The sequence below is a fragment of the Nonomuraea candida genome, assembly GCF_000725485.1.
Taxonomy (GTDB): Bacteria; Actinomycetota; Actinomycetes; order Streptosporangiales; family Streptosporangiaceae; genus Nonomuraea; species Nonomuraea candida.
The window spans coordinates 56,620-113,136 of the sequence record NZ_JOAG01000017.1 but is presented as its reverse complement, the minus strand read 5'-3'; the positions used below and the strand labels follow the sequence as shown (position 1 = coordinate 113,136).

The window sequence follows — 56,517 nt, the reverse complement described above, 5'->3', positions numbered from 1 at the left end:
GTGAAGCGGCCGGGGTCGAAGGTGCGCGGGTCCGGCCAGTACGCCGGGTTCAGGTGGACGGCCCAGAACGGGTAGAAGATGGTGGTGCCCGCAGGGATGTGGTGATCGCCCAGGGTGAGGGCTTCGGTGGTCTCTCTGGCGCCGTACGGGCCCGGCGGGTAGAGGCGCATCGACTCCTTGAGCGCCATCTCCAGTTGTGGCAGGCGTCTGAGGTCGGCGTACTCCGGAGCCGGACGGCCGTCCAGGACGGCGTCCAGTTCCTCGGTCACGCGGGCGGCGTGGGCCGGGTGGCGGGACAGGAGGTGAAGGGTCCAGGAGACGGCCACGCCGGTGGTGTGGTGGGCGGCGAGCATGATCATCAGAACGGAGTCCCGGATCCGGGCCGGACTCATCCCCGCCTTCACCAGCGCGGCCACGAGCTCACTCCCCCTGCCCTCCGGCCCGCCGTCCCCACCACGCTCCAGGACGCCATCCCCGTGCCCGTCCCCGCCACGCTCCGGCACGCCATCCTCGCGCCCGCCCCCGCCACGCTCCGGCGCACCGGCCCCGTGCCCGTCCCCGCTACGCTCCAGGACGCCGTTCACGACCTCGCGCAGGTATGCCAGGGCCTCTTCCGCCCGGGTCAGCTCGTCGTCGCGCTCGTAGAGGCGGCCGAGATAGACGGTCAGCACGGTCTCGAACGCGCTCACCACGCGGGCCGGGTCGTCGATGCCGCCGCCGAGGGCGTACTGGCAGATCATCCGCAGTGACAGCTCGCTCAGGTCCTGCTGCAACGCCACCGGCCCCTCGGCGGCGCGCCGCGCCCAGCGGTCGGCCAGGTCCGTGGCCAGGGCGGTGAAGCCGGCGAAGTGGGCCTCGTGCGAGGGTCGGCCGGCCAGCACCGAGAGCAGCGCGCGGCGGAACGGGCCGTGCTCGTCGGCCGGGAGGGTCTGCAGGTTGCCCGCCTCGCACAGCGGGGCCAGGAACTCGAACAGCTTGTCCGGGCGCTTGTCGATCCCGGCCGTGGCCTCCAGGAGCACGGGGTCTGCCACCGAGATCGCCGTCTCGGCGCCGGGGAGCTGGAAGCGGACCAGGGGGCCGTACCGTTCGTGCAGGTCGAGCTGGTAGGTGTGCAGGCCGCCCGCCGCCGCGATGGCGCTCAGGCCGCCGTCCGGCTGGGCGGGAGGTCCGGGGATGTCGCGCACGTCGTCACGGTCTCCCGATCACGCCCCTTTGGCAAGCCCGGCCTCTTCGACCAGCCCGGCTCTTCGGCCCGGGCGGGGCGGGCGTAGACGTATGCGTATGGCATTGAGCGGGACGGCCATGGCCCGTCTCATCCGGAAGGCGTCACCATGGAGTCATGTTCGCACTCGCCCTCATCACTCTCGTGCTGCACGGCGCCCTCACGGGCCTCTTCTACACCTTCTCCATGTCCGTCATGCCGGGGCTGAACGCCATCGAGCCCGACCGTGCGGAGGCCGCGATGCGCAGCGTCAACCGGAAGATCCTCAACCCGTGGCTGTACCTCGTGTTCCTGGGCTCCCCGATCGCGGCCCTGGTGACCGGCTTCCTCGCGGACGCCCCCGCCGCGCCGTGGTTCTTCGCCGCCGCCGGTGTGAGCTTCGTCGGATCGTTCCTGGTCACGGCGGCGATCAACGTACCGATGAACAACGCGCTGGACGCCGGCACCATGGCGTGGAAGGACTACTCGCGGCGCTGGACCGCCTTCAACACGCTGCGCGCCGTGGCCTCGGCGGCCGGGCTGGTGCTGGTCGGGATCGGGCTGACCGGGCTGTGACCACGGGCGGCTCACGCCGTGCGCGGCGGCGATGGTGAAAGGATCGGAGGGCACAGTCCGGCCTTGGAAGGCATAGCGAAAGGCACACAGAGTTGGCTCCGAACATCGCGACCGCGCGCCGCGTCGACCTGCCCGAACTGCTCGACTTCCTGCGTCCCCGGCACCACGGCCTGCTGTCCACCACCCGCGCGGACGGCCGTCCCCAGCTCTCCCCCGTCTCGTGCGGCGTCGACGAGGGCGGCCGGATCGTGGTGTCCACCTATCCCGACCGCGCCAAGGCGGTCAACGCCCGCCGCGACGACCGCGTGTCGATCTGCGTGCTGTCCGACGACTGGAACGGCCCGTACGTGCAGGTGGACGGGCACGCCGAGGTGCTGGACATGCCGGAGGCCCTGGAGGCGCTGGTCGAGTACTACCGGTGCATCGCCGGCGAGCACCCGGACTGGGACGAATACCGCGAGGCCATGCGCCGCCAGGACAAGTCGCTGATCCGCCTCCACATCGACCGCTGGGGCCCCATCGCGACCGGCGGCTTCCCGGCCCGCCTGGCCCAGAACGACTGACCCCACGACCACCCCGCCTCGGGCGGCGCTCCCTTCCCGCGCGCGCGTGACCTGGTTTCCGCCGCGCCGCCAGCACCAGGAGCACATCCCCTGTGCGCACTTCTGCGCGGTCCCGGCGCCCGCGCGGCCTCACCGTACTGCTGGGGCCACGGACGTCGTACGCAACCGATCAGAAGGGGGATGGACAGTTGTCCACCATCACCATCAAGCGCCGGATCGCCGCCGCTCTGCTCGCGATCGCCGGCCTGGGCGCGCTGACCGGCGTGTCGTCGGGCCCGGCGGCCGCGAGCGCGGCTCCCGTTCCGGAGGTCTTCAGCACCTACCTGAACGACTACACGATGACCGGGCTCGGGTCGCGCAGGTTCGACCTGCACGTGCCCGCGGGCAGCTACCTGTTCATGGCCAAGGTGTCGCCGTACAACAACACCACCGAGACCCACTGGGTGGACTGCCGGCTCCAGGCCGGCACGGGCTTCGACGTCAGCCACGCCACGCTCGACGGCGTGGGCGGCCAGGCGATCACGCTGAACCTGGTCAACTCCTTCAGCGCACCCTCCATGGTGAGCCTGACCTGCTTCAACAGCAGCCAGTTCCACACCACCCAGCTGAAGATGATCAAGATCTCGGCCATCCGGGTCAACCCGCCGCTGGTGAACACGAAGATCGAGCTCTGACGAGCTCCACCTCCACCGGCCGGAACCGCCACCCGACGGCGGTTCCGGCCACACCGGCCTCGCACCCACCCGGGCCCGCACGACCCATGGAACACCCGGCGACACACCCGGCGGCTCCGTCCCGCCCCCGGGAGCCCGCCCGGAGGTCTACCCTTGAGCCTGGCGACCGGCCGACCGCCGGAACCAGGTGGAGACAGCCGGGAAAGCCGCCCCGGCGCGCGGGGAGGAGAGCCGGCCCCGCAGCCCCCCTCCAGTGTCCGCAGGGGCGGCTCCCCTCTCCTCAACCCTTGAGGATGACGCGCCCGGCAGGAAGGCCCTGGTCTTCCCGGGAAGCCCATTCCCCGGAAGTATGGCCTGATCAGTGCCATGATTGGCCGACATGGACAGCCCGCTCGCCTCGTCACGCGGACCACTGGCCGACTTCCTGGCCGCCCGGCGCGCCGCGGTCACCGCGGCCGAGCACGGCCTGCCCGAGCCCGCCTACCCCCGCCGGGTGACCGGCCTGCGCCGGGAGGAGGTGGCCCAGCTCGCCGGAATCAGCACCGACTACTACACGCGCCTGGAGCAGGGCCGCGTCCGCACCGCCTCCCGCGCCGTGCTGAACGCCATCGGCCGCGCCCTCCTGCTCACCCCCGAACAGCAGCAACATCTGTTCCGGCTCGCCTACCCCGAGACGAGCGAGGTGCCCGGCGAGACCGAGCAGCAGGTCAGCCCGCAGACGGTGCGGCTGCTGGCCAACGTCGCCGACACGCCCGCCCTGGTGCTCGGCCGCTACCTCGACATCCTGGCCTGGAACCGGCTCGGCGCCGCACTGCTCGGCGACCTGGCCGCCGTGCCGCCCGCGCACCGCAACTACGTGCGCATGGTCTTCCTCGACGAGCACGTACGGGCCCTGCAGACGGACTGGCCGGCCCGCGCCCGCGAAGCCGTCTCCAGCCTGCGCATGGCCGCGGGCGCCTTCCCCGACCAGCCCCGGCTGCAGGAGCTCGTCAGCGAGCTGTGCGGGTGTGACGACGACTTCCGCACCTGGTGGAGCCAGCACCTGGTGACGCTGAACCCGTTCGGCCACAGCACCGTCCGGCATCCCGTCACCGGCCCTCTCAGCGTCGACTGGCAGGTGCTGACCAGCGTCGACGACCACGAGCAGGCCATCGTCCTCATCACGGCCCCGCCCGGCGGCTCCGACCACGCCGCCCTGCGCCGCCTGGACGCCTGGGCCGCGAAACGCTCACTGCGCCCCAGCCACCCCATCTCCCTCACCAGCGGCCGCCCCGGCGCCACACCCTGGCCAGGCAGGCCGCCGGTTCCTCCGGTGCGCAGGTGGCGATCGCGACGCGGCCGCCCGGCCGGATGAGAGTGTGACGCTCGCCGCCGCCGGGCAGGGCGGGACGCTCGAAAGACCTCAAGGGGAGGGGGTCAGGAAGGCGCTGACCTGGACGGCGAACTCCTCCGGATCGACGATCCGCACGCCCAGGCTCTCGGCCTTGGCCCGCTTGGACCCGGCCTTCTCCCCGGCCACCAGCAGCGACGTCCTGGCCGAGACGCTGGAGGACGCCTTGCCGCCCGCGCGCTCGATCAGCTCGTTCACCTCGTTGCGGGTCAGCGCCTCCAGCGGCCCGCTCATCGCGCCGGTCACCACGACGGACATCCCGGCCAGCGGCAGCGTGACCGCGCCGGCGGCCTCCTGGGCGCCGGGCTCGGCGACCTCGCCGGCCTCACCAGGCCCGCCGGGCTCGCCGGGCTCCGCGGGCGGGGTCCAGCCCGGCTCCGTCATGGTGACGCCGGCCTTGATGAGCTTGTCGATGAGAGGGGCGAGCTCGATCAGCTCCGCGACCACCACCGGGGCCTTCTCCGGGCCGATGCCCTCGACCGCCTGGATCGCCTCGGCGTCGGCCGCGAGGATGGCCTGCATGCTGCCGAAGTGCCGGGCGATGCGGCGGCTCATGGACCGCCCGGTGCCGCGCACGCCGAGTGCGCAGAACACCCGGCTGAGCGGCCGGCCCTTGGCCCGCTCCAGGGCGGCCAGCAGATTGTCGGTGCTGGTCTCACCCATGCGCTCCAGGCCGAGGAGCTGCTCGCGGGTGAGGAAGAACAGGTCGGCGAAGTCGGCGATGAGACCGAGGTCGAGCATTTGCTTGATGCGGTTCTCGGCCAGGCCCTCGACGTCGAGCTGGTCACGGCCCACGGCGTAGACGATGGAGGCGATCGCCCGGCACTGGCGCCCGCGCACGCACCGCCACCGCTCCTGCGAGGTGTCGATGGCGTCGCCGCAGGACGGGCAGACCTGCGGGATCTCGATGGGCCGCTCCTCGCCCGTGCGCAGGTGCACGACCGGCGCCTCGACCCGCGGGATGACGTCGCCCGCCTTGTAGACGGTCACGCTGTCGCCCAGCATCAGGCCGCGCCGGGCGATGTCGGCGGGGTTGTGCAGCGTGGCGTAGGTGACGACGCTGCCGTCCAGCTTGACCGGCTCCAGCACGGCGCGCGGCGCGATGATGCCGGTGCGGCCGGTGTTCCACTCCACGGCCAGCAGCTTGGTGATCTTCTCGGTGGCGGGCAGCTTGTAGGCCACCGCCCAGCGCGGCGCCCGCGAGCTGAACCCCGCCTCGGCCTGGTCGGCGGCCGAGTCACATCTGATCACGATGCCGTCGATGCCGAACGGCAGCCCCGCCCGCGCCGCGGCGATCTCGGCGACGCGCTCGCTCACCCGCTCCAGCGTCTCGGCGACGATGCCGGCGACCGCCGTCGAGGCGGTGGTCTGCACGCCCTGCCCGGCCACCCACTCCATGACGCGGCTGTGCGGCAGCTCCCGCAGGCGCACGGCCAGCTCGGAGTCGTCGCCGGGCGACGGCAACGCCCCGTAGGCGAAGAAGGTCAGCTCGCAGGTGTAGGGCCGGTCCTGGGCGCGCAGCGTGCCCGCCGCCGCGCTGCGCGGGTTGGCGAACGTGGTGCCGTCGTGGGCCTGCCGTTTGGCGCAGGCCTCCTCGAACTGGGTGGCGGTCATCATGACCTCGCCGCGCAGCTCCACCGTGACCGGCTCGGCCAGCCGGTCGGGCAGGCCGACGATGGTGCCGATGGCGTGCGAGACGTCCTCGCCCGCGGCCCCGTCGCCGCGCGTGACGAGCTGTGCGAGCCGCCCGTGCCGGTAGCGGGCCGAGATGGCCAGGCCGTCGAGCTTGGGCTCCACGCTCCACGCCGTCACGGGACGGCCCAGCCGGCGCTCCAGCCCGGTCACCCAGTCGGCGAGCTGGTCGGGGCCGAACACGTTGTCGAGGCTCAGCATGGGCACCGTGTGCGGCACGTCGCCCACCACGGCGCCGCCGGCCACCTTGCCCGTCGGCGAGGACGGCAGCACCGCTTCGGGATGGGCCCGCTCGTACGCCTCGATGCCCCGCACCAGCCGGTCGTAGGCGTCGTCATCAAGGGTGGAGGTGCCGTCGGCGTAGTAGGCGGCGGCCGAGTCGACGGCGAGCTGCACGGCCTCGGCGTAGGCCGCGTCGTCGGCGAGGACGGTGAACGGGGGCGTCTCGGTCATGGCACAACAATGCCGTCCGTCACCGACAGTTCCGAACCCCAGAACCGGCCCCGCACGCCCCACACTCCCACGCACACGGAATCCCCACCCGCACCCCACTGCCACCCGTACCGAACCTGCACCTGCACCGCACTCCCGTACGCCGCGCACCCGCACGCCTTCACACCGCCGCACCGGGCCTGCCGTGTGGGTCTGGCTCGGCGTTTCCCCGGGAATCCGCTCCCGCCGTGAGACTAGGCTTTCCCGGTCCGGTCCCCCCACCGATGGAGTGCGTCCGATGGCTCGTCGCTCCGCTGCCCCGCCGCAGGTGCACCAGTTGAAGGTCACCCTGCGGGACGTCCGCCCCACGGTGTGGCGGCGGCTGCTGGTGCCGTCCGAGATGACGTTCGGGGCGCTGCACTACGTCTTGCAGGACGCCTTCGGGTGGGAGGACGAGCACCTGCACAAGTTCCGCCTCGACTCCGTCGAGTACGTGCCCGAACCGCTCATGGACGGGCCGCTGCGCGGGTTCGGGCCGCCTCTCGTGCGCGAGGACGACGTACGGCTGCGCCAGGTCGTGCCCCGGCCCGGCGCCGTCTTCGACTACGTCTACGACCTGGGCGAGGAGTGGCGGCACCGCGTCGAGGTGGAGGACGTCCGCGAGGCGGAGGCCGAGGCGTACTATCCGGCCTGCGCCGCCGGTCGCGGGCGCGCGCCCGGGGAGGACCCCGGCGTCCATGTCCCGGGCCCCTTCGACGAGTGCGAGCGTCTCGCGCTCGACAAGCTGTTCCGTGAGAACGGCGCGCTGCCCGGGCGCGACCTGCCGGGCCCGGGCGGCGAGGTCGATCCGGTGTTCACGGCGCTGTTCCCGGCCTTCGCCGTGCGGGAGGACGACGCGGAGCCGGCCCCCGCGCCGGCCGAGCTCGCGCGCCTCGCCAGGCAGGCCGAGGCGTCGCTGCTGGTGCGGCGGGCGCGCGGGCTGGCCGGATGGGTGGGCTCCGGGCGGGCGCTGACGCCCGGCAAGGTGCTGCGCCCGGCCGACGCGGTACGCGCCGTGGCCGACCTCGGGCTGTACGACGTCCTGGCGCCGGAGCCGCGTTTCCCCTCGGGGGCGTCCGCGCCGCCCGAGTGGGTGCTGCGGCTGCGGGCGGAGGAGGCCGCGCGGCGGGAGAAGGGCAGGTCGGCGCGGCTGCGCAGCGCCAAGGACCTGCCCGCGCTGCACGGCCTGTGGAACGCGGCCGTCGAGGCCCGCCTGATCGCGACCCGCGGCGCCAAGGCCATCGCCACCTCTGCCGGTGAGGCGGACGGCCGTGAGGCGGCCTGCGGCGGGGAGATGGCCGGACGGGCGGGCGAGGTCGTCGAGACGTGGGCCCGCCTGCTGGCCGGGCTGCTGCGCTCCCGCGTCAGGATCGCCCGCGAGGAGCGCTCCTATTACGCCCCGCAGATCCCGTTGGAGGCGGTGTACCCGTTCACCGCGCAGATCCTGGAAGGGCTGGGCGAGCGCCCCTTCCCCGTGCTGCTCCCCGCGCCGGCCATCGCCATGGCCGGCGGCGACACCACGGGACTGTACGGGCTGGAGGGCGACCTGCTGCACAACGTCCGCCTGGTGATGGGCGACTGGGTCCTGAGCGGGGTGATCGAGCCGGCGAACGACACCGCCGGCCGGGCCGCGGACGCCGGCGAGCTGGACCGGCTGGTGGAGGAGCTGGCCACCTCTCTCGGGCAGGGCTCCTGTCCCGCGGGGTTCCTCGAGACGGCGCCGCGGTCGTCCATCGAGGCCGTGTACGCCGGCGACGCCTTCCGGGTGACCCCGCTGGGGGCGTACGGGCTGCGTCGGCTCCTCGCCGCTCACGGCTGGACGACGCGCGGCCCCAATGAAGAACGCTCCTCACGATATGTCGAGACAAAGGCCCGCGACTGCTTCGGATAAACCCCACGAAACCCATCACATCCGGAACGCCTCCCAAATCACCTCACTTCACCATCCTCTCCACATAACCCTGCGCCCCCTGTTTTTGTCGGTCCCGCCGTTCATACTGACCTCGACACCGGGCTTTCAGCGGGGAGGAACGATGGCGAGGCGATCCAGAGGCGGCGGCAACGGCAGGAGACGGCGACGGCGGAGGTCAGGCGGCAGCGGCAAGGAGGCGCTGTGGGCGCTCGGCCTCGGGCTCGCCATCATCGTGGTCGTTCTCGTGGCCGAATTCGTGGCGGAAAATCCCACATTGGCGATGGCCATCGCCCTGCTCGCGATCGCGGCGTTCCTCGGCGGGCTTTTCCTGAGATATCGGGCCATCCAGGCCCGGCGCATGCAGTTCCTCGCGGCCAATGCGGAATTGGCGAAAGTCGACCTCATGACCGGGCCGCAGTTCGAGCACCTGATCGCGGAGCGGATGATCGCCGAGGGGTTCCGCCGCGTCCGCGAACGGGGCCGCGCCGGCGACGGCGGCGTCGACATCACGGCCGTCGCCCCCGGCGGCACCCCCTACGCCATCCAGTGCAAGCGATACACCAACACGGTCGGCGCGCCCGAGGTCCGCAACTTCCTCGGCGCCCTGGCCAACGCCTTCGACGGGCACACCGGCGTGCTCGTCACCTCCGGCCGGCTCACCCGCCAGGCCCGCACCGAAGCGCTCAACGCCCGCCAGAACCTGGTGCTGGTCGAGCGCGACCGCCTGGCCGACTGGCTGCTCGGCCGCAACATCCTGCTTCCGAAGCAGGCCCCGTTAGTGGAGGGCGAGGAGCCGGCGAGCTGACCCGGTCGCGGCCACGCTGGGTGCCGGTCCCGTTAAGGTGGGGCGTTTTCGTGCTCCGCCCTCCGTTCCTTCACCCCCCGGGAACCACTCTTGCGCCCCTATCGCCTTGTCCGGATCGCCGTCGCCGCCTTCGTGGTGGCGGTCGTCGTGGCCGGTGTCGTCGCTGTCGTGAGCGGTGACGCCAGACTCTCCGTGATGCTCGTCTACGGCAGGTTCGTCGAGCAGCGGGGTGAGGCCGAGACGGACCTTCTCGCGATGCTGATCCTGGGGGGATTGCTGCACGGCTGGATGTTCTGGCACATCCTGCCCACGCGCCCCCACGCCGACAGCCCACACAACGCCAATGACCGCCCAGTAGGCAATGGCGACGACAACCGCGACGGCGACCGCGACCACGACGGCGACACCGGAAACTCCGGCCGGGAGGAGAGTTCAAGCCAGGAGAAGGGTTCGCGCCGGGAGGAGTCTCCCCACCGCACGGAGAATCCCCACCGCACGGAGAATCCCCACCGCGAGGAGGCTTCGCGCCAGGAGGAGGGTTCCCGGCGGAAACGGGCCGGGCTGCGAGGTGGAGGGCTGGGGCGGGATGAGCGGTGGTTGCGGGCGGCGCTCTACGTCTCGGCAGGGCTGGAGCTGACCGACCGCGCTTTCGACCTCCACCCGGTCCAGATCGTCCACCGCGCCCCTGACGACTCCTGACCCCTGACGACCCCCGCCTCCGCCCGCCTCCGCCCGCCTCCGCCCGCCGACGCCCATGAACGCCTGCGAATCGGCGGTGATCAGCCCTCTCTGGAGCGCAGGAACGCCTCCAGGGCCGCGCGGATGGCCTGGCGGGTCGGGTCGAGGACGATGCCGTGCTCGCGCAGCAGTTTGCCGACGGTGCCCGACTTGTCGTGCAGCAACCCGAGCAGCATGTGCTCGGTGCCGATGTAGTTGTGCCTGAGCTCGGCCGTCTCCAGCAGCGTGGCCGACAGGACGCGCCGGGTCTCCGGGCCCACCGGGACCGCGGTCAGGGCCCCGGGCCCCGTGGGCAGGCGCTGCTCCAGGTCGGAGCGGAGGGCGGCCGGGTCGGCTCCCTGGGCGGCGATCGCGCGGACGGCCAGCGTGTCGGGGTCGTCGAGGATGCCGAGCAGCACGTGACCGGCCTCGATGGCGGGGCGTTCCAGGCGGCGGGCGTGCGCCTCGGCCCGTTCGAGGGCCTCCTTGGCGCGGCCGGTGTAGCGCTCGAACGCGCCCGACTTGGCCAGGTCGGCGACGGTGAGGCTGGACCAGCGGCGGCCGTAGCGCTGCTGGGCGGCCTGGCGGCTGATGCCGAGGTGGTCGCCGATGTCGGACCAGGAGCAGCCCTCCGCCCTGGCCAGCTCGACGAGGTAGCCGAGCAGCCTGTCACCGACGCCCCGCAGGTCGGCCAGCACGCCTTCGGCGACGGTCAGGCGGGTCAGGGCGTCGGCGTCCGCGCTGCGTTCGTCGACGATCGACAGCAGCTCGGTGAGGTCGGGTAGCTCGGGCACCGTACCATTATGCCTGTCAACGCTTGCCTTGACATTTCTCTGATGTCAATGCCAGCCTTGACGCATGGAGATCGAAAGCTTGGCAGCGGCGCTCGACGCGTACGTGCCGGAGATCATGGAGCACTGCGGCACCCCGGGGTTGTCGATCGCGGTGGGGGTGGGCACGGAGGTGGCGCTGGCCCGGGCGTACGGGCTGGCCGACCTGGCCACCGGCCGCCCCATGACCGTCGAGACGGTCGGCCCCACGGGCTCCGACTGCAAGCCCTACACCGGGGTGGCCGCCATGCAGCTCGTGGAGCGCGGCCTGATCGGGCTGGACGACCCGGTCGAGCGGCATCTGCCCCTCGTCAACCCGCACGGGCGGCGCCCGATCACCCTGCGCGACCTGCTGACCCATCGCAGCGGGCTGGGCACCGGCATGGGCAACTGGGACCGGGTGCCGCCCCCGCCGCTGGGCGAGCATCTGCGGCGGGTGCTCGACGCGGGCCGCTCCGACGCGTACGGCGGCACGGTGATGCCGTTCTGGGCCGGGCCGGTGGGCGAGCGGTACCAGTACAGCAATGTCGGGATCGCCGTGGTCGGGCACCTGGTGGAGCTGCTCAACCCCGACGGCGTCACGTTCTCCGAATGGCTGGCCCGGCAGGTGTTCGCGCCGCTGGGGATGGGTTCGACCGTGTTCCCGCGGGCGCAGCATCCCGACTTCGTGCCGGTCGAGCTGCTGGCCCGCCGCTCGACGGGATACGCGACCCTGCCCGGCCTCTCCCTGCCGCTCCCCCCGCTGTATCCCGGCGACTATCCGGCGGGGTCCGCGCTGAGCACGCCCTCCGACCACGTACGGTTCGTGCTCGCGATGCTCAACGGCGGCCGGCTCGGCTCCGGCGCGATCCTCGAACCGGCCACCGCCGAGCAGATGATCACCGCGCAGGCGAGCGGCGGCACGCTCCTGGGCCCGAGCCAGGAGATGTCGATCGGCCTGGTGTTCAACGTGTTCGGCGGCGCGCACCCGTACATCGGCCACGGCGGCGAATACCCGTGGGGCTGGAGCCACTTCACCCGCGGCTGGACCGAGGACCGGGTGGCGCTGGTGATCTCCGCCAACCAGCTCGACCTCGGCGACCTCGGCCTGTCCGACCGTCCCAGCCACGCCGCGGCCCGCCTGGTGGCCGAGATCGTCACCGCCTGGGTGCACGGCGCGGCCCCCCGCCCCCTGCGCGCCCCGGCCTCCGCCCGGAGTCTCCTGGCCGGGCTGCTGGTCGGCGACCGGCTCACCACCCGGCTCGGCATCGCCTCGCAACCCGCCCCCGAGGACGTCGCGCGCATCGCCGAGGGCGCGGTCGTCACGGGGGCGTGGGACTGGGAGGCGTTCCGGCAGGCCGTGGGACAGGTCCGGCTGACCGCCCAGCCGCTGCTGGACAACGCCGAGACCCTGCGCCGCGAGCTGCCCGCCCACGAGCTGGCCCTGCTGAAGCGGCAACTCGGCGTCCCCGGCCTCGGCGAGCGCCTGGCGCCCGCCAAGTAGCCCCGCCCCTCAAGTCAACGACGCCCCGCCTCAGGCGGATCGGCGCCAGTACGCGGCGCACCCGCTGCCCTGCTTGACCAGCCGCGGCAGCGACTCCTCCGCCGGCCAGATCTGCAGCAGGTAGTGGTCGATCACCTCGCCGGACGACGCCGCCTCATCGGCCGCCTCGTCCATGCCCCGCGCGTGATACCGCAGCCGGTACCATCCCGGCCCGGCCGGCAGCGGGGGCAGCTCGTGGGCCTCCCCGCCCCACTCGTGCAGCACGTACTCCCCCGACTCGGACTCGACGGTGATCTCCACGACGTCTTCGTACTCGTCGAGCTCGGCCCCCGGGTCGTGGTCGGCCACCAGCACGGTGAAGTCGACCGTGCCGGTGTGCAGTCCGGTGATGAGGAAGGCGTCGCCGCCGTCGGCCCGGATGATGCCGACGCGGTGGGCCGGGTGGTCGTCGGGGATGTCCTCGAAGCCCTCGGCGTCGTCGGTGGCGTCGATGAGGTACGCCTGCGAGTAGGAGACGCGGAGGTCGATGTGCGTGACGTGCACGGTGTCAGGTAATGCGCTCATGCGCGGGAAGCCTAGGGGCGAGCGCCGACAATCAGGGACCCCAGGTGAAACTTTCACCTGGGGTCTCTCGCCTCAGGTGGTGGTGACCGGCACGAACCCGGTGCCCGCGCGGTAGTTGGGCGACTGGTGCCGGAAGTAGGTGTTGTAGACCTCGCAGTAGCGGCCGCCGGCGGCCAGCAGCGAGGCGTGGTCGCCCTCCTCCACGATGCGCCCGTGGTCGAGCACGATGATGCGGTCGACGTGTTCGATCGTGGACAGGCGGTGGGCGATGACGATCGAGGTGCGCCCGGCCAGCACCACGTCGAGGCCCTCCTGGATCTGCGCCTCGGTCAGCGGGTCGACGCTGGCCGTGGCCTCGTCGAGGACCACGATCGCCGGGTCCTGGATCAGCAGCCGGGCCAGCGCGACGAGCTGGCGCTGCCCCATGGACAGGGCCCGGCCGTGCTCGCCGACGTCGGTCTCCAGGCCGTTGGGCAGGGCATCGACCCAGTCGCCGCCGCCGACCGCGGCCGCCGCCGCGCGGACCTCCTCCTCGCCCGCCTCCGGCCGGGGATAGCGGATGTTGTCGGCCACCGTGCCGCTGAACAGGAACGGCGCCTGCGGCACCGCGCCGATCTGGCTGCGGTAGCCGCCCAGGTCGAGGGTGCGGATGTCGTGCCCGTCGATGAGCAGGCGGCCCTTCTGGAACTCGTAGAAGCGGGTGATGAGCTTGCTCAGCGTGGACTTGCCCGCGCCGGTGTGGCCGACCAGCGCCACGCTCTCGCCCGCCTCGATGACCAGGTCGAAGTCGCGCAGCACGGGCTGCGCCGCGTCGTAGCCGAACGTGACGCGCTGGAACTCGATGCGCCCCGCCAGCCGCCCGACCGGTCGCGTGTCCGTCTGCACCACCCTCGGCGGCGCGTCGATCAGCGCGAAGACCCGCTCGGACGCCGACAGCCCCTGCTGGAACTGCGACCAGAACGCGGCGATCGACGTCAGCGGGAACCAGAAGAGCGACACGCCTTGCAGGAACAGGTACCAGTCGCCGGCGGTGATCCGCTCGTTGACGACCGCGGAGCCGCCGAGCTGGACCAGCGCGACCGTCGCCAGCCCGGCCACGAGGAACAGCACGGGGAAGATGGTGGAGAAGACGAACCCCTGCCGCAGCGTCACCTGGTAGCTCTGCTGGTTGATCGGCCGGAACTCGTCGTAGACCTGCCGCTCCTGCCGGAAGTTCTTGGCCACGGCGATGCCGCCCATGGTCTCTTGCAGGTTGGCGTTGACCCGGCTCAGCGAGCGCTGCGCCCGCCGGGTGCTGATCCTGGCCAGGCGGCGGAACACCAGCGCCAGCCCCACCACGATCGGCACCACCAGCAGCGTCAGCAGGGCCAGCTCGACGCTGCGCACGAACAGCAGCACGGTCACGAAGCCCACCATCAGCACCTGGCTGATCAGGTCCATCGTGAGCGTGGAGACGGTGGCGAAGTCGTCGGTGTCGGAGGTGACCCGGCTGACGATCTTGCCGGAGGGCGTCTCGTCGTAGAAGGACAGGTCACGCTGGAGCACCGCGTCGAAGGCGTCTTCACGCAGGCGCAGCACGACGTCTCCGGTGACCCGCGCGCTGTTCTTCTGCCGGATGTAGTTGAACACCCACGACATCGCCCCGGTGGCCAGGATGCCCGCGGCCAGCAGCCAGCCGACCTCGCCGATCGTGCCGCCGTCGATGGCGTCGACGGCCTCGCTGACCAGCGCGGGGATGGCCGCCTGGCTCGCCGACAGCAACACGATCATGGCGGCCACCAGGAGCATCGCCCCCAGCTTGGGCCGGAAGTAGGACAGGATCCGGCGCAGCAGCTCGCGGTCGTCGTAGGTGCGGTCGTAGTCTTCGGCGTCGAGGCCGTCCATGACGAAGCCCATCAGCGCGCCCCTCCCTGCTCGCCCGCCAGGACGGGCCCCTCTTCCTGCACCTCGGCCGCGTCGTGGACGTCGGCCTCGTCGTAGTGGGCGAAGACCCGCCGGTAGAGGGCGCTGCGCCGGATCAGCTCGTCGTGCGTGCCGAAGTCGGCCACCTCGCCCCTGCGCAACAGCAGCACCTTGTCGGCCCAGCGGATCTGCGAGAGCCGGTGGGTGATCAGCAACGTGGTGCGCCCTTCGAGGATGCGCCCGATGGCCTGCTGGATCTTGTCTTCCGTCGCCGAGTCGATCGCGCTGGTGGAGTCGTCGAGCACGAGGATGGCCGGGTCGGTCAGCAGCGCCCGCGCGATGGCCAGCCGCTGCCGCTGCCCGCCCGAGAGGGTGACGCCGCGCTCGCCGATCACGGTGTCGTAGCCGTCTTCCAGCTCCTCGATGAACTCGGCGGCCTGCGCGTCGCGCGCCGCCCTGACCACGGCCTCGCGATCGGCCCGCTGCCCCTTGCTGAAGGCGATGTTCTCGGCCACCGAGCGCGAGAAGAGCACGATGTCCTGCTCGATGGTGGAGATCTGCGAGCGCAGCGAGTCGAGGTCCCAGTCGCGTACGTCGACGCCGTCGACCAGGATGCGTCCCGAGGTGACGTCGTAGATGCGCGGCACCAGCTTGGTCAGCGTGCTCTTGCCCGACCCGGTCTCCCCGACGATGGCCACGGTCTCCCCCGGCCGCACCGTGAACGTCACCCCGCGCAGCGCCGGCTCGGCGTCCTGCTCGTAGCCGAACGTGACGTCCTCGAAGACGATCTCGCCGCTGATCGGCGCGGCGTGCCCGTCGGGGCGCTGCTCGATCTCGCTGTCGGAGGTGATGATGTCGAGGATCCGGCGGGCGGACACGACGCCGATCTGCATCAGCGAGAACGTGAAGATCGACATCTGTGTGGGGAAGCCGAGCATCCCCATCAGGCCCATGAACGCGACCAGCTCGCCGATGGTGATCGCCCCGGCGGCCTGGAGGTGGAGCGCGTGCCAGAACGCGCCCGCCATGGCGACGGCGAACAGCAGGGTCGGCAGGTAACGCGCCTGCACGAGCCCGTTGCGTACGAACGAGTCGCGGTAGAGCCGCGCGTTGGCCCGGAAGCGCCGCCGCTCCTGGGCCTCCTGCGCGGTCACCTTGATCACCTCGATGCCCCGCACGGCCTGGTTGAGCCCCGCGTTGAGATCGCCGAACTCCTCGCGCATGCGGGTGGCGACCGGGTTGAGCCTGCGCATGTAGTGCCACAGCGCGATCACGAACACCACCGCGAAGACGCCGGGCACCAGCAGCAGCCGCGGGTCGATGGCGGCGATGAAGAACAGCGGCACCAGCCCCGTCAGCCCGGAGTCGACGATCAGGTCGGCGCCCGGCGTGATCATGATCGACAGTTGCCGGATGTCGTTGGCCGCCCTGGCCATCAGGTCGCCGACGCGCTGGCGGTTGTGGAAGGTCTGGCTCTTGCCGAGCAGGCTCACGTAGAGCTCGTCACGGGCGTCGCGCTCCAGCCGCTTGGCCAGCACCTCGCTCGACAGCCGGGCCCACAGGTCGAACAGCCCGCGCGCGGTCACGATCGCCAGCAACGCCAGCGCGATCAGGCCCAGCGCGTCGAGCGGCGCGCCCCGCTTGCCCAGCACGGCGTCGAACGCGTCGCCGGTGAGCTGCGGCACCATGGCGTTGAGGATCACCATCGCGAGCGAGCCGCCGAGGAAGCCGAACAGGTGCAGCGGATGGCGGCGCAGATGGGACCACAGCCAGCGCACGGGACCGCGGCGGTTGTGACGCGGGCCGGAGACCGAGAACTCCGAACTGGTGGTGCTCATGAGACACAGCCCCCCGGCCGCTGCTAGCCCGACTCCGAACCCGTTTTGTATCACTGGCCACCGACAGTTTTCGAACCCTTTTCCCGGGCCCCGCGCCGATCCCGGGGAACGCTCCGGATGGTGACGTAGCGTGTTGACATGGAACGAATGAGTGATTCCCAGTGGCGTAACTTCATCACCGCCGGCACGCGCACCGGGAAGCTGGCGGTGACCCTGCCCGACGGCAGGCCGCACGTGACGCCGGTCTGGTTCCTGCTCGACGAGGACGCGGTGGTGTTCAGCACCGCCGAGCACAGCCTCAAGGGCAAGGCCCTGGCCCGCGACCCCCGGGCCGCGATGTGCGTGGACGACCAGGAGCCGCCCTACTCGTACGTGCTCGTCAAGGGCACCGCCACCCTCTCGCTCGACCTGGAGGAGATGCTGGCCTGGGCCACGGAGATCGGCCGCCGCTACATGGGCGACGACCGCGCCCTGGAGTTCGGCACCCGCAACGCCGCCCCCGGCGAGTGCCTCGTCCGCCTCCACATCGACGAGGTGGTCGCCCACCACGCCGTCACCACCTGACCGTCACCCCACCACGGGGGTGCGGAGGGTGCCGAGGTGGTCGATCTCCACTTCCACCACGTCGCCCGGGGTCAGCAGCCAGGGCGGGGTGCGGACGTAGCCGACGCCGTCGGGGGTGCCGGTGGCGATCACGTCGCCGGGGTTGAGGGTGAGGGTGCGGCTGATCAGGGACAGCACCTCGCCGACGCTGAAGATCATGTCGCGGGTGTCGCCGTCCTGGACGACGGTTCCGTTGACGCGGGTGCGTACGCGCAGCCCGTCGCGCAGGTCGCCCACCTCGTCGGCCGTGACGATCGGCCCCATCGGCCCGCTCCGGTCGGCGTTCTTGCCCAGCGTCCACTGGCTGGTGAGCTTCTGGGCGCGGCGGGCGGTCAGGTCGTTGAAGGTGGAGTAACCCAGCACGGCCGCGAGCGCGGCGTCCGGATCGGCGTCGCGGAGGGGCTCGGCGACGTACGCGGCCACCTCGCCCTCCCAGTCCAGCCCCGGCTCGCCGGCCGGCACCGGCACCGGCACGCCGCCCACGCTGAGCGAGGCCGTCCACCGGCCGAACAGGGTGGGGTGCTCGGGCACCTCGAACGAGCCCTCGGCGGCGTGCGCCCGGTAGTTGAGCCCTATGCAGATCACCCGCGCGGACGGCGGCACCGGCGGCACCAGCTCCACCGCCCCGACCGGCACCACGTCCCCCGGCCCTGACCCGGCGAGCGCGGCCGTGCCGGCGCCTGGCGCCTTGGCGGTCCAGGCGCGGGCGTCGGCCCAGAAGGCGGTCACCTCGGCCAGCACCGTGACCTCGTCGCCGTCCAGCCTGGCCACGTGCACGGCGTCGACGCCCGGCAGGCGCACCCCGACGAGCTTCACGCCTCGTCCTTCCAGTCCAGCGGCACCAGCTTGAGGTCGAACTCGATCTCCTCGTACGGGCCGTCCATCCCCCACCCCTCGGTACGCGGCCGCGGCTCGCGGACGAGCTCCTCCTTGACCGCGTACGCGGCGTCGGAGCCCAGGTAGGGATCGCCGGCCAGGAACACGTGCGTGGTCAGCGGCCGGTGACCGGCGACGGTGACCCGGTAGTGCAGGTGGGCGGGGCGCATCGGGTGCCGGCCGATGGCGCGCAGCAGCCGGCCGGCGGTGCCGTCGGTCGGGACGGGGTAGCTGCTCGGCCGGATCGTACGGAACCAGTAGCGCCCGCCGGCGTCGGTCGTGAACAGGCCGCGCAGGTTGCCGGGCTCCTGGGTGTCGTCCTGGCTGTCGTACAGGCCGGTGTCGTTGGCCTGCCACACGTCCACCAGCGCGCCCGCCAGCGGCGTGCCGTCGCAGTCGAGCACCCGCCCGTGCACCACCGTCGGCGTGCCGCGCCCGCGCTCGGGCCCCGAGCACATCCAGGCGCCCGCCTCCCGCTCGGGGGCGGGCGAGTGGAACGGGCCCTCCACGGACGACGGCGTCATGCCCTCGGGGCCGAGGTGGTTGACGTCGTCCACGGCGCTGGTCAGGCCGAGCATGTCGGACAGCAGGATGAACTCGTTGCGGTCGGCCGTGCACATCCGCCCGGTCTCGATCAGGAAGTCGAGCCCCGCGATCCACTCGCGCTCGGTGGGCCGGACCTCCTCGACGAAGGCGTGCAGATGGCTGACGAGCGCGGAGACCACCTCGTTGACCCGGGGGTCGGGCCCGTCGACCTGGCTCAGGACCTGTCGCAGCAGCGGGGTCACGTACTCCTCCAAAGGTTCAGCCGGAGCGTATCGCCCACCGGCTGAAATGACCAGAGAACCCCTAGAATGGTTCGGGTGTTTAATGGCGCACCACAGACCCGCGCGGAGTCGCTCGCGCAGAGCATCGAGGCCCTGATCGGCGAGCGCGGCCTCGGCCCCGGCGACCTGATCGGGACCATGGACGACTTCCGCGACCTGTCCGGCTTCGGCCGCGCGACGATCAGCGAGGCGGCGCGGCTGCTCAGCGACCGCGGCACGGTGGAGGTCCGGCCGGGCAGGAACGGCGGGCTGTTCGTGGCCGCGCCCCATCCGGTCGTGCGCCTGCGGCACACGCTGCTCACCGTGCGCGCGATGCCGACGACGGTGGCGGACGCGATCGCCGTACGCGAGGCGCTCGAACCGCTCGTCGCCGCCGACGCCGCCCGCCACCGCACCCGCCGGGACATCGCCGACCTGCGCAGGCTGCTCACCGCGCTGGGCCGGGCCACGACCGACACCGACGGGTTCATGCGCGCCAACTGGGCCCTGCACGAGCGCATCGCCGAGATCACCCCGAACCCCCTGGCCAAGGCGGTCTACCTGGCCATGACCCGGTGCATCTCGGACCTGTCCGCACACGCCACCTCCGACGCCCACGCCCGCCCCGCCCCCGGCGGCGACCACGGCGACAGCGACGAGAAGGACGGTGACGAGAAGGACGGTGGCGAAAAGGACGGTGGCGACTACCTGCGGCACCGGCTGGAGGTGCACGCCGAGCTGGTCGAGGCCATCGCCGCCGGCGACCCCGAACGCACGGCCGCGGCCGTGGAACGCCACCGCACCCCTCGCTGAACCCGCGCATCCCGCCTCCACCGGCCCGGCGGTCCCCGCGCGGGCCGCCTGACCCGCCGGCGGCGCGCCGCGCGCGGATCGGAACGCGGCGGGCCGGCGAACCGGGAAGGGGGCGGGTTGCGATAGATGGGACGTGGGATCGTTCGATTTCTGGCGAAGACGCGCGCCCGAGCCGCCCCGCGTCAGCGCGGACAGCACCGACGCCGAGCTGCTCGCCGCCGTGGCCGCGCGCAGCACCGCGGCGCTGCGCCTGCTGCACCGCAGGCACGCCCCCTGGCTGCGCGCCAGGCTGGCCCGGCGCTGCGCCGACCCCGACGTGGTGGACGACGCGCTGCAGGAGACGTTCCTGGCGGTGTGGCGGTCGGCGGGGCGCTTCGACGGCGGCAACGCCGCGGGCTGGTTGTGGACGATCGCCGTGCGCCGGCTGGTCTCCGCGCTGCGCGGGCGCGGCTCCCGCTGGATCGGCAGCGGCGTCGAGCCCGGCGACCTCACCCGTCCCGAGCACGTGGTCGGCTCGGCCGAGGACGCCGTGCTGCGCGGCGTGGAGCACGGCGACCTCGGCAGCGCGCTGAACAGGCTCTCGCCCGAGCTGCGCGCGGTCATCGAGGCCACCGTGCTGGACGGCCTGACCACCAAGGAGGCCGCGCGCCTGCTCGGCATCCCCGAAGGCACGGTCAAGTCCCGCGCGACGCGGGCCAGGGCCCGGTTGCGTGAGGAGCTGTCATGACCGACTGGCACGTCCGCGACGACCTGCGCGAACGCTATCTCGCCGGAACGCTGCCGGCCGCCGCCGCGATGTCCGTGGAGGCCCATCTGGAGAGGTGCGCGGCCTGCCGGGCGGCGGTCCCGTACGAGCCGGAGTGGCTGGAGGCGTCCTGGCGGCGGCTGGAGTCGCGGCTGGCCGGGCCGCGCCCGAGCCTGGCCGAGCGGGTGCTGCGGCACGGCGGCATGCCCGAGCACCTGGCCAGGCTGGTCGCCGTCACGCCGACGTTGAGCCGGGCCTGGCTGGTGGCGGTGGTGGCCGCGCTGGCGGTCGCGGTGCTGGTGGCGCGGCAGGGGCCGGAGCTGTTGCCGGTGTTCCTGATCGTGGCGCCGGTGCTGCCGCTGTCGGGGATCGCGCTGGCGTACGGGCCCCGCGTCGATCCCGCGCACGAGCTGATGGCGGCCACTCCCCTGGCCGGGCCGCGCCTGCTCCTGACCAGGGCGGTGGCGGTGCTGGCGGTCGCGACGGCGCTGGCCGCGCTCGCCGCGCCGCTGCTGCCCGCGCCGCCGGGGCTGAGCGCCGCCTGGCTGCTGCCCTCGCTGGCCGCCGCCGCGGGCTGCCTGGCCCTGTCGAACCGGCTGCCCGTGCCGATCGCCGCGCTCGCCGTCGGCGGATCGTGGCTGGCCATCGTCGGCGCGGGCGGCCTGGCGGGCTCCTGGCCGGTCGTGTTCGGCCTTCCGGCCCAGCTCGGGTACGCCGCCACCGCCCTCCTGCTGACCCTCCACGTCCTCCGCATCCGCAAAGCGAGCACCGCATGATCGAGATCACGGGCCTGACCAAGACGTACGGCGGCAAGCGCGCGCTCGACCGCCTCGACCTGACCCTCGGCACCGGCGTGACCGGCCTGCTCGGCCCCAACGGCGCGGGCAAGACCACGCTGCTGCGCTGCCTGGCCACCACGCTGGCCCCGGACGCCGGCTCGGTGACCGCCTTCGGCCTGGACCCCGCCTCCCCCGCGCAGCGCACCGCCCTGCGGCGCAGGCTCGGCTACCTGCCGCAGGACCCGGGCTTCTACCCGCACTTCACCGCCTTCGACCTGGTGGACTACGTGGCGATCCTGAAGGAGCTGACCGACCGCGGGCAGCGGCACGCCGAGGTGCGCCGGGTGCTGGCCGAGGTGGAGCTGACCGGGCAGGCCAGGACGAAGGTGCGCAGGCTGTCGGGCGGCATGCGGCAGCGGCTGGCCCTGGCGCAGGCGCTGCTGGGCGAGCCCGAGCTGCTGATCCTCGACGAGCCGACCGTGGGGCTGGACCCCGAGCAGCGCATGGCGTTCAGGGCGCTGGTGTCGCGGCTGGGCGAGAGCCGGACGGTCGTGCTGTCCACCCACCAGACGGAGGACGTGGCGGCGCTGTGCGAGCGGGTGGTCGTGCTGCGCGCGGGCCGGGTGGCCTTCGACGGCACCCCGGGCCGGCTCGCCGGGATCGCCGACGGGCAGGTGTGGTTGTCGGACGAGGCGCCGGCGACCTCGCGCAGGTTCTGGCGCACCGCCGACGGGCGCTACCGGACGCTGGGCGAGCGCCCGCCGGGCGCCGAGCCGGTGCCGCCGGGCGTCGAGGACGGCTACCTCCTGCTGCTCGGCGAGGGAGGCGCGGAAGGGGTGGCCGCATGACGAGCGCGGATCGCGGTGGAGGCGGTGGTGTGACGAGGGAGTTGTTCCTGGTCGAGGTGCGCAGGATGGCGCGGCATCCGCTCGTGTGGGGAGCGAGCGCGCTGGTGCTGGCGCTGCAGACGTACCTCAGCCGGGACCTGCTGCCCCACCTGGGCGTGGACCCCGTGCGGGCGACGGGATTGTCCACGTGCCTGGCGGCGGCGGTGCTGGTCGTGGCGGGCCTGGCCGCCTCGCGTGACGGCCGGCACGGGATGCCCGAGAGCCTGGCGGCCCTGCCGGGGCGGGCCGTGCACAGGACCCGGGCGACCCTGCTGGCCGCGCCGCTCGTCGCCGGGTCGGCCGCGGCCGTGTTCATGGGCGGCTACCTGCTGATCAGGCTGCTGAGCGGCCCGGCGGCGGGCCGGCTCGACCCGTGGGAGCCGCTGACGGCGGTGGCCGCGGCGATGCTGGCCGCCACGCTCGGGGTGGCGGTCGGACGGTGGGCACGGTGGCTGATCGCGGGGCCGGTCGTGGTGGCCGTGCTCGGCTACCTGATCTTCCAGAACCCGAACCACGACGGGGGCTCCTGGCTGCTGCCGGTCATGCAGGTGCACGAGGCCGACTGGCCGGACCGGCCCTCCGCCGTCCACCTGCTGTACGTGCTGGCGCTGGCCGCGGCGTGCGCCGCGCTCGCGCTGCTGCGGCACCGGGTACGCCTCCTGCCCGCCGCGGCCCTGCTGGCCGCCCTGGCCGTCGCGGTGCCCGCGGGGGCGGTCGCCGCGTCGGAGCCGCCGCTGCCCCGGCCGAAGCCGGGCTGGCTCGACCTGGACGACGTGGACCCGAGGGTCCGCGAACGCTACTTCGGCCCCGGCGCCCACCACTGCTCGGACCGGCGGGGCGTCACGTTCTGCGCCTTCGCGGGCTACGAGCCCTGGGTCCCGCTGTGGGAGCGGGCCCTGCGCCCGGCGGTGGACGCGCTGCCCGCCGCGTTGCGGGCCCGCGTGCCCGAGGTCCGGCAGAGCGCCACGACCTGGCGGTACGGGGAGGACCAGGACGCGGTGGCGCTCCGTACGCCGATGACGTGGGGCCATCCCGACCAGCGGGCCCTGCTCGCCCAGGACCTGGCGATCTGGGCCACCGGCCTGCGCGACCGGGACGGCTCCCGGGACGGGTGCGACGGAGCGGGGCAGGCGCGCACGCTGGTGGCGCTCTGGCTCATGGGCCAGGTCTTCCCGCCGGAGCCGCCGCGCACGTACCACGTGGACGACCGGCTGGGCAGGCGGCTCCTGATCGGCTGGGGAGCGGCCGAGGTCGCGTACGCGAAGAGCCTGCTCGCCGCGGCCGGCGCCCGCGAGCGCGTGCACGCCCACTGGGACACGCTCGTCGACCCCGCCACCACCATCGGCCAGGCCCTGCCGCTGCTCGGTCTGGAGCACACGCACGACGCGCCCCGAGGAGCCGACCCATGCCGCTGAGCATCCCGCCCCACCGGCCCCGGCCTTCCGCCGCCGTGACCGCCGAGAAGGTGGGGATCGCGCGGCACCCGGCCGTCCTGAGAGCCGCCGCGCGGGCGCGGTCGGCGGGGCTGCTGGTCCGGCCGCTGGTCAGGGCCGTCGACTGGGCGCCGCTCGCGGTGGTGACGGCGTTCGCGGCGGGGCTGCTGACGCTCGTGAACGCCGGGGAGCCGCTGGCCGGCGGCGACGCCCTGCTGCTGATGCGGGTCGTGGGCACCCTGCTCGGCTCGGCCGCCGCCTTCGCCCTGGTGGACGCCATGACCGCGGACCTCGGCGCGGCGCCCACCCCCCGCTGGGCCCGGCAGGCGCTGCGCTGCCTGCTGGCGGCCGGGGCGGCGGTGGCCGTCTGGTCGTGCGCGTTCGCGTACGCGCTGGCCCGGCTGCCCGAGGGCACGCTCTTCCCCGTGACCGACCTGCTGATCGAGATGGCCGTCTGCCTGGGCGTCGCGCTGGCGGCCGCGGCCACCGCGGTCAGGCACGCCCCGGGCCGGCAGGCCGCCATGGCCGCCGTGGTGGTGCAGCTCGGGCTGGTGCTGGGCACGATCCTGCTGCCGGACGCAGTCCGGTTGTGGTCGCCGACCTGCGGGTTCGGGCACTGGGACGAGGCGCACCGGTTCTGGCTGGCGATGCTGCCCGTGCCGTACGGATGGCTGGCCCTGGCCTGCCGCGGCGTGCGCCGCTGACCTCGGCGAGGCCGCGCATCGGCCGGCCGGAAGAGGGGCCGCGGATACAAGCGCTTGCAATGTATGCGCGGTCATGCAACAAACCTGCACATCCTACGCATTGACTCGCCTAACAATCGGTTGCATAAAGGGGTGAAGCTCGCGAGTTTCCACGCAACACCCCAACGGGATCCCGTGGCCGGCCGCCACCACAACGGGAGGCTCCACAGTGCGTAGGACAAGAGCAAGCAAGAGTCGTGCATGGCTCGCCGCGCTCGCGGCGACGGCCGCGGCCGTCCTCGTGGCGGGGGCGGTGACGCTGCCCAGCGCCTCGGCCGCGACGCTGTTCGGGGACGACTTCGAGGACGGCGACGCCGCCGGCTGGTCGCGCTCCGGCGGGAGCTGGTCGGTGGTCGCCGACGGCAGCCGCGTCTACCGCCAGTCCGGCACCGGCTCCGACGCCAGGGCGCTGGCCGGCGGCGGGTGGACGGACCAGGCGGTGCAGGCGCGGGTGAAGCCGCTGGCGTTCAACGGCCAGAACCGCCACGTCGGCGTGCTGGCCAGGGCGCAGAGCACCAGCGCCTACTACTTCCTGGGGCTGAGCAGCTCCGGCTCGGTCGTGCTGGGCAAGCGCACCGGCGGCGCCCCCGTCACGCTGGCCACCGCCGCCGCCTCCGTGGTCACCGGCACGTGGCGCACGCTGCGGCTGGAGGCGTTCGGCAGCTCGCTGCGGGGCTTCGTGGACAACGTGCAGCTCGTCACGGCCACCGACACCGCCCTCGCCTCCGGCAGGGCGGGGCTGGCCGGCCACTACGCCGCCGCCTCGTTCGACGACGTGGTGGTGAGCGACCTGGGCGGCCCGACCGACCCGCCGGCCACCCCGACCACGCCGCCGGCCGGCTCGTGCGTCTCCTCCGGCGCGCCCGTCGGGTTCGCCTCGGTGAACGCCTGGGGACAGAACGGCACCACCGGCGGCGCGGGCGGCCCGACCGTGGAGGTGGACACGGCCGCCGAGCTGATCTCCGCGATCGGCCGGAGCGGGCCGCTGACGGTGTGCGTACGCGGGATGATCACCCTGCCGGCCGGCATGTACGACGTCGCCTCCGACAAGACGATCCTCGGCGTCGGCTCCGGCTCGGGCATCAGCGGGGGCGGCTTCACCATCGGGCTCCCGGCCGACGACTCCGTCACCGCGCCGCCGCCCGGCGCCGTGCACAACGTGATCATCCGCAACCTGGTCTTCAGGAACGCCTCGGACGACGCGATCAACGTGCAGATGTTCAGCCACCACGTCTGGATCGACCACAACGACCTGGCCGCCGGCCATGACGGGCTGATCGACGTCAAGCGCGGCTCCTCGTACGTCACCGTCTCCTGGAACCACACCCACGACCACACCAAGAACATGCTGCTCGGCCACGACGACGACAACGACGCGCAGGACGTCGGGCGGCTGAAGGTGACCTACCACCACAACTGGTTCGACCGGACGCCGCAGCGCAACCCGCGCGTGCGGTTCGGGGAGCCGGTGCACGTGTTCAACAACTACTACGTCTACAACACCGACGTCGGGGTGGCCTGCCAGGCGGACGCCGGCTGCCTGGTCGAGGGCAACTACTTCGAGCGGGTCGAGGAGCCGGTGAGCAACTCCTACGCCGGGCCCTCGGGCAGGTGCGTGGCCAGGAACAACGTCTTCGCCGACGAGTCCGGCGCGCCCGACTGCTCGGGCAGCGTGCAGGAGCCGAGCGCGTACTACTCCTACACCGTGGCCGACCCCAACGGCGTCAAGGCGGCCGTGATGGCGGGCGCGGGCGTCGGGAAGATCGGGTCGTAGCGCGCCGGGGCCGCCGCCGCCCGCGCGGCGGCCCCTTCTGGCAAGGTGGTCAGGGTGACGAGCATGGTGGCCGACTTCTGGTTCGACCCGTCCTGTCCGTACACCTATCTGACCTCGCGCTGGCTGCTGGAGGTGCGGCAGGTGCGCCCGGTCGAGGTGCGCTGGCACGTGATGAGCCTGTCGGTGCTCAACGAGGGCCGCGACGACGACCCGGAAGGCGACCCCGAGGGCTACCTGTGGGTTCCGGTGCGCATCTGCGCGGCCGTGCGGCGCGATCACGGGCAGCGGGCGCTGGAGCGGTTCTACACGGCCCTGTGGACCACCGGCTCGGGCGACTGGATCGGCGACCTGCGCGCGGCGCTGGCCGCCGCCGGGCTGCCGGTCGAGCTGGCCGAGGCGGGCCTGGGCGGCGACTACGACGACGCCGTACGCGCCTCGCACGCCGAGGGCGTCGGCCTGATCGGCGACCACGTGGGCACCCCGATCATCGCGGTCACCGACGCCGCGGGCGGCGGCGACCCGGTGGTGTTCTTCGGCCCGGTCGTCTCCCGCGTCCCGACCGGCGAGCAGGCCGGCCGCCTGTGGGACGGCACGCTGCTGGTCGCGGGCACCCCGGGGTTCCACGAGCTGAAGGGCGGGCCCCGCGAGGAGCCGAACATTCCTCACACTCCGTGACCGTCTTTGCCGGATTCCGTGATCAGCGCCTGGTCGGCGGGCTAATCTTGGTGCCCCCGCGACCGCGGGGGCACCTTCCCCGGACGAGAGCACACAAGCCTCCATGGACGAGCACGTCATCACCATCGAGTGGAACGACCCCCCTGACGAGATCGGCTGTCACGACCACGCGGCGGGCACCTACACCACCTTCTCGTGCAGCTGCGACCTGCCGCTGACCGACCGCGACGCCGCCACCCGGCATGCGGCCGAGCTGGGCCGGTGCCTGGTGTGCCTGGGCTCGGGCACCTTCGCCGCCCACCCGCGCGACAGCGTGCGCTGCGACACCTGCGAGGGGACGGGCAAGGAGCTCCGGCCCCGCCTGCGCCCGGACTTCCCGCTGACCCCCGGCCTCCTCAGGGATCTCGCCCTGCTGCTGCCCGAGGAGTTCGGGCTGGACGACGTGCTCGCGATGCTGAGGGAACACCTGCCGTACGCGTCCGGCGCGCCCGACAGCCTGCTGTCGATGGCGGCGGGGCTGGTGCGGTATCTGGAGGTGAGGGGCGTGATCGTGTTGTGCACGGTGCCCGACTTCCTGCCCGCGGAAGGGGTGGAGCAGCGCTACGACGACCCCCGGTGGATCCGCGTCCCCTGACCCGTGCCGGGCACGGCGCGACCGGCGCCGTGCCCTGCCTCCCCTCGCCTGAGCCCCCCTCACCTGAGCCTCCCCTCATCTGAGGGGCAGCACGTCCACGCCGCGCTCGTCGTCGCCGCGCGGGCCGAAGATGCGCCGCTCGGACTCGTCGATGCGCACGTCGTTGATGCTGGCCTCCCTGCGCCGCATCAGGCCCGACTCGTCGAACTCCCACTGCTCGTTGCCGTAGCTGCGCCACCACTGGCCGGAGGCGTCGCGGCACTCGTACTGGAAGCGCACCGCGATGCGGTCGCCGAGCACGGCCCACAGCTCCTTGCGCAGCGCGTAGTCCAGCTCCCTGTCCCACTTGCGGCGCAGGAACTCCCTGATCTCGTCGCGGCCGGTGACGAACTCGCCGCGGTTGCGCCACTGCGAGTCCTCGGTGTAGGCGAGGGCCACGCGGTCGGGGTCACGCGTGTTCCAGGCGTCCTCCGCGGCCTGGACCTTGATGCGGGCGCTCTCCTCGGTGAACGGCGGTACGGGCGGGCGTGACATGGCGGTGGCCTCCTCGGTCGGCAAGAGAACGGTCGTTCTCCCGGCTAGCATAGAGAACGATCGTTCTCCGTTCAAGCGAGGTGTCATGGAACACGCCGAACGGCTCCTGGCGGCGGCCGGGGAGCTCTTCTACCGGCAGGGCGTGCGGGCCGTGGGCATGGACGAGGTCAGGGCCGCCTCCGGCGTCTCGCTCAAGCGGCTCTACCAGTGCTTCCCGTCCAAGGAGGCGCTGGTGGTGGCCTGGCTGGAGCGGCGGGACGAGCAGTGGATGTCCTCGCTCACGTCCTACGTCCGCGAGCGGGGCGACCGGGTGGAGGCCGTCTTCGAGTGGCTGGAGCGGTGGTTCGGCGAGGACGGCTTCCGCGGCTGCGGGTTCCTCAACGCGTACGGCGAGCTGGGCGCCACCTCCGAGGCCGTCGCCGAGGTGGTGCGGCGGCACAAGCGGCGGCTGCGCGACCTGCTGCGCGAGCTGGCGGGAGACGACGACGCCCTGGCCGAGCAGCTCTTCATCCTGGTCGAGGGGGCCACCGTCACCGCCATGGTGGACCCCGGCCGCGCGGCCGCGACGGCGCGGGCGGCCGGCCGCGCCGCCCGCGCCCTCACCTCACCTCACCAGGACTGACACCCGGACCGGCCGGTCACCCCAGCCGGGCCGGTCACCCCAGCCGGCCGGTCACCGGGGCCGGTCTCGGGGTCACAGCAGCTTGTCGAGGGTGATCGGCAGGTCGAGGACGCGCTTGCCGGTGGCGTGCCGCACGGCGTTGGCCACCGCCGCGGCGGCGCCGGTGATGCTGACCTCCCCCACCCCGATCAGGCCCAGCGGCGTGGTCGGGTCGGGCTCGTCCAGGCAGTGCACGTCGATGCGCGGGATGTCCGCCTGCACGGGCAGGTGGTACTCCGCCAGGCTCGGGTTCACGATCCGGCCGCTGCGGCCGTCGACCAGCGTCTGCTCCGACAGCGCCATGCCGATGCCCATCACGATGCCGCCGCGGAGCTGGCTCGCCGCCGTCCTGGCGTTGATCACCCTGCCGACGTCGAACACGCCCAGCCAGCGCGAGACGCGCACCTCCATGGTGTCGGGGTCCACCCGCACCTCGCAGAACTGCGCCCCGATCGCCGCCTTCACCCATTTCCGGCGGTCGTTCATGGTCCGGACCAGCAGGCCCAGCATGTTGCCCTTGCTCTCGGCCTCGACGTGGTCGCGCCCGGCCGCGGCCAGGATCTCGGCGTAGGTCTGGCCGCGCCCTCCGTGGTACAGCCCGCCGTCGCGCGCCTCCAGTTCCTCCAGCCGCCGGCCGCGCAGGGGCGAGCCGGGCGCGCGGCGGGCCAGGGCGAGCAGCGCCCGCTTCAGCTTGGCGCTCGCCTCGATCACGCCCGCCGCCGCGCTCGCGGTCTGGTTCGAGCCGCCCGCCCCCGGACCCTGCGGCAGGTCGGAGTCGCCGATCTCCACGCGTACGGACTCCAGCGGCACGCCCAGCTCGTCGGCGGCGATCTGCGCCTGCGCCGTCGCCGTGCCCATGCCCATCTCCTGCAGTCCGCAGCGCACCACGACCTGCCCGTCGGCGCTCATCCGCACCTTGACGTGGGCCGAGAACCGCATCTGCGGATGGTAGGCCGTGGCCACCCCCATGCCGACCAGCCACCGGCCGTCCCGCATCGCGCCGGCCCGGGGGTCGCGCTCGCGCCAGCCGAACCTCTCGGCCCCCACCGCGTACGCCTCGCGCAGCAGCCGGTTGGAGAAGCGCTGCCCGCCGATCGGGGCCCGCTCGGGCTCGTTGCGCATGCGCAGCTCGATCGGGTCGATGCCGGTCTCCCAGGCCAGCTCGTCCATGGCCGACTCCAGGGCGAAGGTGCCGATGGCCTCGCCGGGGGCGCGCATGAAGGTGTTGGCCAGCAGGTCGAGCCGGGTGATGCTCTGCCGCAGGTGGATGTTGGGCGAGGCGTACAGGTGCCGGCTGCCGGCGGTGATCCCCTCCGGCATGCCGCCGGTCCGCGCGACCCTGGACACGCTGGTGTGGATGAGCGCGGTCAGCCGCCCCTGCTCGTCCGCGCCCAGCGCGACCCGCTGCGTGCTGGGCGTGCGCCCGCCGACCGTGTGGTAGACGCCCTCGCGGGTGAGCGCCAGCCGCACCGGCCGGTTCGTCACCCGCGCGGCCAGCACGGCGAGCAGCGTGCCCGCCCAGACCGAGCCCTTGCCGCCGAACCCGCCCCCGACGTACGGGGACAGCACCCGGACGTCCTGCTCCGGCACCCCGAACCGCTTGGCCAGGTGCCGGCGCGTCCACGCGATGCTCTGCGTGCCCTCGTGCACGGTCAGCCGGTCGCCCTCCCACACGGCGGTGGTGGCGTGCGGCTCGATGGCGTTGTGGTTGTGCGGCGGCGTGCTGAAGGTCAGGTCCACCGAGTGCGCCGCGGCGGCCAGGGCCGCCTGCGCGTCGCCCTTGTCGGCCTCCGCCTCGGCTATCAGGTTGCCCTTCTGCGGCACGGCGCGCGGTTCCTCGGCCGAGAAGTCCACCGTGGCGGGCAGCTCCGCGTACGACGGCCGCACCAGCGACGCCGCGTGCCGGGCCGCCTCGGGGGTCTCGGCGACCACCACCGCGACCGGCTGGCCGTTCCAGTGCACCTCGTCGGTGGCCAGGTAGTTGACCGTGGTGCCCGACACCAGCGTGCTGAGGTCGAGGAAGCTCACCTTGGGCGGGGGCTTCATGGGCGGCGTGTTCTCGTGGGTGAGGACGTCGATCACGCCGGGCACGGCGCGGGCCGCCTCTGTGTCGATGGCGGTGATGCGGGCCCGCGCGACCGTGGCGTGCACGAGCGCGGCGTGGGCCAGGCCGGGGTAGGGATGCTCGGCGGCGAAACGGGCCCGGCCCGTCGTCTTGGCCGGGCCGTCCACCCGGTCCACGGCCCGGCCGACGTACTTCTCCGTGCCGGTCGCGCGCTCGGTCGCCTCCGCCTGGCTGACGCTCATCGCCCGGACCTCCCCCTGCCCTGCTCTCGTGTCGTGCGTGACGCCCATCAGCGGGCCTCCCCCGTGCTCAGCTCGCGCAGCGTGGCCACGATCGTGGCCCTGGCGAGCCCCGCCTTGAACGCGTTGCCCTGCCTGCCGGTCGCGCCGGCCAGCTCGGCCTCGGCCGCCCGGCGGAAGGCCGCCTCGTCGGCGGGGCCGCCCTGCAGGACGCGCTCCGCCTCGCGGGCCCGCCACGGCTTGGGCGCGACGCCGCCGAGGGCCAGCCGCGCCTGTGTCACCATCCCGTCGCGCACCTCCAGCGCCGCCGCGACCGAGACCAGGGCGAAGGCGTAGGAGGCGCGGTCGCGCACCTTGCGGTAGCGGGAGTTCGCGGCGACCGGCAGGGGCGGCAGCTCGACGGCCGTGACCAGCTCGCCGGCGGCCAGCGTGGTCTCGATCTCCGGCGTGTCGCCGGGCAGGCGGTGGAAGTCCGTCAGCGGGACGCGCCGCACGCCGTCCACGCCGCGTACCTCGACCACCGCGTCCAGGGCGGCCAGCGCCACGCACATGTCGGAGGGGTGGGTGGCGATGCAGCTCTCGCTGACGCCCAGGATCGCGCAGCTGCGGTTGAACCCGTCGAGCGCGTCGCAGCCGCTGCCCGGCTCGCGCTTGTTGCAGGCCGAGGCCGCGTCGTAGAAGTAGGGGCAGCGGGTGCGCTGGAGCAGGTTGCCGCCCACGGTGGCCATGTTGCGCAGTTGCGCCGAAGCGCCCGACAACAGCGCCTGCGACAACATCGGGTAGCGGGTGCGCACCCGCCGGTCGGCGGCCAGGGCGCTGTTGCGCACGAGCGCGCCGATCCGCAGCCCGCCGTCGGGCAGCTCGTCCACCGTGTCGAAGGGCAGGCCGGTGACGTCCACGACGGTGTCGGGCCGCTCGATGCCCTCGCGCATCAGGTCGACCAGGTTGGTGCCGCCGCCGAGGAACTTCGCGCCGGGGTCGGCGGCCACCGCCCGCACGGCCTCCTCGACGTCGGCCGCCTTGACGTACGCGAACGACCTCATCGCCCGTCCTTCCCCGCCACATCCATGATCGCGTCCACGATCCCGTTGTACGCGCCGCAGCGGCACAGGTTGCCGCTCATCCGCTCCCTGACCTCGGCCTCGGTGAGCGGGGAGGCGTCGGCGACGGCGCTGGGCATGCCCGCCTCGTGCTCGGCCAGCATGCCGATCGCCGAGCAGATCTGGCCCGAGGTGCAGTAGCCGCACTGGAAGCCGTCGTGGCGGACGAACGCCTCCTGCAAGGGGTGGGTCACGCCCTCGATGGTGGTGATCTCGCTGCCGTCGTACTGGACGGCCAGGGCCAGGCAGGAGTTGATCCGCATGCCGTCGGCCAGCACCGTGCACGCCCCGCAGGCGCCCTGGTCGCAGCCCTTCTTGGGGCCCATCAGGCCGAGCCGCTCGCGCAGGGCGTCGAGCAGGCTGACCCGCGGCTCGACGTCGAGGGCCTCGACGTCACCGTTCACTTTCATCCGTATCTCGGTCACTCGATCCTCCGCTGCCGGTTTATCGCGACGCTAACAGAACGCTGTTTCCTTAACAAGTGAACACCGTTCTGCTAAGTCGGTCAGTATGCTGATGAGCGACATGAAGCGGTCGGCATTCCTCCGGGCCAGGCGGCCAGAGCACAAGCAGCAGCGACGCGAGGCCATCCTCGACGCCGCGCGCGAGCTCGCCCGCGCCTCCGGCGTGCGCAACGTCAGTCTGGGGGCGGTCGCGGAGGCGGTGGGGCTGGCGAAGTCAAACATCGTGCGTTATTTCGGCACCCGCGAGGAGATCTACCTGCAGCTGATGGTCGACGAGTGGCGGCAGTGGGCCGACGACGTCTCCGCCCACCTGGCCGCCTCGGCCGCCACCTCGGCCGCCACCTCGACCTCCGCCGCAGCCGCCACCTCGGGGAGCACCCCCGCCACCGACTCAGCCACCGCCTCGGGGAGCACCCCCGCCACCGACTCAGCCACCGCCTCGGGCGATCAAGACGTCTCGGGGCAGGACCGGACGGCGCACGTGGTGGCGGCGCTGGCCGAGACGATCGTGGACCGGCCGCTCCTCTGCGACCTGCTCGGCAACGTCTACATCAGCCTCGAACACAACGCGTCCGTCCCCGCCGCCCGCACCTTCAAGCGGGCGATCGTGTCCACCAGCGCGGAGATGGGCGCCGAGGTCGCGCGCGCCGCCGGTCTGACCGAGCGCGAGGGCCTCGAACTGGTCTCCTTCGCCAGCGTGCTGGCCGGGACGCTCTACCCGATCGCCAACCCCGCCCCGGCCCTGGCCCAGGTCTACGCCGAGGACCCCGAGCTGGCCGCCGCCTGCCCCCAGATGCTGCCCACTCTCGTGCGCGCGCTCACGGCGCTGGCCGTGGGCCTGCCGGCGCTGCGCGACCGGCCGGCCGGCTGAAACTTTCATCCCGGTCCAGGCATTCCTGGCCCGCCTCCCCCGGCCCCCTGTACATCGGCGCCGAATGCGCCCAGCATGTCCCTTACCTAACCGGTTAACAGTCAGGAAGGGCACCCCCCATGAGCAAACGACTCGGGGCCGCGTCCGCGGCGCTCCTGTCGCTTCTCGTCTCGATGCTGGTCTCGATGACGGTGGCCCCGTCCCCCGCGAACGCCGCGGTCGGGCTCCGGGTCAGCGGCGCCAGGATCGTCGAGGCCAACGGGAACGCGTTCGTCATGCGCGGCGTCAGCCACGCGCACACCTGGTACGCCGGCCAGACCGGCGCCTTCGCGCACATCAAGGCGCTGCGCGCCAACACGGTCCGGGTGGTGCTGAGCGGCGGCCGGTGGACGGCCAACGGCGCGGCGGACGTGGCCAACGTCGTCTCGCTCTGCCGACAGAACCGGTTAATATGCGTGCTCGAAAACCACGACACCACGGGGTACGGCGAGCAGAGCGGCGCGTACACGCTCGACCAGGCCGTCGACTACTGGAACAGCGTCAAGAGCGCCCTGACCGGCACTGAGGACTTCATCGTCGTCAACATCGGCAACGAGCCGTACGGCAACAACAACGTCTCGGCCTGGACCAGCGCGACCACCAGCGCCATCACCCGGATGCGGAGCCTGGGCTTCCAGCACCTGCTGATGGTGGACGCGCCCAACTGGGGCCAGGACTGGCAGTTCACGATGCGTGACAACGCTCAGACCGTCTTCGACGCCGACCCGCAGGGCAACACGGTCTTCTCCGTGCACATGTACGGCGTCTTCGACACCGCCGCCGAGATCACCGCCTACCTCGACGCCTTCAGGACCGCCGGCCTGCCGCTGGTGATCGGCGAGTTCGGGCACAACCACTCCGACGGCAACCCGGACGAGGACACCATCATGGCGCAGGCCGTGTCGCGCGGCCTGGGCTACATCGGCTGGTCGTGGAGCGGCAACGGCGGCGGCGTCGAATACCTCGACATGGTCACCAACTTCGACCCGGCCAGCCTGACCTCCTGGGGCCAGCGCATCTTCAACGGCGCGAACGGCATCGCCGCCACCTCGCGCGAGGCCACGTTCTTCGGCGGCGGCGGCACCGACACCACCGCCCCCACCACGCCGGGCGCCCCCTCGGCCTCCGCCGTCACCTCCACCGGCGCGACCCTGACCTGGACGGCCTCCACCGACGCCGGCGGCTCGGGGCTGGCGGGCTACGACGTCTACCGCGAGCAGGGCAGCACCGACCCGCTCATCGGCTCGTCCACCACCAACTCCGTCACGCTGACCGGCCTGACTCCCGCCACCCAGTACCAGGTGTACGTCCGGGCCCGTGACGGGGCCGGCAACCAGTCCGGCGCCTCGGCCACCGCCACCTTCACCACCACGACGGGCGGCGGCAACGGCGGCTGCACGGCCGCCGGGACCGTGCAGAGCCAGTGGGGCAGCGGGTACGTCGTGCAGCCGGTCACGGTCACCAACAGCGGCACGTCGGGCATCACCGGCTGGACCGTCACCTTCACCCTGCCGGCCGGGCACACGCTGGCCGGGTCGTGGAACGCCACGCTGACGACCAGCGGCCAGACGGTCACGGCCAGGAACGCCGGCTACAACGGCACCGTGGCGGCGGGCGGCAACACCAGCTTCGGCTTCCAGGTCAACCGGCCCGGCGGGAACACCGCGACGGTGAGCTCCTACACCTGCGCGGCCTCCTGACGCCGCGGCCGCTCTCGCCGCGCTCGGGGGTGCGGCGAGAGCGGTCAAACCCTCACCAGGCCCGGGTCAGGCCCCGCCCGGCAGGAGGTCAGGAGACGCCGGGCGGTGAAGTGCTGTCGCGGATCACGAGCTGGCACGGCAGCGTGTGGATGCCGGGCGTGGCCTTGCCGTCGATGGCGGCGAACAGGTGCTGGGCCGCGGTCCGCCCGAGCACCTCCAGGTTCATGTCCACGGTCGTCAGGGCGGGCCGCGTCTCGGTGGACAGCACCTCCCAGTTGTCGTAGCCCACCACCGCGATGTCGTCGGGCACCCGCCGCCCCCGCTCCCGCACCCCCTCGACGAACCCGGCCGCGATCTGGTCGCTGCCGCAGAACACCGCGTCGATCCCGGGATCGGCCATCAGCAGCATCTCCGCCGCGTGCCGCCCCCACCGCTGCGACCACACCCCGGACATGGTCTGCCCCGCCTGCGCGACGCCCGCCTCGGCCAGCGCGCGGTGGAAGCCCTCCTCGCGGTCGCGGGCCGCCTTGTAGTGGGAGGGGCCGGTGATGTGCGCGATGCGCCGCCGGCCGAGGGCCAGCAGGTGGTTGACGGCCATGGCCGCCGCCCCCACGTCGTCGGGCACGAACGACACGTCCGAGGGGTCCTCCGACGGGCCGTACGCGTAGACGACGGGCACGGGCAGGTCCTTGCTGACCGACGGGCGCGGGTTGGTGCTCTCGCCCACCACGATCAGCCCGTCCACCCGCCGCGACAGCAGCGCGCGCAGGTGGTGCTGCTCCCTGATCGCGTCGCCCCGCGCGTCGCACAGCAGCACGGCCATCTCCCCGGCCCCGAACGCGTCCTCCGCGCCGAGCAGCACCGGGATGCCGAACCGGCCGACGCTGTCGGAGGTCAGCAGCCCCACGGTCCTGGTCTGGCCCGACAGCAGCCCTCTGGCCAGGGCGTTCGGCTGGAAGGAGAGCTCCGCCGCGGCGGCGAGCACGCGTTCGCGCGTGGCCGCCCGCACGTCCTGGCGCCCGTTGAGCGCCTTGGAGGCCGTGGCGATCGATACCCCCGCCAGCGAGGCCACATCGTTGATGGTCGCCCGCTTACCCGCCATACTTCGAAACCCTTTTCGGTGATTTGTGAACTGCTTAGCACCATAGCACCCATTGACATGGGCTCATGTTTCTTCTACGTTTCCGAAAACCTTTAAGTCCAGGAGCACATCATGAGACGAAGGCTGGCCGGGATCTCCCTCTTCGGTGTGTTAGCGCTCACAGCGGCTGCCTGCGGAAACGGCGGCGGCGGTGGCGGCGGCACCCCGTCCTCGGACGCTCCCGTCACGATCACCATGTGGACCCGCGCGGCCACCCAGGCGCAGAGCGAGCGCCTGGTCAAGGCCTACAACAGCACCCACAAGAACCAGGTGAAGCTCACCGTCATCCCCACGGACAACTACCAGCCCCGCATCGCCGCCGCGGCCGGCGCCAGGCAACTGCCCGACGTGTTCGCGGCCGACGTCATCTTCGTTCCCAACTACACCTCCCAGGGCCTGTTCCTGGACATCACCGACAAGATCGCCGCCCTGCCGTACAAGGACAAGCTGGCTCCCTCGCACATGAAGCTCGGCACGCTGGAGGGCCGGCAGTACACGCTCCCGCACACCCTCGACCTGTCGGTCTGGTTCTGGAACAAGGACCTGTACGAGAAGGCCGGCCTCGACCCGGAGCAGGGCCCCAAGTCGCTCAAGGAGTTCGCCCAGCACGCCACCACCATCCAAGACAAGCTGGGCGAGGACGGCAAGGTGCACGGCACCTTCTTCGGCGGCAACTGCGGCGGCTGCTACGTCTTCACCTTCTGGCCGTCGGTCTGGGCGGCCGGCGGGCAGGTCATGAACCCCGAGGGCACGACCTCGCTCAACGACCAGCCGGCGATGACCGAGGTCTTCAAGATCTGGCGCGAGCTGTACGAGAAGAAGGCCACGGGCCCGACGGCCAAGGAGGAGCAGGGCCCGACCTGGACCGGCTTCTTCCCCAAGGGCGAGATCGGCGTGATGCCGATGCCGTCCACCACGCTCGGCCTGATGCCGAAGGACATGAAGATCGGCGTGACCCCGATCGCCGGCCCCGACGGCGGCGAGTCCACGTTCGTGGGCGGCGACTCGGTCGGCATCGCCGCCACCACCAGGAACGCGGAGGCGGCCTGGGAGTTCCTGTCCTGGACGGTCTCCGACGAGGCCCAGGTCGAGGTCATGGCCAGGAACAAGGACGTGGTCGCGCGCACCGACCTGGCCGGCAACAAGTACTCCTCGGAGGACCCGCGCGTGGTGCTGATCAACTCGCTGGTGGCCAAGGGGCAGACGCCGTTCGCGCTGCGCTTCGGCCAGACCTACAACGACCCGCAGGGCCCGTGGCTGCGGCTGGCGCGCGAGGCGGTCTTCGGTGACGCCGCCAAGGTCGCCCAGCTCAACGCCGACGTCACGAAGTCGCTGCAGCAGCAATGACGTTGACGGCCACGCGATCCTCGCGGGGGCGGGCGGCCCATGCGGCGCCGCCCGCCCGGTGGCGCGGCAGGAAGGTCCAGGGCTGGCTGTACGCGGCCCCGACGGCCGTGATCGTGGGCGTGCTGTTCGTCGCGCCCCTGGTGCTGGTCGTCTGGATGTCGCTCAACCGCTGGCCCCTGCTCGGCCAGGCCACCTTCAACGCCCCCGCCAACTACCTCAAGATCACCGGCAATCCGCTCTTCGTGGACGCGGTGCTCTTCACGCTGAAGTACACCGCCATCACCACCGTGCTGCTGTCCGGCGTGGCGCTGGGCCTGGCGCTGCTGGTGCAGGAGCGCAGGCCGGGCATCGCCTTCTTCAGGACCGCGTTCTTCCTGCCCGGCGCGGTCGGGTTCGCCGCGGCGGGCCTGCTGTTCTACGGCATGCTCAACAACGACTTCGGCCCCATCGACCCGATGTTGCAGGCGCTGGGCATCACCAGCGAGCCGGTCAAGTGGATCGGCACGCCGAACATGGCGCTGTTCTCCACGATCACGCTGGTGCTGTGGCGCTTCGCCGGGTTCAACATGCTCATCCTGCTGACCGGCCTGCAGGCCATCCCGACCGAGGTGTACGAGGCCGCCAGGAGCGACGGCGCCGGCCGCTGGCAGATCTTCACCAAGATCACGCTGCCGCTGCTGCGCCCGACGCTGGCGCTCATGCTGATCCTCAGCGTCACGGGCTCGCTGCTGGCCTTCGACCAGTTCTTCGTCTTCACCAACGGCGGCCCCGACAACAGCACGGTCTCGATGGTCATGGTCGTCTACCGGGACGCGTTCTTCCGCTTCGACCTCGGCGGCGCGGCGGCGCTGTCGGTCGTGCTGCTCGTGGCCCTCGTCGGGCTCAACTCGCTGATGATGCGGAGGCTGCGATGAGCCGGTACCTGACGCTGTCGGCGCTGGCGGTGCTGTTCCTGTTCCCGCTGGTGTGGAGCGGCTGGGCCTCGCTGGAGGAGCCGTCGAACTACCTGGAGATGGCGCGCTTCGGCGAGGGGCTGGACACGTACGCGACCAACAGCGTGCTGGTGTCGGCCATGACGGTGGGCGGCACGCTGGTGGTGTCGGCGCTGGGCGGCTACGGCTTCGCCCGCTTCGACTTCCCCGGCAAGAACCTGCTGTTCCTGGCCACGCTGGCGATCCTCATGGTGCCGTACGCGACGATCCTGATCCCGCTCTACGTCCTGCTCGGCTACCTCGGCCTGCAGAACTCGCTGGTCGGGCTCTCGCTGGTGTTCGTGATGTTCCAGCTCCCGTTCGCGCTGTTCATGATGCGCAACGCGTTCGAGGCGCTGCCGCGCGAGCTGGAGGAGGCGGCGCTGGTGGACGGCTGCGGCACGTTCCGCGCGTTCCTGCGGATCCTGCTGCACGCGGTGCGTCCCGCGCTGGTCACGGTGGGCCTGTTCGCCTTCCTGGCCTCGTGGAACGACTTCTTCGCACCGCTCATCCTGCTCAACGACGGCGCCTCGTTCACGCTGCCGGTGGCGGTGGTCAGCATGACGCAGCACACGTTCGGCGCCATCGACTACGGGATGCTCCAGTCCGGCGTGATGGTGATGGCCATCCCCTGTCTCATCCTCTTCATCGTTCTGCAGCGCCACTACGTGCGCGGATTCATGTCAGGAGCTCTGCGTGGCTAATCCCGTCCTGCCCTCATCGGGCGTCCTGTCCCCCCTCGGTCTCGACGCGGTCCGCGTGCTCCCCGGTTTCTGGGGCGACCGGATCGCGCTGAACCGCGAGGTCACGATCGCGCACTGCCTGGAATGGGAAGAGCGGGAAGGCTGGATCGGCAACTTCCGCGGCGAGCGTCCCCGCCGGGGCAGGGAGTTCAGCGACTCGGAGGCGTACAAGCTGCTGGAGGCGATGGCCTGGGCGGACCATCCGGCGCTGCCCGCGCTGGCCGGGACGGTGGCGCAGGCGCAGGAGGGCGACGGCTACCTCAACACCCGCTGGTCCGGCAGCCGCTACACCGACTTCGAGTGGGGGCACGAGCTCTACTGCTACGGCCACCTCATCCAGGCCGGCGTCGCCCGCCTGCGCACGCACGGCGAGGACCGGCTCACCGAGGTCGCGGCCAAGGCCGCCGACCACGTGTGCCGCCGGTTCATGGAGGGCTCGGAGACCTGCGGGCACCCGGTGATCGAGATGGCGCTCGTCGAGCTCTACCGGGTCACCGGCGCCGAGCGCTACCTGGAGATGGCCCGCCGCTTCGTCGCGCGGCGCGGCCTGCCGGCGCTGGCCGACATCCCCTTCGGGCGCGGCTACTACCAGGACGACGTGCCGGTCAGGCAGGCGCAGGTGTTCCGCGGGCACGTCGTGCGCGCGCTCTACCTGGCCTGCGGGGTGGTGGACGTGGCGGTCGAGACCGGGGACGAGGAGCTGCTGAAGGCGGTGGAGGCCCAGTGGGAGCGCACGGTCGCCCGGCGCACCCACCTGACCGGCGGCATGGGCTCGCGGCATGCCGACGAGTCGTACGGCGAGGACTACGAGCTGCCGCCGGACCGGGCCTACAACGAGACCTGCGCGGGCATCGCCTCCATCATGCTGGCGCACCGGCTGCTGCTGGCCACCGGCGACGCCCGCTACGCCGACCTGGCCGAGCGGACCATGTACAACGTGCTGGCCACGGGGGTGGCGCTGGACGGCCGCTCCTTCTTCTACGTCAACCCGCTGCACGTGCGGGTGCCCGCGACGCCGCTCGACGGGGTGAACCACGCGGCCGAGGGCGGGCTGCGCTCGCCGTGGTTCGACGTGTCCTGCTGCCCGAACAACGTCGCCCGCACGCTGGCCTCGCTGCCCGCCTACGTCGCCGGGGCGTCGTCCGGCGGGGTCCTGATCCACCACCTCACGCCGTCGGAGATCCGCCACGGCGGGCTGGCGCTGCGGGTGGAGACCGGCTACCCCTGGTCCGGCTCGGTGAGCGTGCGGGTGCTGGAGGACGGCGAGGGGCGCGTCGGGCTGCGCGTCCCGGCCTGGGCGGCGGACGCGACGCTGGCGCGCGTGCCGGTCTCCTCGCCGGACGCGCCGCTGCCCGAGGGCCCGGTCATCCGGCCGGTGGACCCCGGCTACGCCCACGTCGAGGGGCCGTGGCGGGCCGGTGACGAGATCCGGCTGGAGCTGCCGATGCGGCCCCGGTGGACCTTTCCCGACCGGCGGATCGACGCGCTGCGCGGCAGCGCGGCGGTGGAGCGGGGGCCGCTGGTCTACTGCGCCGAGTCGGTGGCCGACGAGCCGCCGCTCGGGGACGTGACGGCGCGCGCCGAACCGCCGGTGGAGCACGCCTCGGACGACGGCGTGGTCGAGCTGGAGGTGCCGGCCGCGCTCGGCCCCGCCGGCAACGGCCCCTGGCCGTACGGGCCCGAGCCGGCGGATGCGGCGGGGCCGGCTGAGGGGGCGGACGTGCGGCTGCGGCTGGTGCCCTATCACCGGTGGGGCAACCGGGGCCCCGCGACCATGCGTGTCTGGCTGCCGATCCAGGAGGGACGACGTGCGTAAACCGTTGGTGTGCCTGACCCTGTTAGCGCTCACAGCCGCGCTCGCGACGGCGCCCGCCCACGCGGAGCCCGGTGACGCGCTGGGCCTGCCGGTGTTCACCGGCGCGGACCCGGTGCCCGCCGAGCCCGTGGGCTACCACCCGCGCCGGATGATGAAGGAGATCTACAACAAGGAGAAGGGCGGCGACTCGTACTGGATCGACCGCATGCTCGCCCGGCCCGGTGACGACCCGGCGGGGCCGTGGCTGATGTCGCGCGGGCGGGCGCTGTTCATGAAGGAGCACGACCCGCGCAAGCTCGGCTTCGGCGGGCGCGTGGCGTACTGGGAGAGCATCGACGACCGCGACGCGTACGAGATCACGCTCGGCGCCCCGCTCACCGAGAGCGTCGCCGAGCGGCTGCAGATGCCCAGCCACTGGAGCGGCCGGTACACCGGCGACGGGCTCGCGGTCGGCGTCAAGAAGTTCATCACCCACGAGAACGTCGCCGTGACCACCCTGGAGATCACCAACACCGGCACGGCCGCGCGGGACGTGCCGATCACCGTGACCTCGCCCTACGCGAAGCGGGCCGACGGGGACCGGGAGCTGACCGGCACCGTCTGGGCGCGGAACAAGCTCACCACGATCTTCCCCCGGCTCAGCGGCGACGGGCTGAAGGTCTCCGGCGGCGCGCTGAAGGGGTCGGTGAGCGTCGCGCCGGGCCGGACCGTGCGCACGAAGGTGCAGATGGGCTTCGTCACCGAGGAGCTGGCCGGGTCGCGCGCGGAGTATGACGGTTACCAGGGCCGCTCGCCCGAGCAGGCGCTGCGGCGGCAGCTCCAGGACTACAACGCCTGGTGGGCGGAGAACCTGCCCTACATCGACGTGCCCGACGACAACATCAAGAAGCACGTCTACTACCGCTGGTGGCTGATGCGCTTCAACTTCCTCGACGCCGACATCCCGGGCAACGACTTCCAGTTCCCCACCTCGGTGGAGGGGGCGCTCGGCTACAACAACGCGATCGTGCTGACCGTGCCGATGTTCGTGCAGGACCTGAAGTATCTGCGGGACCCCGTCTACTCCTACGGGCCGTGGGTGTCGGCGGGCGAGGTGTCGCGCAACTCCACGTACACCGACAACCCGGGCGACCCGGAGAACTGGTCGAACAGCTACACGCAGTACATCTCGGCGGCGGCGCTGGAGAGCTACCAGATCCACGGCGGGCAGCCGTCGATCCTGCGCAACCTGGCCCGCTACGCCGAGAGGGACGTCTACGGCCAGCTCGCCGCGTACGACTCCAACGGCAACGGGGTCATCGAGTACGACTGGGAGGCCATGACCGGCAACGACGCGGACGCGGTGTCGTTCCACTACTACGACCGGGCCAACGAGCGGCTGGAGGGCGCCTACGTCTACGCCAACGCGATGGCGGCGGCGCAGGCGTACGAGCTGGCCGGCGACGCGGCCAAGGCCGCCGAGCTGCGCGGCGTGGCGGCCAAGGTGCGCGACGGCGTGCTGGGCCTGCTGTGGGACGCGGAGGACAAGCTGTTCAAGCACCGCGACCTGCGGACGGGCAACCTGATCCCGTGGAAGGAGTCCAACAACTACATCCCGTACGCCACCGGCCTGGTGCCGCCCGATGACCCGAAATATCGGGAGGCGCTCCGCTTGTGGGCTGATCCTGCGGAATATCCGATCTTTCCGGCGTACACCGCCAACCAGAAGGACAAGGCGGAGGCCGCCGCCGCGGGCCACCCGGGCACCAACAACTTCTCCCAGATCAACTCCACCCGGAACTTCGCGCTGTTCTCCAAGGCGCTGCGCCACTACCCCACCCCGTACATCACCGCCGCGCAGTACAAGCAGCTTCTGTACTGGAACGCCTGGTCCCAGTTCATCGGCGGCGACACCCGCTACCCCGACGCCAACGAGTACTGGGCCGCCTGGGACCCGGCGACCAAGAGCATCGGCTACCGCTCCTGGATCCACCACACGATCCTGGGCAGCAGCAACTGGACCGTCATCGAGGACGTCATGGGCCTGCGCCCGCGCTCGGACGGCAAGGTCGAGCTGTGGCCGGTGGACATCGGCTGGGACCACTTCACCGTCAACGGCGTCAACTACCGGGGCGACGACCTGACCATCGTCTGGGACAAGCCGGGCGACGGCGCCAAGCACTACGCCGGGGTGCCCGAGGGCTACTCGATCATCGTCGACGGCCGGCGCGAGGTCACCCTGTCCGGCCTCGACCACGCCGTCTGGGACCCCCGGACGGGCCGGGTCGAGGGCGGCACGGTCGTGCACGCGGGCAGGGCCCCCTCGCTCCGGCCGCCCACCGAGGTCGAGCTGACCGGCGACCGCGTCGCGGACCTGTTCCGCAAGGCCGGCGTCGACCTGCGCGCCCCGCGCGAGAACCTGGTCGCGACCGCCACCGCCTCCCACGGCGACCCGGCGGGGGCCGTGGACGGGTTCACCATCAACGAGCCGCACTGGGGCGCCAAGGGCTCCGGCCAGGCGCGGGACTGGCTGGAGGTGGACCTCGGCGCGGCGCGGAAGGTGGACCGGGTCGAGCTGTACTTCTTCGCCGACCGCAAGAGCTACGCCGAGCCCGCCCTCTACTCGGTGCAGTACCTCGACGGCGAGGTCTGGAAGGACGTGCCGCGCCAGCACAAGAAGCCGCTCTACCCGCGCGCCAACCTCAACGAGGTGCGCTTCCCCGCCCTGACCGCGCAGAGGCTGCGGGTGCTGGTCACCCACCGGCCCGGCTTCGCCACCGGCCTGAAGGAGATCCGGGTCCACCGGGCCGGCGGGCCCGCCGGCCCGGTCGCCAACAGGAGGCCGGACGTGCTGCTGGTGACCGATCCCGCGTTCGGCCGGCCCGGGCAGGCCAGGATCGAGGCCGTGGTCAAGGACGACGCGCTGCCCGGGGGCGAGCTGACCACGCAGTGGGCCAAGGTGAGCGGCCCCGGTGAGGCGTTCTTCACCGAGCCGACCGGCACGACGACGGTGGCCGCCTTCTCCGAGCCGGGGACGTACGAGCTGCGGCTCACCGCCACCGACGGCGAGAAGAGCTCCTCCGCGACCGTCACCGTCGCCGCCACCGCGCCGAGCGCCCAGGTGAACGTGGCCCCGAAGGCCACCCCGACGGCCTCCTACACCTCGCCCTGGGAGCGGGTCACCGCGATCAACGACGGCATCGACCCGCCGCGCTCCAACGACGGCGCCAACCCGCGCTGGGGCACCTGGCCGCAGCAGGGCGCCCAGTGGGTGCAGCTCGACTGGCCCGAGCCGGTGCGGGTGAACAAGGCCGAGGTGTACTTCTTCGACGACGGCGGCGGCGTCCGCCTGCCCGCCTCGTGGAAGATCCAGCGCTGGGACGGTGACTCCTACGAGGACGTCACCGGCGTGACGAGCTACCCCACGGCCGCCGACGCCTACAACGCGGTCTCCTTCGACCCGGTCACGACCACCCGCCTGCGCGTCCAGCTCGAATCGGGCGGCGCGTCGGTCGGGCTGCTGGAGACCAAGGTGTACGAGGTGCCGCCGGACGCGGCGCGCCCCGCCCACGTGCCCACCCTGGCGGGGGAGCTGCCCAGGCTCCCCGCCACCGTCGAGACCCTCTACGCCGACGGCTCCCGCGGCAGCGCCGCCGTCACCTGGCAGCAGGTGACGCCCGAGCAGGTGCGCACCGGCGGCACCAGCTTCACCGTGACCGGCCTGGCCGAGGGGGTGCCCGAGATGGCCCGCGCCACCGTCTACGTCCGCGCCACGCCGGCCGTGACGATCACCTCGATCGCCGAGGAGGCCGTCAGGACCCGGGCCGGGGTGGCGCCGTCGCTGCCCGCCACCGTCGTGGCCACCTACAACGACGGGTCGAAGGACAGCTCGGTGGCCGTCACCTGGGAGGCCCTCGACCCCGACCGGTACGCCCGGCCCGGCACGTTCACCGTGTCCGGGCAAGTGAGCGGCACGACTGTGACCGCGCGCACCACCGTGACGGTCGAGTAACCCCTATATTGTCCTGGCCCCGCCCATTTCGCGGGGCCAGGACAATCGTGTGCGGGGGAGGCGGACAGAGCACGATGGCCGAACTCTCCGACCGGCTCGCGCCCGATGCGGCGCCCGCCGCCGGGCCGCTCCGGCGCGGGCGGGTGGGCGGCGCGTTCGCCGTCGCCGCCGCCATCGCGGTCGCCGCGCCGATCCTGGGCCTGTCCGCGATCCTCGTCTGGGCCGGGCTGCCCGCCGAGTGGACGCCCTCCGTGACCGTCACCCCGCAGTCGGCCGTCATCTACACCTTCCCCGCGGTGGGCGCCTTCCTCGTCTACCACCGGCCCCGCCTGAACATGGCCTGGCTCATGAGCCTCGGCGGGCTGGGGGCGGCCGTCAGCGACCTGGCCCACGCGTTCATGTTCCGCTTCGCGGCCGACCAGGAGCTGGCCCTGGCCGGCTGGTCGCGGGTCCCGCTGCAGCTCGGGTGGGCGGTGTGCGGGCTGACGCTGACGATGCTGCTGCCGTTGTACTCGCCCGACGGCCGCCTGCCCTCCCGGCGCTGGCGGCCCGTGCTGTGGCTGGGCTGCGCGTCCCTCGGGGCCGCGACCGCGCGCAACCTGTTCAAGATGCCCCCGCCCGCCGAGGGGTACCCGTACCCGTGGGTCATCCCGAGCCCGCTGCAGATCCCGGCGCTGGCCCCGTACCTGGACACGATCGGCGTCGTGAGCTGGACCGGCATCTACGGCGCGATGGCGCTCTCCGCGCTGTCGATGGGGATGCGGATGCGGCGGGCCGACCCGATCGGGCGGCGGCAGATCGGCTGGCCGCTGTTCGCGTTCTCCGGCTACATCGTGTTCCTGATCGGCAGCTCGATCTGGCCCGGGCTCATGTGGGCGGCCGTCGTGTGGGCGGCGGTCATCCCGTTCGCGGTGGCGTTCTCGGTGATGCGCTACCGGCTCTACGGCATCGACACCGTGATCAGCCGGGCCTTCGTCGCGGCCGGCGTGGTGGCCGTGGTCAGCGCCGTCTACTTCGGCGCGGGCACGCTGTCGGGCCTGCTGGTCTCCGGCTACGACCAGGTGGCCGGGATCGCCGCCGCGCTGTTCGCGGGAGCGTTCTTCCAGCCGCTGCGGCGCGCGCTGCAACGCGCGGTGGACCGGCTGCTGTACGGCGCGGTCGGCGACCCCTCCGTGCTGGCCGAGCGCCTGACCCAGGCCGTGCGCCGCGGCGACCCGGCCAAGGCGCTGAACTCCGTGGTGAGCGTGCTGCGCGACGGCCTGGCGGTCGAGGGCGTGGCCGTCGAGGTGGCCGACGGCGAGCCCCGCTACGTCGAGAGCGGCCGCGTCGGACCGGACCCGCGGGAGGTGCCGCTGGTCTGGCACGGCACGTGGGTCGGTCGCCTGCTCGTCGGCCCGCCGGGGCCGCGCCGCTTCCCCGCCGCGCACAACGAGCGCGTGCTGGCCACGCTCACGCCGTACGCGGCGGACGTGGCGCACGCCGTGCGCATGGCGGCGGACCTGCAGCGGTCGCGCGAGCGCATCCTGACGGCCCGGGAGGAGGAGCGCCGCCGCCTGCGCCGCGACCTGCACGACGGGCTCGGCCAGACCCTCTCCGCCATGGCGATGACCATCAACATGGCCCGCCTGAGCCTGAAGAACTCCCCCGAGGCCGCCGACGAGCTGCTGCGGGAGCTGCACGCCGGCATGAGCGCCGTCACCGGCGACATCCGCGAGCTCGTGTACGGCCTGCGCCCGCCCGCCCTCGACGACCTCGGCCTGGCCCGCGCGGTGCACGACCTGGCCGGGCGGTCGTCGCCGGACATCGACGTCGCGGTGGAGTCGGAGGGCGACCTGGAGGAGCTGCCCGCCGCCGTCGAGGTGGCGGTCTACCGCATCGTGCAGGAGGCGCTCACCAACATCCGCCGGCACGCCGAGGCGACGCGGGCCAGGATCGCCCTGCGGCGGGAGCGGGCGGTGCTGCGCGTGCTGGTCGAGGACGACGGCAAGGGACTGCCCGCGTCGCGCCGCGCCGGGGTGGGGCTGGGCTCGATGCGCGAGCGGGCGGCCGAGCTGGGCGGCCTGTGCGTGGTCACCGGCGAGCCGGGGGCGGGCACCCGCGTGGAGGTCGTGCTCCCGCTGCAGGCGGCCGACTCGGGCATGAGCCTGCACTCCTGACGGAGCGATCCTCCCGCTGCCGGCGGCCGAGTCCGGCATGAGCCTGCACCCCTGACGGGACGGTCCCCCCGCTGCCGGCGGCCGAGTCCGGCATGAGCCTGCCCCTGGCGGGGTGATCCTCGGCTGCGAGCGCCACCCCCGGCACGGCCGGGGCGGGAGTGATGGTTTCCTATACCCATGCCTGATCTCGTAGTCGACGGCGGCGACAAGCTGTGCGTGCAGTTGCTCATCGAGCTGCGGGCCCACGTGCGCGCGGCCGGGCCCGGCGCCGTGATCCACCTGATCGCCTCCGACCCCGCCGCCCCGGTGGACCTGCCGGCGTGGTGCCACATGACCGGCCACACCTACCTGGGGCCGGTGGAGGGGGCGGAGCGGGCCACGTACGCGCTGCGGGTGGCCGAGTCGGCCGTCGAGACGCAGGAGTCGAAGCCCTGGCACGCGGCTTAAGCGGTTAACGCCTGGCCCGGATGGGCACCATGCCAGAGGAGGCCGGTGACCTACAGTAGGAGGGGTTATCCGGTTCAGAGAGGGAGTCCGTGAAGCGACCGACGATCGCCGACATCGCCACCAGGGCGGGAGTGTCCAAGGTGGCGGTCTCCTATGCGCTCAACGGGCAGCCGGGGGTGTCGGAGGCGACGCGGGCCAAGATCATCGCCATCGCCGACGAGATCGGCTGGCGGCCCAACAGCGCGGCGCGCGCCCTCAACGGCGCCCGCGCCAACTGCGTGGGCCTGGCCCTGTGCCGGCCGGCCCGCATCCTGGGCGTCGAGCCCTTCTTCATGGAGCTGATCAGCGGCATCGAGGGCGTGCTCGCCGACCGCTCCTACGCGCTGCTGCTCCAGGTCGTCTCCAGCCACGAGCAGGAGAGCGAGGTCTACCGGCACTGGTGGGGCGAGAGCCGGATCGACGGCGTCTTCCTCGTCGACCTGCACTACGACGACTCCCGGGTGACCGAGCTGGAGCGGCTGGGCATGCCGGTCGTCGTCATCGGCCACCCCTCCGAGTCGGGGTCGTTGTCGGCCATCTGGTCCGACGACGGCGAGGCCGTGCGCGAGACCGTCGGCTACCTGGTGGCGCTGGGCCACCGCCGCATCGCGCGGGTGGCCGGGCTGCCCGAGCTGGTCCACACGGCCGTGCGTGACCAGGCGTTCGTCCAGGCGTGCGACGGGGTGGCCGAGCACGTGATCGTGCACACCGACTACACCGGCGAGGAGGGCGCCAGGGCCACCAGGCGGCTGCTCAGCTCGCCCGACCGGCCCACGGCGATCGTCTACGACAACGACATCATGGCCGTGGCCGGGTTCTCGGTGGCCCAGGAGATGCGGGTGGAGGTGCCGCGCGACCTGTCCATCGTGGCGTGGGACGACTCGCCGCTGGCCCAGGTCGTCCGCCCGCCGCTGACCGCGCTGACCCGCGACATCCCCGCGTACGGCGCCAACGCGGCGCAGCGGCTGCTGGCGCTGATCGCGGGCGAGAGCGTGCCGCCCTACGAGGACCGGGCGGCCGTCCTGACCCCGCGCGGCAGCACCGGCCCCGCCCACCCCAGACCGTAGGAGCGGCCGGTGCGGGCGTCGCCCGCCTCTCCCCCACGGGGCAGGGCGGTCGGTGCAGGCGTCGCCCACCTCTCCCCCACCGGGCGGGCGCGCGGTCCTGGCCCGTCCGGCACGTGTCACGGGCTGGGACCACGGCTGGCAGACCGTCAGCCCCGGCCCCTGACACGTGCCGTCCCCCGCCTCGCGGCATTTCTCCAGGGAAGCCGCCTTCGCGTCCCCGCGCTGGGGCGGCTTCATCTGTACCGAGGGCAGAAGGGGTGGCTTGAATACCCGCGTACCGGATCGAGATATGAAATACGGCGAATCGTGATCTGGACCGTTGACGGCGGCCACTCCGGCAACGGCAGCCCCAGGAGCCACCCGGCGGGCGGCGACGGCGTGGGCTGACGCACTTCGTCCTGACAGGTGCGTAACGTGGGGCCTGACGGGTAGGCGGGCGATATGACTGAGGGCTTTGACACCGACATGTTGTGGGACGAGTTCCACCGGCTGGTGAACATGAACTCCGAGGAGCTGCGGGCCTACCTGCTCGCCGAGGCCTCCTCGGAAGAGGGCTTCCCGCCCGACCCCGACCTGGGCATCGACGAGCTGGGGCGGGGCGTGCTGCACGTCCTGAGCAAGCGGAAGGGCGACCTCACCAAGGCCGACGTCGAGGTGATGCGGCAGGTCGTGGAGCTCGTCGAGACCATGGGCGACCGGACCGACGACGAGTCGCGGCGCGAGCTGATGTCCGTGGGCCACGACCCACTGCGAGGGTAGGCCCCGATGGTCCAGCCACAACCGTGGATCGAGGGATACGTCCGCGCCTGGAACTCCAACGATCCCGACGACATCGCCGCCCTGTTCACGGAGAACGCGGTCTACTACACCGAGCCGTACAGCCCGCCGTGGCAGGGCCGGGACGAGATCGTCGCGCAGTGGCTGGGCCGGCAGGACAAGCCTGGTGAGGCCACCTTCGAATGGCATCCGGTGTGTGTGACGGAGGACGTCAGCGTCATCCAAGGAGTCACCACATACCACGACAAAACCTACAGCAACCTCTGGGTGATACGGTTCGAGCCCGACGGGCGATGCCGGGAATTCACCGAATGGTGGATGCGGCACGATGCCAAGTGATGCAATGGGCCGAACCGTCTTCACCCGAGGAGATCCGTTGAGAGACAACCTCGACCTCGCCGCGAGCGCCCAGCAACTGGCCGACGCCGCCCCGACGGGATCGATCGACCGTGCCGCCGCCTCGTCCGTGGCCATCACGCTGGCCACCACCCGCGACATCGCCGACGCCAGACAGACGCTCGACGGGGTCACGCCGGAAGAGGTCAGGCAGGCGGCACTGGACCTGTTCGACCGGCTCTCGGCCCAGTAGGGCCTCCTCGGCTCGTCCGCGCCCGTCCGCGGGGTCCGCGCACGGACGAGACCTCCGGCACCCTGCGCACCGCGCACCCCTACGCCGAGGCCGGCCGCTGGGAGCCGGGCCTCAGGAGGCGGGGGCGCGCAGGTGGCCCACCAGTTTGGCGATCTCGCGGGCGTAGTGCTCGGCGAACTCCGGTGAGTCCGGGTCGCGGTCCATCACGGCCCGGATGAGCTGCGGGAAGGAGATGCCGGCCGCCGCGACCGCGAACAGCGCCACCAGCGTCGCGGCGGGGTCGAGGTCGGCCGGCAGCTCGCCGTCCGCCTGCCGCCGGCGCAGGTGCTCCACGTCGCGCCGCACGTCTGCCACGAACGCCGGGTCGGGCGGCTCCGTCTCGGTCAGGCTCCGCCACAGCATCAGCCGGCCGTAGTCGCGGTGCGCGACATTGGCCCGCACATAGTCGGCGACCAGCTCCCCCAGGGGGACCGCCCGGTCGGCGAAGACGCTCTCCTCGGCCTGCCAGCGCGCGGTCAGGGCCTGGTAGAGGCCCTCTTTGCCGCCGAAGTAGTAAGAGATGAGCTGCTTGTTGACTCCGGCCCTGGCGGCGATCTCACTGACCCTGGCCCCCGCGAACCCCTTGGCCGCGAACTCCTCCAGCGCCGCCCCCAGGATGCGCGCCTTCGTGCGCTCGGAGTCGCGCTGCTTCTCTTCCGGCTCTCGTCTCACAGAGGGACCCTATCACCCAACCGGTTGGTTATATCTATCATCCATACGGTTGATTGACAGTTTCATCCGAATGGTTGATAGTGAACGGCATGACGAAGACGCGACAGATCGCCATCGTCGGCGGCGGCATCGGCGGGCTCTGCCTCGCCCAGGGGCTGCACAAGGCCGGCGTGCCCGTGACCGTCTACGAGCGGGACCGCACGCCCGCCGACCGGCTCCAGGGCTACCGCGTGCACATCGACCCGCACGGCGCCCGCGCCCTGCACGACTGCCTGCCCCCGTCGCTCTGGCAGGCGTTCCTCGACACGACGGGCAGCGGCGGCCAGGACTTCGGCTTCGTGACCGAGCGGCTGCGCACGCTGCTGGTCTTCACGGCGCCCACCGTGGCCGACCCGGCCGACGACCACCACTCGGCCAGCCGGATCACGCTCAGGCAGGTGCTGCTGTCGGGGCTGGACGACGTCGTACGGTTCGGCAAGACGTACGAGAGATACGAGAGGCTGCCCGACGGCAGGACCCGGCTCTTCTTCGCCGACGGCACGAGCGAGACCGCCGACATCGTGGTCGGCGCGGACGGCGGGAACTCGCGGGTGCGCAGGCAGTACCTGCCGCACGCCAGGCGGGTGGACACGGGGATCACGACGGTGGCGGGCAAGTTCCCGCTGACGCCGGAGAACCGGAAGCTGCTGGCGCGGCGGCTGCTCGACGGGCCGAACACCGTCATCCCGCCCAAGGGCATCGGCATGTTCACCGCCCCGCACGACCTGGACGGCTCCCCCGTCGCGGCGACGGCCGGTGGGACCAGGGCGGCCGGGGGTGTCGGCGGTGTCGGCGGGATCGGGGTGACCGAGCAGGAAGGGGCGTTGATGGACAACAGCAGCAGCTACCTGCTGTGGGCGGTCGGCGCCGCCGCCGGGCGGTTCCCGTCCGGCCTCTCGGAGATGCCGGGCGAGCAGCTCCAGGCCGCCGTCGCGCAGATGATCCGGTCCTGGCATCCCGACCTGCGCAGGATCGTCGACCTGTCCCACCCCGACACCGTCAGCCTGCTCCCGATCCGCACCTCCATCCCCGTCGACCCCTGGCAGGCCGACACCATCACCCTGCTCGGGGACGCGATCCACAGCATGACCCCGATGGCCGGCATCGGCGCGAACACCGCGCTGCGCGACGCCCGCCTCCTCTGCGCCGCGCTCACCTCCGGCGGCGACCCGGTCGCGGCCATCGCCCGCTACGAGGAGCAGATGCGCGAGTACGGCTTCGCCGCCGTACGCGGCTCGCTGCGCTCCGCCCGGCAGTTCGTCGGGAACAGCTGGGCCGCGCGCCTGGGGTTCAAGACGTTCCTGCGCGCGGCCGAGCGGGTTCCCGCACTGAAGGCCAGGATGTCCTCCTGAACGCGGCTGTTGCGCGGCGTGGGCGGGGCGCACAAGGTGGAGGCATGCCAGGCGTCGAGACTCTGGACGGCCTGATCGAGGCCGTGGCCGAATTCCGCACCGACGACTACGCGCTGCCCGTCGAGCGGGCGGCGCTCGACAGGGCCCGCCGCTCACTGGAGAAGTCGGGGCTGCTGCTGCTCGGAGAGGTGCACGGGGTCAGGGAGAATCCGCTGATCGTCCTCTGGCTCATGCGCACGCTCGGGCTGAGCAACCTCGCGCTCGAATGGCCGGAGAACCTCAAACCGCAGCTCGACCGCTATCTGGCCGACGGGTCGGGGCTCGACCATCCGCTGTGGTGGCTCGGCGACGGGCGCGTCACGGCGGGGCACTTCGCGATGCTCAAGGCGCTGGACAAGCCGACCGTGACGCTGTTCGACGGGGGGATGTTCACCGGCGACTGGTCGCAGCGGGACGCCGTGATGGCACAGCGGGTGCTGACCGCGCACATCGAGCCGGCCCTCGTCGTGGCGGGCAACGCCCACACGCTCACCTCGCCGACCGAGCTGGGGCTGCCGATGGGCGCCTGCCTGGCCAGCGCGCGGTCGGCGCTGGAGAGCGTGCGGATCGCGTACGGGGTCGGGAGCTTCTACAACATCACACCCCGGCAGAGCAGGGGACACGCCACGGCGGCGGGGCTGCGCGTCCTGGACGAGGAGCTGATCGTGGGGCTGCCGGAGTTCGGCGAGGCCACGGTGCCGCACCTGCCGGTGGAGCTGCTCCGCGAACGCCTCAACCTCTGACCGGCCGGGCGGGCGTGCCGGAGGGCGTGCCGGAGGACATGGCCGGGCCGCTGCGTCGCCGCAGGTCGGAGCCGTGGGCGGGGTCGATGGAGATCGCTCCGCGGGGCTACGTCCTTCCGGTTTGGCTGCGGATACGCCAAGGTTAGGACAACTTGCATTGCGAGGTAAGGAGACCTGTGGCCAGTCCTGCCAGTATCGACACTCGGGGGAGTGACTTCGCCCGACTAGCCCACCGCATCTCGGACGCCGGCCTGCTCGACCGGCGTCCCTTTTATTACGCCGTGCGGATGAGCATCGCCGCCGTCGTCTACTTCGGCTGCTGGGCCGCGTTCGTCTGGATCGGCGACTCCTGGCTGCAGGTGCTCATGGCGGCCGCGCTGGCCGTGGTCTTCACGCAGTTCGGCTTCCTGGCCCACGACCTGGGGCATCGGCAGGTCTTCAGGACGCGCCGGCCGAGTGACGTGGCCGGCCTGATCATCGGCAACCTGGGCGTCGGGCTCGGCTGGGGCTGGTGGAACACCAAGCACAACCGGCACCACGCCAACCCGAACCACGAGGACCACGACCCCGACGTCTCCCCCGCGGTGATCGTCTGGTCGGAGGAGCAGGTCGAGCGGAGCAGCGGGCTGCCGCGCTTCATCGCCAAGCACCAGGCGCTCTGGTTCTTCCCGCTGCTCACGCTGGAGGCCTGGCACCTGCACATCGCCAGCGTCAAAGCCCTGTTCCAGCCCGCGGCCAAGCGGCCCAAGCTGGAGCTGACCCTGCTCGCCACGCACTTCGTGCTCTACTTCGGCCTGGTCTTCACCGTGCTGCCGTTCGGCAAGGCGCTGGTGTTCCTGGTCGTGCACCAGGGGTTGTTCGGCCTCTACCTGGGCTGCACGTTCGCGCCCAACCACAAGGGCATGCCGGTGCTGACCAAGGAGGACAAGCTGGACTTCCTCCGCAAGCAGGTGCTGACCTCGCGCAACGTCCGGGGAAACCTGTTCACCGACGTCGCGCTCGGCCAGCTCAACTACCAGATCGAGCACCATCTGTTCCCGAACATGCCGGCCCCGAACCTGCGCAAGGCCCAGCCGATCGTCGAGGCGTACTGCCGGGAGATCGGCGTGGACTATCTGGAGACGGGGCTGGTGGAGTCGTACGGGCAGGCGTTGCGGCACCTGCACGAGGTCGGCGCCGCCCTGCGCTGATCCCGCGCCGGCCCTTCACCCACCCGACCGCCCCGGACCTGACACCCGGCCCCGCGAGGGCGCCCCTACTGGGCGCCCTCCTCCTCCAGGCGCTGGATCAGCCGGTCGCGGCGGCGTTCGAGCTCGGCGATCAGCTCGATCTGCTCGTCCGACTGGCTGATCATGGCGGAGATCTCCATCTGGTCCGTCGCGCCCATGTTCCGGACCTGGTCGCGCATGTCCTGGTTCTCGGCGCGCAGCCGGGCCAGGTCCTCTTCGACCTGCCGGAGTTCGTCCTTTGTGCTCATGGAACGGGCTCTACCCACCAGGGCCCGGCAAATTACCCGCAATGTCGGCAAACGTACAGAATGGGGGGCATGCGGAGACCGTCGACGAGCATGATCGTGTCACTCGGGACCGTGGCCGCCGTGCTCGCCGGTGTGCTCGTCGCCTACGTCCGCGCCCCGGGCGGGCTGAACGCGCTGGACTTCGTGCTGCCGCTGATCTCCTGCGGCGTGCTGCCGGCGCGGCGGCGCTACCCAGTCGCGGTGCTGATCGTCGTGGCGATGTCGGTGGCCGCGTACTACCCGTACGCGCGGCTCGACGGGCCGCTGATCGTGCTCGTCTTCGTCGCCCTCTACACCGCCGCCGACCTGGGCCATCTCACCGCGGCCATCGCCACGGGCGGGCTGTCGCTGCTGGCCATGGGGATCGGCGAGACCGGCGGGGTCAGGCACGTGGACGACAGCCAGTTCATCATGATCGCCGGGTGGGTGGTGGCGGCGATCGCGTTCGGCGGCGTCACCCGCAACCGCCGCGCCTACCTCGACGAGGCCCGCCGGCACGCGCAGGACGCGCTCCAGGCCAAGGAGGAGGAGGCGCGGCGGCGGGCCGGGGAGGAGCGGCTGCGGATCGCCAGGGAGCTGCACGACGTGCTCGGGCACAACATCTCCATGATCAACGTCCAGGCCGCGGCGGCGCTGCACGGGCTCAAGAAGCGGCCGGAGGACGCCGAGGCGGCGCTGCGCACGATCAAGGAGACCAGCAAGGAGACGCTGCGCGAGCTGCGCACCACGCTGGGCGTGCTGCGCCAGGTGGACGAGGACGCGCCGACCACGCCCGCCGACAGCCTGGCGCGGGTGGAGGCGCTGGTCGCGGCCTCGGGGCTGAAGGTGCGCACGGAGCTGTCGGGGCCGCTGGACACCGTGCCGACCGAGGTGGACCTGGCCGCCGCCCGGATCGTGCGGGAGTCGCTGACGAACGTCTCCCGCCATTCGGGTACGGACCAGGCCACCCTCACGATCACCAACACCTCAGGCAATATCGTTATCCGGGTGGAGGACGACGGGCCGGGGGCCGCGTACGACGGGGGCAGCGGCTTCGGCCTGCAGGGCATGCGCGAGCGCGCCGCCGCGCTCGGCGGCACCCTGGAGGCCGGCCCGCGCCCCGAGGGCGGCTTCCGCGTCACCGCCCGCCTCCCCCTCACCACACCGACGAACGGGGCCCGATGATCCGCGTGCTGCTCGCCGACGATCAGACCCTGGTACGGGCCGGATTCCGGTCCATACTCAGCGACGAGGACGACATCGAGGTGGTCGCCGAGGCCGCCAACGGCGCGCAGGCCGTGGCCGGGGCCCGCGAGCACCGGCCCGACGTGGTCCTCATGGACATCCGCATGCCGGAGCTGGACGGCCTGGAGGCCACCCGCCGCATCGCCGGCGACCCCGCGCTGAACGAGGTGAAGGTGATCATCCTGACCACGTTCGACCTCGACGACTACGTCTACGGCGCGCTGCGGGCCGGCGCGGGCGGGTTCCTGGTCAAGGACACCGAGCCGGCCGAGCTGATCCACGCGGTCCGGGTGGTGGCCAGGGGCGACGCGCTCATCGCGCCCTCGATCACGCGGCGGCTGATCGCGGAGTTCGCCGGCCGGGTCAAGCGGCCGGAGCCGGGGCCCGAGCTCAACGCGCTCACCGAGCGCGAGCGGGAGGTCATGACGCTGGTGGCCGGCGGGCTGTCCAACGACGAGATCGCGGCCCGGCTCGTGCTCAGCCCGGCCACGGCGAAGACGCACGTCAGCCGCATCATGACGAAGCTGGGCGTCCGCGACAGGGCGCAGCTCGTCGTCCTCGCCTACGAGGCCGGCATGATCACCCCGGGCTGGCTCACCCCCTGACGGCCGCCCGGCCCCGGGCCGGCTTACTCCCCCAGTCGTACGCCGTGCCCGGCCATGCCACCCGGGAGGTACGCCAGGTGCCCGCTCCGGCATGACGCGGCGGGCGCAGCCGTACCGGGAGGGTCTTCAGCATGCACATCGAGGA

The 56,517-nt window shown here is 72.4% G+C and carries 53 protein-coding genes (2 of these 53 cut by a window edge); 38 read left to right on the top strand and 15 right to left on the bottom strand.

Features of this window, described 5'->3' with window-relative positions:
• On the bottom strand, positions 1–1,184 hold the 5' portion of the coding sequence (locus IO39_RS18065; protein ID WP_043624066.1) for a cytochrome P450. 235 nt of this gene lie to the left of the window's left edge; the window shows 1,184 of its 1,419 coding nt (coding positions 1–1,184); it begins with the start codon at positions 1,182–1,184; its stop codon lies off the left edge, out of view.
• A gap of 155 nt (positions 1,185–1,339) precedes the next feature.
• Between IO39_RS18065 and IO39_RS18060 the strand changes: the two genes are divergently transcribed.
• The 4 genes from IO39_RS18060 to IO39_RS18045 all read left to right on the top strand — a co-directional run bounded on the left by IO39_RS18060 (position 1,340) and on the right by IO39_RS18045 (position 4,368).
• The gene (locus IO39_RS18060) at positions 1,340–1,777 is read left to right on the top strand and encodes an anthrone oxygenase family protein (RefSeq protein WP_043624062.1); all 438 of its coding nucleotides are present in this window, start codon (positions 1,340–1,342) and stop codon (positions 1,775–1,777) included.
• Positions 1,778–1,869: 92 nt separating this feature from the next.
• A complete protein-coding gene (locus IO39_RS18055; protein WP_043624059.1) occupies positions 1,870–2,340 on the top strand; it encodes a PPOX class F420-dependent oxidoreductase in 471 nt (156 codons plus the stop codon).
• Positions 2,341–2,528: 188 nt separating this feature from the next.
• Positions 2,529–3,014 (top strand): hypothetical protein, encoded by a 486-nt coding sequence (locus tag IO39_RS18050; protein WP_043624055.1) that lies wholly within the window; start codon positions 2,529–2,531, stop codon positions 3,012–3,014.
• A 379-nt stretch (positions 3,015–3,393) separates the two neighbouring features.
• Positions 3,394–4,368, top strand: a complete 975-nt coding sequence (locus IO39_RS18045) for a helix-turn-helix transcriptional regulator (RefSeq protein WP_063765302.1) — start codon at positions 3,394–3,396, stop codon at positions 4,366–4,368.
• Between the two features lie 48 nt (positions 4,369–4,416).
• Here IO39_RS18045 and ligA read toward each other — a convergent pair whose 3' ends face one another.
• Entirely contained in the window at positions 4,417–6,549 is a 2,133-nt protein-coding gene (ligA, locus tag IO39_RS18040; protein ID WP_043624052.1) for an NAD-dependent DNA ligase LigA, read from the bottom strand.
• A 277-nt stretch (positions 6,550–6,826) separates the two neighbouring features.
• Here ligA and IO39_RS50735 point away from each other — a divergent pair, with 277 nt between their 5' ends.
• From IO39_RS50735 to IO39_RS18025, 3 genes are all read left to right on the top strand, one after another.
• Positions 6,827–8,458, top strand: coding sequence for a plasmid pRiA4b ORF-3 family protein (locus IO39_RS50735; protein WP_169789079.1), 1,632 nt, complete (start codon positions 6,827–6,829; stop codon positions 8,456–8,458).
• A 142-nt stretch (positions 8,459–8,600) separates the two neighbouring features.
• Positions 8,601–9,284: a restriction endonuclease gene (locus IO39_RS50730; protein WP_052423038.1), complete on the top strand. Its 684-nt coding sequence runs from the start codon at positions 8,601–8,603 to the stop codon at positions 9,282–9,284.
• A gap of 90 nt (positions 9,285–9,374) precedes the next feature.
• Entirely contained in the window at positions 9,375–9,983 is a 609-nt protein-coding gene (locus IO39_RS18025; RefSeq protein WP_043624049.1) for a hypothetical protein, read from the top strand.
• A gap of 80 nt (positions 9,984–10,063) precedes the next feature.
• On the opposite strand, the gene IO39_RS18020 is transcribed toward IO39_RS18025, so the two are convergent.
• Positions 10,064–10,795, bottom strand: coding sequence for a Clp protease N-terminal domain-containing protein (locus IO39_RS18020; RefSeq protein ID WP_043624046.1), 732 nt, complete (start codon positions 10,793–10,795; stop codon positions 10,064–10,066).
• Between the two features lie 64 nt (positions 10,796–10,859).
• Between IO39_RS18020 and IO39_RS18015 the strand changes: the two genes are divergently transcribed.
• Positions 10,860–12,314: a serine hydrolase domain-containing protein gene (locus IO39_RS18015; RefSeq protein ID WP_043624042.1), complete on the top strand. Its 1,455-nt coding sequence runs from the start codon at positions 10,860–10,862 to the stop codon at positions 12,312–12,314.
• Between the two features lie 30 nt (positions 12,315–12,344).
• On the opposite strand, the gene IO39_RS18010 is transcribed toward IO39_RS18015, so the two are convergent.
• The 3 genes from IO39_RS18010 to IO39_RS18000 form a co-directional block, all read right to left on the bottom strand.
• Positions 12,345–12,878 (bottom strand): hypothetical protein, encoded by a 534-nt coding sequence (locus tag IO39_RS18010; RefSeq protein WP_157548536.1) that lies wholly within the window; start codon positions 12,876–12,878, stop codon positions 12,345–12,347.
• A 72-nt stretch (positions 12,879–12,950) separates the two neighbouring features.
• The gene (locus IO39_RS18005; RefSeq protein ID WP_043624039.1) at positions 12,951–14,774 is read right to left on the bottom strand and encodes an ABC transporter ATP-binding protein; all 1,824 of its coding nucleotides are present in this window, start codon (positions 14,772–14,774) and stop codon (positions 12,951–12,953) included.
• Complete coding sequence (locus IO39_RS18000; protein WP_063765301.1) at positions 14,774–16,618, bottom strand: ABC transporter ATP-binding protein; 1,845 nt, start codon at positions 16,616–16,618, stop codon at positions 14,774–14,776. The genes IO39_RS18005 and IO39_RS18000 overlap by 1 nt, the downstream gene beginning before the upstream one ends.
• A 147-nt stretch (positions 16,619–16,765) precedes the next feature.
• Here IO39_RS18000 and IO39_RS17995 point away from each other — a divergent pair, with 147 nt between their 5' ends.
• On the top strand, positions 16,766–17,182 hold the full coding sequence (locus tag IO39_RS17995) for a PPOX class F420-dependent oxidoreductase (protein WP_342671423.1): 417 nt from the start codon (positions 16,766–16,768) through the stop codon (positions 17,180–17,182).
• A 3-nt stretch (positions 17,183–17,185) separates the two neighbouring features.
• On the opposite strand, the gene IO39_RS17990 is transcribed toward IO39_RS17995, so the two are convergent.
• Together IO39_RS17990 and IO39_RS17985 are read right to left on the bottom strand one after the other, a co-directional pair.
• Positions 17,186–18,037, bottom strand: coding sequence for a fumarylacetoacetate hydrolase family protein (locus IO39_RS17990; protein WP_043624033.1), 852 nt, complete (start codon positions 18,035–18,037; stop codon positions 17,186–17,188).
• Positions 18,034–18,897 carry a dioxygenase family protein gene (locus IO39_RS17985; RefSeq protein ID WP_043624030.1) on the bottom strand — a complete coding sequence of 288 codons (864 nt, stop codon included), beginning with the start codon at positions 18,895–18,897 and terminating at the stop codon, positions 18,034–18,036. The genes IO39_RS17990 and IO39_RS17985 overlap by 4 nt, the downstream gene beginning before the upstream one ends.
• 63 nt (positions 18,898–18,960) lie before the next feature.
• On the opposite strand from IO39_RS17985, the gene IO39_RS17980 reads away from it, so the two are divergent.
• The 9 genes from IO39_RS17980 to IO39_RS50720 all read left to right on the top strand — a co-directional run bounded on the left by IO39_RS17980 (position 18,961) and on the right by IO39_RS50720 (position 27,386).
• Positions 18,961–19,716 (top strand): FadR/GntR family transcriptional regulator, encoded by a 756-nt coding sequence (locus IO39_RS17980; protein ID WP_245642037.1) that lies wholly within the window; start codon positions 18,961–18,963, stop codon positions 19,714–19,716.
• 133 nt (positions 19,717–19,849) lie between these two features.
• Positions 19,850–20,443 (top strand): RNA polymerase sigma factor, encoded by a 594-nt coding sequence (locus IO39_RS17975; protein ID WP_043624023.1) that lies wholly within the window; start codon positions 19,850–19,852, stop codon positions 20,441–20,443.
• Positions 20,440–21,237, top strand: coding sequence for a zf-HC2 domain-containing protein (locus tag IO39_RS17970; RefSeq protein ID WP_043624019.1), 798 nt, complete (start codon positions 20,440–20,442; stop codon positions 21,235–21,237). Before IO39_RS17975 ends, IO39_RS17970 begins: the two co-directional genes overlap by 4 nt.
• Complete coding sequence (locus IO39_RS17965; RefSeq protein ID WP_043624016.1) at positions 21,234–22,088, top strand: ABC transporter ATP-binding protein; 855 nt, start codon at positions 21,234–21,236, stop codon at positions 22,086–22,088. The genes IO39_RS17970 and IO39_RS17965 overlap by 4 nt, the downstream gene beginning before the upstream one ends.
• A 29-nt stretch (positions 22,089–22,117) precedes the next feature.
• On the top strand, positions 22,118–23,542 hold the full coding sequence (locus tag IO39_RS17960; RefSeq protein ID WP_157548533.1) for a hypothetical protein: 1,425 nt from the start codon (positions 22,118–22,120) through the stop codon (positions 23,540–23,542).
• The gene (locus IO39_RS50725) at positions 23,533–24,264 is read left to right on the top strand and encodes a hypothetical protein (protein WP_052423036.1); all 732 of its coding nucleotides are present in this window, start codon (positions 23,533–23,535) and stop codon (positions 24,262–24,264) included. The genes IO39_RS17960 and IO39_RS50725 overlap by 10 nt, the downstream gene beginning before the upstream one ends.
• Before the next feature lie 208 nt (positions 24,265–24,472).
• A complete protein-coding gene (locus tag IO39_RS17950) occupies positions 24,473–26,077 on the top strand; it encodes a pectate lyase family protein (protein ID WP_043624011.1) in 1,605 nt (534 codons plus the stop codon).
• Positions 26,078–26,140: 63 nt separating this feature from the next.
• Positions 26,141–26,752, top strand: coding sequence for a DsbA family protein (locus IO39_RS17945; RefSeq protein ID WP_169789081.1), 612 nt, complete (start codon positions 26,141–26,143; stop codon positions 26,750–26,752).
• A gap of 103 nt (positions 26,753–26,855) precedes the next feature.
• On the top strand, positions 26,856–27,386 hold the full coding sequence (locus tag IO39_RS50720) for a hypothetical protein (protein WP_052423035.1): 531 nt from the start codon (positions 26,856–26,858) through the stop codon (positions 27,384–27,386).
• A 75-nt stretch (positions 27,387–27,461) separates the two neighbouring features.
• Here the strand turns inward: IO39_RS50720 and IO39_RS17935 are convergent, their stop codons facing one another.
• Positions 27,462–27,920 (bottom strand): nuclear transport factor 2 family protein, encoded by a 459-nt coding sequence (locus IO39_RS17935; protein WP_043624157.1) that lies wholly within the window; start codon positions 27,918–27,920, stop codon positions 27,462–27,464.
• Between the two features lie 85 nt (positions 27,921–28,005).
• On the opposite strand from IO39_RS17935, the gene IO39_RS17930 reads away from it, so the two are divergent.
• Complete coding sequence (locus tag IO39_RS17930) at positions 28,006–28,542, top strand: TetR/AcrR family transcriptional regulator (RefSeq protein WP_043624002.1); 537 nt, start codon at positions 28,006–28,008, stop codon at positions 28,540–28,542.
• A 72-nt stretch (positions 28,543–28,614) separates the two neighbouring features.
• On the opposite strand, the gene IO39_RS17925 is transcribed toward IO39_RS17930, so the two are convergent.
• From IO39_RS17925 to IO39_RS17915, 3 genes are read right to left on the bottom strand one after another with little or no spacing between them, the layout of a single operon-like run.
• Positions 28,615–30,888, bottom strand: a complete 2,274-nt coding sequence (locus tag IO39_RS17925; protein WP_043623999.1) for a xanthine dehydrogenase family protein molybdopterin-binding subunit — start codon at positions 30,886–30,888, stop codon at positions 28,615–28,617.
• A gap of 47 nt (positions 30,889–30,935) precedes the next feature.
• Positions 30,936–31,928: an FAD binding domain-containing protein gene (locus tag IO39_RS17920; RefSeq protein WP_043623996.1), complete on the bottom strand. Its 993-nt coding sequence runs from the start codon at positions 31,926–31,928 to the stop codon at positions 30,936–30,938.
• Positions 31,925–32,395 (bottom strand): (2Fe-2S)-binding protein, encoded by a 471-nt coding sequence (locus IO39_RS17915; RefSeq protein WP_211267059.1) that lies wholly within the window; start codon positions 32,393–32,395, stop codon positions 31,925–31,927. The genes IO39_RS17920 and IO39_RS17915 overlap by 4 nt, the downstream gene beginning before the upstream one ends.
• Positions 32,396–32,510: 115 nt before the next feature.
• On the opposite strand from IO39_RS17915, the gene IO39_RS56760 reads away from it, so the two are divergent.
• Together IO39_RS56760 and IO39_RS17905 are read left to right on the top strand one after the other, a co-directional pair.
• Positions 32,511–33,320: a TetR/AcrR family transcriptional regulator gene (locus IO39_RS56760; protein WP_043624155.1), complete on the top strand. Its 810-nt coding sequence runs from the start codon at positions 32,511–32,513 to the stop codon at positions 33,318–33,320.
• Positions 33,321–33,439: 119 nt separating this feature from the next.
• Positions 33,440–35,059, top strand: a complete 1,620-nt coding sequence (locus IO39_RS17905; RefSeq protein ID WP_043623990.1) for a cellulase family glycosylhydrolase — start codon at positions 33,440–33,442, stop codon at positions 35,057–35,059.
• A gap of 88 nt (positions 35,060–35,147) precedes the next feature.
• Here the strand turns inward: IO39_RS17905 and IO39_RS17900 are convergent, their stop codons facing one another.
• Positions 35,148–36,161: a LacI family DNA-binding transcriptional regulator gene (locus IO39_RS17900; protein ID WP_043623987.1), complete on the bottom strand. Its 1,014-nt coding sequence runs from the start codon at positions 36,159–36,161 to the stop codon at positions 35,148–35,150.
• 111 nt (positions 36,162–36,272) lie between these two features.
• Here IO39_RS17900 and IO39_RS17895 point away from each other — a divergent pair, with 111 nt between their 5' ends.
• The 11 genes from IO39_RS17895 (at position 36,273) to IO39_RS17845 (ending at position 50,143) form a co-directional block, all read left to right on the top strand.
• On the top strand, positions 36,273–37,547 hold the full coding sequence (locus IO39_RS17895; protein ID WP_052423034.1) for an ABC transporter substrate-binding protein: 1,275 nt from the start codon (positions 36,273–36,275) through the stop codon (positions 37,545–37,547).
• Positions 37,544–38,461 carry a carbohydrate ABC transporter permease gene (locus IO39_RS17890; RefSeq protein ID WP_043623984.1) on the top strand — a complete coding sequence of 306 codons (918 nt, stop codon included), beginning with the start codon at positions 37,544–37,546 and terminating at the stop codon, positions 38,459–38,461. Before IO39_RS17895 ends, IO39_RS17890 begins: the two co-directional genes overlap by 4 nt.
• A complete protein-coding gene (locus IO39_RS17885) occupies positions 38,458–39,222 on the top strand; it encodes a carbohydrate ABC transporter permease (RefSeq protein ID WP_043623981.1) in 765 nt (254 codons plus the stop codon). Before IO39_RS17890 ends, IO39_RS17885 begins: the two co-directional genes overlap by 4 nt.
• On the top strand, positions 39,215–41,077 hold the full coding sequence (locus IO39_RS17880; RefSeq protein ID WP_043623977.1) for a glycoside hydrolase family 127 protein: 1,863 nt from the start codon (positions 39,215–39,217) through the stop codon (positions 41,075–41,077). The genes IO39_RS17885 and IO39_RS17880 overlap by 8 nt, the downstream gene beginning before the upstream one ends.
• The gene (locus tag IO39_RS17875; protein ID WP_157548530.1) at positions 41,070–45,068 is read left to right on the top strand and encodes an Ig-like domain-containing protein; all 3,999 of its coding nucleotides are present in this window, start codon (positions 41,070–41,072) and stop codon (positions 45,066–45,068) included. Before IO39_RS17880 ends, IO39_RS17875 begins: the two co-directional genes overlap by 8 nt.
• A gap of 74 nt (positions 45,069–45,142) precedes the next feature.
• Positions 45,143–47,224 (top strand): sensor histidine kinase, encoded by a 2,082-nt coding sequence (locus IO39_RS17870; RefSeq protein WP_084773034.1) that lies wholly within the window; start codon positions 45,143–45,145, stop codon positions 47,222–47,224.
• A 177-nt stretch (positions 47,225–47,401) separates the two neighbouring features.
• Positions 47,402–47,671: a sulfurtransferase TusA family protein gene (locus tag IO39_RS17865; protein WP_043623974.1), complete on the top strand. Its 270-nt coding sequence runs from the start codon at positions 47,402–47,404 to the stop codon at positions 47,669–47,671.
• A gap of 89 nt (positions 47,672–47,760) precedes the next feature.
• A complete protein-coding gene (locus tag IO39_RS17860) occupies positions 47,761–48,777 on the top strand; it encodes a LacI family DNA-binding transcriptional regulator (protein ID WP_043623971.1) in 1,017 nt (338 codons plus the stop codon).
• A 441-nt stretch (positions 48,778–49,218) separates the two neighbouring features.
• Positions 49,219–49,536: a DUF3140 domain-containing protein gene (locus IO39_RS17855; protein ID WP_043623968.1), complete on the top strand. Its 318-nt coding sequence runs from the start codon at positions 49,219–49,221 to the stop codon at positions 49,534–49,536.
• 6 nt (positions 49,537–49,542) lie between these two features.
• Positions 49,543–49,893, top strand: a complete 351-nt coding sequence (locus tag IO39_RS17850) for a YybH family protein (RefSeq protein ID WP_043623966.1) — start codon at positions 49,543–49,545, stop codon at positions 49,891–49,893.
• Between the two features lie 37 nt (positions 49,894–49,930).
• The gene (locus tag IO39_RS17845) at positions 49,931–50,143 is read left to right on the top strand and encodes a hypothetical protein (protein ID WP_043623964.1); all 213 of its coding nucleotides are present in this window, start codon (positions 49,931–49,933) and stop codon (positions 50,141–50,143) included.
• Between the two features lie 111 nt (positions 50,144–50,254).
• Here IO39_RS17845 and IO39_RS17840 read toward each other — a convergent pair whose 3' ends face one another.
• Complete coding sequence (locus tag IO39_RS17840) at positions 50,255–50,854, bottom strand: TetR/AcrR family transcriptional regulator (RefSeq protein WP_043623961.1); 600 nt, start codon at positions 50,852–50,854, stop codon at positions 50,255–50,257.
• Positions 50,855–50,943: 89 nt separating this feature from the next.
• On the opposite strand from IO39_RS17840, the gene IO39_RS17835 reads away from it, so the two are divergent.
• The 3 genes from IO39_RS17835 (at position 50,944) to IO39_RS17825 (ending at position 54,217) form a co-directional block, all read left to right on the top strand.
• Positions 50,944–52,245 (top strand): FAD-dependent oxidoreductase, encoded by a 1,302-nt coding sequence (locus IO39_RS17835; RefSeq protein WP_043624137.1) that lies wholly within the window; start codon positions 50,944–50,946, stop codon positions 52,243–52,245.
• A gap of 44 nt (positions 52,246–52,289) precedes the next feature.
• Positions 52,290–53,027 (top strand): hypothetical protein, encoded by a 738-nt coding sequence (locus IO39_RS17830; RefSeq protein WP_043623958.1) that lies wholly within the window; start codon positions 52,290–52,292, stop codon positions 53,025–53,027.
• Between the two features lie 287 nt (positions 53,028–53,314).
• Positions 53,315–54,217, top strand: a complete 903-nt coding sequence (locus IO39_RS17825) for a fatty acid desaturase family protein (protein ID WP_043623955.1) — start codon at positions 53,315–53,317, stop codon at positions 54,215–54,217.
• A 65-nt stretch (positions 54,218–54,282) separates the two neighbouring features.
• On the opposite strand, the gene IO39_RS17820 is transcribed toward IO39_RS17825, so the two are convergent.
• Positions 54,283–54,504 (bottom strand): hypothetical protein, encoded by a 222-nt coding sequence (locus IO39_RS17820; protein ID WP_043623952.1) that lies wholly within the window; start codon positions 54,502–54,504, stop codon positions 54,283–54,285.
• Between the two features lie 69 nt (positions 54,505–54,573).
• On the opposite strand from IO39_RS17820, the gene IO39_RS17815 reads away from it, so the two are divergent.
• The 3 genes from IO39_RS17815 to IO39_RS17805 form a co-directional block, all read left to right on the top strand.
• Complete coding sequence (locus IO39_RS17815; protein ID WP_245642034.1) at positions 54,574–55,707, top strand: sensor histidine kinase; 1,134 nt, start codon at positions 54,574–54,576, stop codon at positions 55,705–55,707.
• Positions 55,704–56,372 (top strand): response regulator, encoded by a 669-nt coding sequence (locus IO39_RS17810; protein WP_043623947.1) that lies wholly within the window; start codon positions 55,704–55,706, stop codon positions 56,370–56,372. Before IO39_RS17815 ends, IO39_RS17810 begins: the two co-directional genes overlap by 4 nt.
• Positions 56,373–56,503: 131 nt before the next feature.
• Positions 56,504–56,517, top strand: partial view of a cytochrome ubiquinol oxidase subunit I gene (locus IO39_RS17805; RefSeq protein ID WP_043623944.1) — the 5' end (the start) only. It continues 1,237 nt past the right edge of the window; only the first 14 of its 1,251 coding nucleotides appear in the window; its start codon is at positions 56,504–56,506; the stop codon falls past the right edge of the window.

Coding starts and splice junctions, on each gene's coding strand:
- IO39_RS17835 (WP_043624137.1), top strand. CDS start 50,944: ATGACGAAGACGCGACAGATCGCCATCGTCGGCGGCGGCATCGGCGGG.
- IO39_RS18005 (WP_043624039.1), bottom strand. CDS start 14,774: ATGGGCTTCGTCATGGACGGCCTCGACGCCGAAGACTACGACCGCACC.
- IO39_RS50735 (WP_169789079.1), top strand. CDS start 6,827: ATGGCTCGTCGCTCCGCTGCCCCGCCGCAGGTGCACCAGTTGAAGGTC.
- IO39_RS17925 (WP_043623999.1), bottom strand. CDS start 30,888: ATGAGCGTCAGCCAGGCGGAGGCGACCGAGCGCGCGACCGGCACGGAG.
- IO39_RS17890 (WP_043623984.1), top strand. CDS start 37,544: ATGACGTTGACGGCCACGCGATCCTCGCGGGGGCGGGCGGCCCATGCG.
- IO39_RS17915 (WP_211267059.1), bottom strand. CDS start 32,395: ATGAAAGTGAACGGTGACGTCGAGGCCCTCGACGTCGAGCCGCGGGTC.
- IO39_RS17885 (WP_043623981.1), top strand. CDS start 38,458: ATGAGCCGGTACCTGACGCTGTCGGCGCTGGCGGTGCTGTTCCTGTTC.
- IO39_RS17810 (WP_043623947.1), top strand. CDS start 55,704: ATGATCCGCGTGCTGCTCGCCGACGATCAGACCCTGGTACGGGCCGGA.
- IO39_RS17930 (WP_043624002.1), top strand. CDS start 28,006: ATGGAACACGCCGAACGGCTCCTGGCGGCGGCCGGGGAGCTCTTCTAC.
- IO39_RS17850 (WP_043623966.1), top strand. CDS start 49,543: ATGGTCCAGCCACAACCGTGGATCGAGGGATACGTCCGCGCCTGGAAC.
- IO39_RS17965 (WP_043624016.1), top strand. CDS start 21,234: ATGATCGAGATCACGGGCCTGACCAAGACGTACGGCGGCAAGCGCGCG.
- IO39_RS17815 (WP_245642034.1), top strand. CDS start 54,574: ATGCGGAGACCGTCGACGAGCATGATCGTGTCACTCGGGACCGTGGCC.
- IO39_RS17830 (WP_043623958.1), top strand. CDS start 52,290: ATGCCAGGCGTCGAGACTCTGGACGGCCTGATCGAGGCCGTGGCCGAA.
- IO39_RS50725 (WP_052423036.1), top strand. CDS start 23,533: ATGCCGCTGAGCATCCCGCCCCACCGGCCCCGGCCTTCCGCCGCCGTG.
- IO39_RS17820 (WP_043623952.1), bottom strand. CDS start 54,504: ATGAGCACAAAGGACGAACTCCGGCAGGTCGAAGAGGACCTGGCCCGG.
- IO39_RS18010 (WP_157548536.1), bottom strand. CDS start 12,878: ATGAGCGCATTACCTGACACCGTGCACGTCACGCACATCGACCTCCGC.
- IO39_RS17855 (WP_043623968.1), top strand. CDS start 49,219: ATGACTGAGGGCTTTGACACCGACATGTTGTGGGACGAGTTCCACCGG.
- ligA (WP_043624052.1), bottom strand. CDS start 6,549: ATGACCGAGACGCCCCCGTTCACCGTCCTCGCCGACGACGCGGCCTAC.
- IO39_RS18015 (WP_043624042.1), top strand. CDS start 10,860: ATGGAGATCGAAAGCTTGGCAGCGGCGCTCGACGCGTACGTGCCGGAG.
- IO39_RS17970 (WP_043624019.1), top strand. CDS start 20,440: ATGACCGACTGGCACGTCCGCGACGACCTGCGCGAACGCTATCTCGCC.
- IO39_RS17895 (WP_052423034.1), top strand. CDS start 36,273: ATGAGACGAAGGCTGGCCGGGATCTCCCTCTTCGGTGTGTTAGCGCTC.
- IO39_RS18000 (WP_063765301.1), bottom strand. CDS start 16,618: ATGAGCACCACCAGTTCGGAGTTCTCGGTCTCCGGCCCGCGTCACAAC.
- IO39_RS17935 (WP_043624157.1), bottom strand. CDS start 27,920: ATGTCACGCCCGCCCGTACCGCCGTTCACCGAGGAGAGCGCCCGCATC.
- IO39_RS50720 (WP_052423035.1), top strand. CDS start 26,856: ATGGACGAGCACGTCATCACCATCGAGTGGAACGACCCCCCTGACGAG.
- IO39_RS17905 (WP_043623990.1), top strand. CDS start 33,440: ATGAGCAAACGACTCGGGGCCGCGTCCGCGGCGCTCCTGTCGCTTCTC.
- IO39_RS17825 (WP_043623955.1), top strand. CDS start 53,315: ATGAGCATCGCCGCCGTCGTCTACTTCGGCTGCTGGGCCGCGTTCGTC.
- IO39_RS18060 (WP_043624062.1), top strand. CDS start 1,340: ATGTTCGCACTCGCCCTCATCACTCTCGTGCTGCACGGCGCCCTCACG.
- IO39_RS17945 (WP_169789081.1), top strand. CDS start 26,141: ATGGTGGCCGACTTCTGGTTCGACCCGTCCTGTCCGTACACCTATCTG.
- IO39_RS17995 (WP_342671423.1), top strand. CDS start 16,766: ATGAGTGATTCCCAGTGGCGTAACTTCATCACCGCCGGCACGCGCACC.
- IO39_RS18045 (WP_063765302.1), top strand. CDS start 3,394: ATGGACAGCCCGCTCGCCTCGTCACGCGGACCACTGGCCGACTTCCTG.
- IO39_RS17900 (WP_043623987.1), bottom strand. CDS start 36,161: ATGGCGGGTAAGCGGGCGACCATCAACGATGTGGCCTCGCTGGCGGGG.
- IO39_RS56760 (WP_043624155.1), top strand. CDS start 32,511: ATGAAGCGGTCGGCATTCCTCCGGGCCAGGCGGCCAGAGCACAAGCAG.
- IO39_RS50730 (WP_052423038.1), top strand. CDS start 8,601: ATGGCGAGGCGATCCAGAGGCGGCGGCAACGGCAGGAGACGGCGACGG.
- IO39_RS17865 (WP_043623974.1), top strand. CDS start 47,402: ATGCCTGATCTCGTAGTCGACGGCGGCGACAAGCTGTGCGTGCAGTTG.
- IO39_RS17870 (WP_084773034.1), top strand. CDS start 45,143: ATGGCCGAACTCTCCGACCGGCTCGCGCCCGATGCGGCGCCCGCCGCC.
- IO39_RS17920 (WP_043623996.1), bottom strand. CDS start 31,928: ATGAGGTCGTTCGCGTACGTCAAGGCGGCCGACGTCGAGGAGGCCGTG.